Annotated in this window: 35 protein-coding genes; 6 read left to right on the top strand and 29 right to left on the bottom strand. The window is 70.0% G+C overall.

Annotated features, from left to right (window positions below; genetic code table 11):
* Positions 1 to 180 precede the first annotated feature (180 nt).
* The 8 genes from ABLE43_RS19675 to ABLE43_RS19640 all read right to left on the bottom strand — a co-directional run bounded on the left by ABLE43_RS19675 (position 181) and on the right by ABLE43_RS19640 (position 8,954).
* Positions 181 to 1,146 carry a PDZ domain-containing protein gene (locus tag ABLE43_RS19675; RefSeq protein ID WP_348979847.1) on the bottom strand — a complete coding sequence of 322 codons (966 nt, stop codon included), beginning with the start codon at positions 1,144 to 1,146 and terminating at the stop codon, positions 181 to 183.
* 28 nt (positions 1,147 to 1,174) lie between these two features.
* Positions 1,175 to 2,581, bottom strand: a complete 1,407-nt coding sequence (locus tag ABLE43_RS19670) for an exopolysaccharide biosynthesis polyprenyl glycosylphosphotransferase (RefSeq protein ID WP_348979846.1) — start codon at positions 2,579 to 2,581, stop codon at positions 1,175 to 1,177.
* Between the two features lie 260 nt (positions 2,582 to 2,841).
* A complete protein-coding gene (locus ABLE43_RS19665; RefSeq protein WP_348979845.1) occupies positions 2,842 to 3,450 on the bottom strand; it encodes an FKBP-type peptidyl-prolyl cis-trans isomerase in 609 nt (202 codons plus the stop codon).
* A gap of 90 nt (positions 3,451 to 3,540) precedes the next feature.
* Positions 3,541 to 3,747 carry a 30S ribosomal protein S21 gene (gene rpsU, locus ABLE43_RS19660; RefSeq protein WP_010545388.1) on the bottom strand — a complete coding sequence of 69 codons (207 nt, stop codon included), beginning with the start codon at positions 3,745 to 3,747 and terminating at the stop codon, positions 3,541 to 3,543.
* Between the two features lie 303 nt (positions 3,748 to 4,050).
* A complete protein-coding gene (locus ABLE43_RS19655) occupies positions 4,051 to 4,443 on the bottom strand; it encodes a response regulator (protein ID WP_348979844.1) in 393 nt (130 codons plus the stop codon).
* Positions 4,440 to 6,917 (bottom strand): ATP-binding protein, encoded by a 2,478-nt coding sequence (locus ABLE43_RS19650; protein ID WP_348979843.1) that lies wholly within the window; start codon positions 6,915 to 6,917, stop codon positions 4,440 to 4,442. Before ABLE43_RS19650 ends, ABLE43_RS19655 begins: the two co-directional genes overlap by 4 nt.
* Positions 6,918 to 6,961: 44 nt before the next feature.
* Entirely contained in the window at positions 6,962 to 8,281 is a 1,320-nt protein-coding gene (locus tag ABLE43_RS19645; protein WP_348979842.1) for an EAL domain-containing protein, read from the bottom strand.
* Positions 8,282 to 8,576: 295 nt separating this feature from the next.
* Positions 8,577 to 8,954 carry a Rap1a/Tai family immunity protein gene (locus ABLE43_RS19640; protein WP_348979841.1) on the bottom strand — a complete coding sequence of 126 codons (378 nt, stop codon included), beginning with the start codon at positions 8,952 to 8,954 and terminating at the stop codon, positions 8,577 to 8,579.
* A 119-nt stretch (positions 8,955 to 9,073) separates the two neighbouring features.
* Between ABLE43_RS19640 and ABLE43_RS19635 the strand changes: the two genes are divergently transcribed.
* Complete coding sequence (locus ABLE43_RS19635) at positions 9,074 to 10,051, top strand: cell wall hydrolase (protein WP_348979840.1); 978 nt, start codon at positions 9,074 to 9,076, stop codon at positions 10,049 to 10,051.
* A gap of 279 nt (positions 10,052 to 10,330) precedes the next feature.
* On the opposite strand, the gene ABLE43_RS19630 is transcribed toward ABLE43_RS19635, so the two are convergent.
* From ABLE43_RS19630 to ABLE43_RS19545, 18 genes are all read right to left on the bottom strand, one after another.
* Complete coding sequence (locus tag ABLE43_RS19630) at positions 10,331 to 12,208, bottom strand: HAD-IIIC family phosphatase (protein WP_348979839.1); 1,878 nt, start codon at positions 12,206 to 12,208, stop codon at positions 10,331 to 10,333.
* A 1-nt stretch (position 12,209) separates the two neighbouring features.
* On the bottom strand, positions 12,210 to 12,506 hold the full coding sequence (locus tag ABLE43_RS19625) for a hypothetical protein (protein ID WP_348979838.1): 297 nt from the start codon (positions 12,504 to 12,506) through the stop codon (positions 12,210 to 12,212).
* Positions 12,496 to 12,873: a hypothetical protein gene (locus ABLE43_RS19620; RefSeq protein WP_348979837.1), complete on the bottom strand. Its 378-nt coding sequence runs from the start codon at positions 12,871 to 12,873 to the stop codon at positions 12,496 to 12,498. The genes ABLE43_RS19625 and ABLE43_RS19620 overlap by 11 nt, the downstream gene beginning before the upstream one ends.
* A 42-nt stretch (positions 12,874 to 12,915) precedes the next feature.
* Positions 12,916 to 15,036, bottom strand: a complete 2,121-nt coding sequence (locus ABLE43_RS19615; protein ID WP_348979836.1) for an acyltransferase family protein — start codon at positions 15,034 to 15,036, stop codon at positions 12,916 to 12,918.
* A 10-nt stretch (positions 15,037 to 15,046) separates the two neighbouring features.
* On the bottom strand, positions 15,047 to 17,473 hold the full coding sequence (locus ABLE43_RS19610) for a WD40/YVTN/BNR-like repeat-containing protein (protein ID WP_348979835.1): 2,427 nt from the start codon (positions 17,471 to 17,473) through the stop codon (positions 15,047 to 15,049).
* A 48-nt stretch (positions 17,474 to 17,521) separates the two neighbouring features.
* The gene (locus tag ABLE43_RS19605; RefSeq protein WP_348979834.1) at positions 17,522 to 18,307 is read right to left on the bottom strand and encodes a WecB/TagA/CpsF family glycosyltransferase; all 786 of its coding nucleotides are present in this window, start codon (positions 18,305 to 18,307) and stop codon (positions 17,522 to 17,524) included.
* 32 nt (positions 18,308 to 18,339) lie between these two features.
* The gene (locus ABLE43_RS19600; RefSeq protein ID WP_348979833.1) at positions 18,340 to 19,566 is read right to left on the bottom strand and encodes a hypothetical protein; all 1,227 of its coding nucleotides are present in this window, start codon (positions 19,564 to 19,566) and stop codon (positions 18,340 to 18,342) included.
* A complete protein-coding gene (locus ABLE43_RS19595; protein WP_348979832.1) occupies positions 19,563 to 20,939 on the bottom strand; it encodes an O-antigen ligase family protein in 1,377 nt (458 codons plus the stop codon). Before ABLE43_RS19595 ends, ABLE43_RS19600 begins: the two co-directional genes overlap by 4 nt.
* An 8-nt stretch (positions 20,940 to 20,947) precedes the next feature.
* On the bottom strand, positions 20,948 to 22,063 hold the full coding sequence (locus ABLE43_RS19590) for a glycosyltransferase (protein ID WP_348979831.1): 1,116 nt from the start codon (positions 22,061 to 22,063) through the stop codon (positions 20,948 to 20,950).
* Positions 22,060 to 23,112: a hypothetical protein gene (locus tag ABLE43_RS19585; RefSeq protein ID WP_348979830.1), complete on the bottom strand. Its 1,053-nt coding sequence runs from the start codon at positions 23,110 to 23,112 to the stop codon at positions 22,060 to 22,062. Before ABLE43_RS19585 ends, ABLE43_RS19590 begins: the two co-directional genes overlap by 4 nt.
* A gap of 11 nt (positions 23,113 to 23,123) precedes the next feature.
* On the bottom strand, positions 23,124 to 24,668 hold the full coding sequence (locus ABLE43_RS19580) for an MBOAT family O-acyltransferase (protein ID WP_348979829.1): 1,545 nt from the start codon (positions 24,666 to 24,668) through the stop codon (positions 23,124 to 23,126).
* A 16-nt stretch (positions 24,669 to 24,684) separates the two neighbouring features.
* The gene (locus ABLE43_RS19575) at positions 24,685 to 24,924 is read right to left on the bottom strand and encodes an acyl carrier protein (protein ID WP_348979828.1); all 240 of its coding nucleotides are present in this window, start codon (positions 24,922 to 24,924) and stop codon (positions 24,685 to 24,687) included.
* Positions 24,925 to 24,987: 63 nt separating this feature from the next.
* Positions 24,988 to 26,373, bottom strand: a complete 1,386-nt coding sequence (locus ABLE43_RS19570) for an O-antigen ligase family protein (protein ID WP_348979827.1) — start codon at positions 26,371 to 26,373, stop codon at positions 24,988 to 24,990.
* Positions 26,374 to 26,482: 109 nt separating this feature from the next.
* Positions 26,483 to 27,598, bottom strand: coding sequence for a DUF1972 domain-containing protein (locus ABLE43_RS19565; protein ID WP_348979826.1), 1,116 nt, complete (start codon positions 27,596 to 27,598; stop codon positions 26,483 to 26,485).
* A 268-nt stretch (positions 27,599 to 27,866) separates the two neighbouring features.
* A complete protein-coding gene (locus tag ABLE43_RS19560; protein WP_348979825.1) occupies positions 27,867 to 28,994 on the bottom strand; it encodes an acyltransferase family protein in 1,128 nt (375 codons plus the stop codon).
* Between the two features lie 100 nt (positions 28,995 to 29,094).
* Positions 29,095 to 30,375 carry a glycosyltransferase family 4 protein gene (locus ABLE43_RS19555; protein ID WP_348979824.1) on the bottom strand — a complete coding sequence of 427 codons (1,281 nt, stop codon included), beginning with the start codon at positions 30,373 to 30,375 and terminating at the stop codon, positions 29,095 to 29,097.
* A gap of 5 nt (positions 30,376 to 30,380) precedes the next feature.
* Complete coding sequence (locus ABLE43_RS19550) at positions 30,381 to 31,682, bottom strand: polysaccharide pyruvyl transferase family protein (RefSeq protein ID WP_348979823.1); 1,302 nt, start codon at positions 31,680 to 31,682, stop codon at positions 30,381 to 30,383.
* A complete protein-coding gene (locus ABLE43_RS19545) occupies positions 31,675 to 33,225 on the bottom strand; it encodes a lipopolysaccharide biosynthesis protein (RefSeq protein WP_348979822.1) in 1,551 nt (516 codons plus the stop codon). The genes ABLE43_RS19550 and ABLE43_RS19545 overlap by 8 nt, the downstream gene beginning before the upstream one ends.
* 266 nt (positions 33,226 to 33,491) lie before the next feature.
* Between ABLE43_RS19545 and ABLE43_RS19540 the strand changes: the two genes are divergently transcribed.
* The 3 genes from ABLE43_RS19540 to ABLE43_RS19530 all read left to right on the top strand — a co-directional run bounded on the left by ABLE43_RS19540 (position 33,492) and on the right by ABLE43_RS19530 (position 38,397).
* Positions 33,492 to 34,646, top strand: coding sequence for a glycosyltransferase family 4 protein (locus tag ABLE43_RS19540; RefSeq protein WP_348979821.1), 1,155 nt, complete (start codon positions 33,492 to 33,494; stop codon positions 34,644 to 34,646).
* 111 nt (positions 34,647 to 34,757) lie between these two features.
* A complete protein-coding gene (locus tag ABLE43_RS19535) occupies positions 34,758 to 36,095 on the top strand; it encodes a hypothetical protein (RefSeq protein ID WP_348979820.1) in 1,338 nt (445 codons plus the stop codon).
* Positions 36,096 to 36,141: 46 nt separating this feature from the next.
* A complete protein-coding gene (locus tag ABLE43_RS19530; RefSeq protein ID WP_348979819.1) occupies positions 36,142 to 38,397 on the top strand; it encodes a hypothetical protein in 2,256 nt (751 codons plus the stop codon).
* Positions 38,398 to 38,424: 27 nt separating this feature from the next.
* Here ABLE43_RS19530 and ABLE43_RS19525 read toward each other — a convergent pair whose 3' ends face one another.
* A complete protein-coding gene (locus ABLE43_RS19525; RefSeq protein WP_348979818.1) occupies positions 38,425 to 39,852 on the bottom strand; it encodes a hypothetical protein in 1,428 nt (475 codons plus the stop codon).
* Between the two features lie 3 nt (positions 39,853 to 39,855).
* On the bottom strand, positions 39,856 to 40,299 hold the full coding sequence (locus ABLE43_RS19520) for a hypothetical protein (RefSeq protein WP_348979817.1): 444 nt from the start codon (positions 40,297 to 40,299) through the stop codon (positions 39,856 to 39,858).
* 119 nt (positions 40,300 to 40,418) lie between these two features.
* On the opposite strand from ABLE43_RS19520, the gene ABLE43_RS19515 reads away from it, so the two are divergent.
* Together ABLE43_RS19515 and ABLE43_RS19510 are read left to right on the top strand one after the other, a co-directional pair.
* On the top strand, positions 40,419 to 41,324 hold the full coding sequence (locus ABLE43_RS19515) for a CE1 family esterase (RefSeq protein ID WP_348979816.1): 906 nt from the start codon (positions 40,419 to 40,421) through the stop codon (positions 41,322 to 41,324).
* Between the two features lie 40 nt (positions 41,325 to 41,364).
* On the top strand, positions 41,365 to 41,949 hold the full coding sequence (locus ABLE43_RS19510) for a TIGR02466 family protein (RefSeq protein WP_348979815.1): 585 nt from the start codon (positions 41,365 to 41,367) through the stop codon (positions 41,947 to 41,949).
* Positions 41,950 to 41,964: 15 nt separating this feature from the next.
* Here the strand turns inward: ABLE43_RS19510 and ABLE43_RS19505 are convergent.
* The coding region (locus ABLE43_RS19505; protein ID WP_348979814.1) for a JmjC domain-containing protein at positions 41,965 to 43,221 on the bottom strand (1,257 nt) is incomplete at its 5' end.

The raw sequence follows: 43,221 nt of genomic DNA, 5'->3' as shown, positions 1-43,221 counted from the left end.
CAGTCCGCTTGCCCAGACAATGTGGCTCAATCTTCGCCCATTGGGCATCCGTCAGTACGTCTCGGTCCATCCAAAGCGTGAATCACATTCGTAAAGCTTTGTGAATCCCCACACGCCCTAGAGTCTGATCCACTTGCGTGGAAGCGGTACCGGCCCGCTCCAGCGTTGCTGGATCAGGCACTAGCGCAACGGCTGGTCGCGCGCGGTCAGGAGCGGCGGGGCATAGGGCACGGGCGCGCCGGGCGGCAGCGCGGCGATCTCCTGCGCGATCAGGTCGGCGCGGCGTCCGGGCGAGGAATGCGTACGGCTGTAGAAGATGCCGCCCGCGATTCGCGCACCCGGCCCCTGCCAGAAGGTGACGGCATCCGCCGGATTCCACCCCGCATTGCGCAGCAGATGGACGCTCAGCCGGTCCGCCTCGTCCTCGGTCGTTCGGAACAGCCGCCCGTTGCGGCCGAATTCGCGCAGCAGCCCGCGGTTCACCTTGGCCGCTTCCAGCCGGTCGTGATGGCGCAGGATATTGTGCGCCAGTTCGTGCGCGACGACGACCGCGATCTGGCGGTCGTCGAACCGGTCGAGGAACGCGCCGGAAATCTGCACCTGCCGCCCGTCGGCACTGGCGTCGAGCGTCGGGCCGGGGCGCAGCTCGAACAGCGTGGCGCAGCCGGGCGACGGGGCGAGCGTGACGGTGCGATCGCCCCCGGCCCGCCGCAGGGTCATCGTCAGCGGCGCGGCGGCGGGGCGCCCGTCGAGCAGCGCGGCAAAGGCGTCGCGGGTGCGGACATGCCCTGCCCCGTCGGCGGCGGGCACCGGCTGGCCGTCGACCGCGACGATCGCATCGTCGGCGCGGACCCCGGCGCGTGCGGCCACGCTGCCCGGCACGACGCCCTCGACGCCGATCGGGGTGGCGAAGCCGAACACGCGGCGCGCCTCGGCCTGTTCGGCGGCGGGATATTGGTCGATCGCGTGGAACACGATGCCGGTCGCCGGCACCCGGTCGGCGCACAGCGCGGCATTGGCGACGGCGAGGCGATGGCCGATCGCAGCCAACCGTACGTCCCCGGCGCGCAGCTGTTCCAGCGTCGCCGCATCGTCGGCATGCACCGCACCGACCAGCGCCAGCAGCACCGGCGCAGCGAACAACATCGCCCGGCGCCTTACCCCGTGCGATCGATCAGAAGGCATTCCGGTGCACCAGCACCCCGAACGTCTTGATGATGATCATCATGTCGCGCCAGATCGTCCAGTTGTCGAGATATTCGAGGTCGGAGTGCAGCCGGTTGGTCAGGTCGCTGCGATGGTTGGTCGCGCCGCGATAGCCGCGGACCTGCGCCAGCCCGGTCAGCCCCGGCTTCACCGCATGGCGATGCCAGTAGCGCCGGTCGATCTCCCAGAACAGCTTGTCCTCGGCCTTCGATCCCAGCGCGTGCGGACGCGGGCCGACGATGCTCATCGTCCCGTCGAGCACGTTCATCAGCTGCGGCAGTTCGTCGATGCTGGTCTTGCGGATGAACGATCCGACGCGGGTGATGCGATCGTCGTCGCGCGCCGCCGAACGGTTGCCCGCGGCATCGCCCTGATCGACGCGCATGCTGCGGAACTTGCGGATGCGGAACAGGCGGTTGGCCCGCCCGATCCGGGTCTGGACGAAGAACACCGGCCCGCGCGATTCGAGCTTCACCGCCAGCGCCACCAGCAGGAACACCGGCAGGAGCAACAGCAGCGTACCGCCCGCGAAGGTGATGTCGAACAGCCGCTTGAGCAGCCGTCCCTGCGCGCTCATCGGTCCGCGCGCGACGACCAGCGTCGGGCTGCTACCGAAACGGTCGAGGCCGCGCGGGCCGAACGCCTTGAGCTCGTCCATCACGATTTCGGCCTGGACGTTGGCGCCTTGCAGCAGATGGACCCATTTCGCGCGGTTCTCGACGCTGCACGCCACCACGACCCGGTCGACCTGTTCCAGCGCCTGCGCGAGCCGGTCGTACATCTGCGGGTCCTGTCCCGCCGCGTCGAACGCCGAGGTGGCGAGTACCATCGAGAAGCTGCCGCCGAGCGGCATGTGCCCGTCGTCGCAGATCAGCACGACGTTGTACGGATTGCCGCCGAGGATGCGCGCGACCCGGCGCACGAAGACATAGCGCACGGCGCACAGCGCGACGAAGCTGCCGCCGATCCCCAGCGCGAACACCAGCCGCGAGAAATCCTCGCTGGCGCGCAGGATGAAGGCGAGGAACAGCACGGCGGCGGCGGCGAAGGTCAGCGCGCGCGCGGCACGACCGACGGTGATGCTGACCCGGTCGATGACGCTGGCGGCATAGGCCCCGATGCTGAACGCGGCGATCAGATAGAGCGGCACGATCGCGGGCGTGATGATCCATGCCGAGCGCAGGCTGCCCTCATAGCCCCAGCACGCCGCCGCGAAGCTGCCGACGATGCACAGCAGGTCGAGGATCATCAGCCCGGCATAGAGCCGGAAGCGCAGCAACCGCCGCGACGGTTGCCACCGCCCGCGCAGCGACGGCGATCCGCCGCGGTTGCCGACCGTGTCATTCGATGCGATTCGCCCGGTACTAACGTTCATCGCCCCTTGTTCCGTCGCGTGTGACCAAAGCCCCGATCGTCACCGACATAGCCAGAAATGCTGCGCTTGCTCAATAGACGTTGGCAGCGCGTTGTTCTTACCCGATTTCCCGTCGGCCACCAAGGTTCGGACAATGCTCTTCGCACGATTACTGTCGGAACGACAATAGCGTCGCGGCTCGTCTTGGCGCGATGCCCGCCCCATACAGCAAGGGGCGCCGGGTATGGCACCCGACGCCCCTCGATTCGCAGTCGTCCGGTTCAGCGGCCCGGCGGCGGCACCGCGCCCGGCGGCGGGGCACCGGCACCCCCGCCCTGCTGCATCATCTGCTGCATCTGCATCTGCTGCAGCACCGCTTCGGGGATGAAGTCGATCATCGTCACGTCGAACACCAGCACCTGCTTCGACAGCTTCTCCGCTTCCGGCGACAGCGGCGGCGCATCCGCCGGGCGCGGGCCGCCGTAGCCGAGCGACGGCTTGATCCAGAAGCGGTAGCTCGACCCCTTGGGCATCAGCTTCAGCGCCTCGCCGAAACCCGGCACGACGCCCTTGGGCGACATCGGCGTCGGCTGGCGGCTCTGGTCGAAGATCGTGCCGTCGGGCAGCTTGCCGACATAGTTCACCAGCGTGACGTCCGAATCGGTCGGGGTCGGGCCGCTGCCCTTGGTCAGCACTTCATATTGCAGCCCGCTGGCCGTGGTGACCACGCCGGGGCGCGCCGCATTGCCCGACAGGAACGAATCGATCTCGCTGCGGGTACCGGCCCAGGCGAGGCCCGCCGCGAGCAGCAGCGCCAGCACGATGCCGGTCCAGATCCAGACGATATACCCGCGCTTGACGGGATGCAGCGGAACGGCGGTGACCGACATCGAAACCCCTAGACCGGCAGGCGCCGCACGGCGCCCTGTGTCAGATGATGAACCGTTGCGGCGCGGGGCAACGTCCCGCGCCGCCGTCGCTTACCGGGCGCTGTCGCGCTCCATGCGCTTGCGCTCGAGCTTGCGGGCGCGACGCACGGCGGCGGCACGCTCGCGGGCGCGCTTCTCCGAGGGCTTCTCGTAATGACGGCGCAGCTTCATTTCGCGGTACACGCCCTCGCGCTGCAGCTTCTTCTTGAGCGCACGGAGAGCCTGATCGACATTGTTGTCGCGAACGATGATCTGCATGGGGGACTAAAACTCCGAATCTCTTAAAGCAATAGCATGGGGTTCGCCGAAGCATGGCCCGGCGTGACGGGCCCCTGTATCAACACCCGCCCGCAGGGGCAAGCGCCGATGACCCGACTCCCGGAGTCTGTCTGGAAACGTGCCGATGCACGGTTTGCGGCACCGGCCCGCTCCCCCACCCGGCCACCCATCAGGATACTGGTGTGGGTGGCCGGGTGGGGGTTAGCCCAGCAAAGTACTACTTTGCTGGGACCCGTGGGGGAGCGGGCCGGTGCCGCCTCGGAACGCGCACCCACGCACGTTTCAGAACAGCATGTCGTCCGCGTCGGCGCGGCGGGCGAGGATGCGGCCGACCGCGTCGAACAGCGCGTCCATCGCCACCGGCTTGAACAGCACCTCGTCCGCCCCGGTCGCGATGCAGCGTTCGGCGAGGTCGACGGCGGCGTCGGCGGTGACGACGATGATCGGCACGTCGCGCTTGGCGTCGGTGCGGGCGCGGATGCGGCGGATCGCCTCGAACCCGTCCATGCCGGGCATGCGCAGGTCCATCAGCACGAGATCGAACGACTCGGCGTCGATCCGGCGGAATCCGGCCTCCGCCCCGTCGGCCTCGACCATCGCCGCGCCTGCCACATCCAGCATGTCGCGCACGACCCGCCGGTTCATGGCGTCATCCTCGATATAGAGGATGTTCATGACGTGCATCGCAGCGTCGCCGGGCCCTTGTCGAAAATGTCAGGCATATTCGACCCCGCTATCGCGCCGGTGCGCATGGGAAACAAGGGGGCGTGGACAGCTTCGGCCCCTTCGGATGACGCAAACAGTTCGGCTCTTAGTTTCGTTCCCGAAACGGGTTTGTGCAAGGGGGTCAGCGGCGACGGCACGGCGACATGTGCCTCGTCCTGCGCCAGCAGCACGATCCCCCGGGCGCCCCGCGCCGCAAGCGCGGCGGCGATCCGCGCGAGATCGCGGTCGATGTCGTCCGACATCGCGCGCAGACCGGTCAGGTCGATCAGCGCCCGTCCGTGCCGCCCGCCCGCCAGTCCGGCGATCAGGTCATCGACGCGCCCGGCGAAGGCGATCCCGGCGACATGCGGCGCGAGCAGCCCGCGCAGCTTGCCGCGGACGATCGGATTGGCCTCGACCACCACCAGTTCCTCGCCCGATCGCTCGGCGACCGCACCGGCGGGCGCCGCCACCGGGACGAGCGGCAGGTCGACGGTGAAGGTCGCCCCCTCCCCCTCGACGCTGTCGAGCAGGATGTCGCCGCCCAGCGCCTGCGCCAGATTGCGCGAGATGGTGAGGCCGAGCCCGGTCCCGCCATAGCGGCGGGTGGTGCTGGCGTCGGCCTGGCGGAAGGATTCGAACACCTCGCGCTGGCGCTCCGGCGCGATCCCGATGCCGCTGTCGCGCACCGTGATGCGCAGCCGCTCGCCCGCCGCCTGCGCGGTCAGGGCGATGCTCCCCTGCGCCGTGAACTTGATCGCGTTGGAAAGCAGGTTGTTGACGATCTGGCGCAACCGGCCCGGATCGCTCTCGATCCATGCGGGCAGCGGGTCGATCGCCACCGCAAAGGCCAGCCCGCGCTCCTGCGCCTGCGTGCGCCACATGGCGGCGACCTCGTGCAGCACCGCCGCCGGATCGGTCGGCTCCAGCGTGACGCTGAGCTTGCCCGCCGTCATCTTGGCGAGGTCGAGGATATCGTCGACCAGCGCCCGCATCGCCAGCCCCGCCCCCTGCACCACGCCCAGCCGGTCGCGCGTCACCGGCGGCAGCGCCGGATCGGCCAGCATCACCTGCGTCATGCCGAGAATGCCGTTCAGCGGGGTGCGGATCTCGTGGCTGGTCGTCGCGAGGAATTCGGTCTTCGCCTCGAGCGCGCGGCCGAGCGCGGCGTTGGTCGTCTCCAGCCCGGCATTGGCCGCGCGCACCTCGTCGCGGCTGCGCCGCAGCGTCAGCACCACGACGCCCAGCACGATGATGACGATGCCTACCGCGCCCGCGCCGACCATGAACAGGATGCGCTCGAACCGTGCGCGCGACCGCTCGAACGCGACGTTGCGGCGCAGCTCGGCCTGTTTCAGCCCGGCGATGCGCAGTTCCTGGTTCTGGAAATCGAACCGGGCCGACATCAGTGCCGTCTTGGCCGAGGTCGCGACCTGCGTCGCCTGGTCGTCGAGTCGGTTGAGCGCCTCCAGATGCGCTAGCGCCTTGGTCGTCTGCCCGGCGGCGGCATAGACCGCATAGGCGTTGCGATGATTGTCGCGCTCGGCCAGCGTCGTGGCGGTCAGGTCCACCCCGGCGAAGATGCCGTCGATCAGCCGCAGCGCGCGCGCCCGGTCGCCGCGCTCCATCGCGATCCGGGCCGAGATCGAGCGCAACCCGTCGAGCGCCTGGCGCGAACCCTGCCGCCGCGCGATCGCGATGCCGCGCGATACCGACGACCATGCCGCGCGGGTATCGCCCACCGCCACCTGCGAGCGGGCGAGATTGCCCCATACCCGCGCGGCGAGCGCGGGATTGGTATCGCCGATCAGCACCAGCGCCCGGCGGAAGTCGCGCACCGCCTGCTTGTCGCGGCGCGTTTCGGCGAGCACGTTGCCGCGGTTGTTGTAGATCGACGCCATCATCGTCGGATCGCCGCCGATGTCGATCGCCTGCCCCAGATAGCGCAGCGCCGATTCGTAATCGCCGCCCTCGCGATAGAGCGAAGCGATGCTGGTCAGCGCCAGCGCGCAGCCACGCATGTTCCCGGCGGCCAGATACGCCTGATACGCCGCCTGATAATCGGCGAGCGCCGCCGCGACGTCGCTCCGGTCGGTCGCAAGGTCGCCGCGGGTGCGCAGCAGGTCGCCCCGGATCGCGCTGCTGCCGCCGTCGACCAGCGCCAGTCCGCGATCGACCAGCACCCGCGCCGCCACCGGATCGCCGGTCCGCGCCTCCGCCTCGGCCCGCAGCCACAGCAAGGCGGCCTGCTGCCCCGCATCGCCGCGACGGACGAGGTGCGCGAGTTGCGGCGTGGCGGCCAGCACCGCATCGGGATCGGTGACGAGTTTGGGGCGCAGCGTGGCCAGTGCCTGCTCGAACCGCGAGTCCGGCTGCGCCGCCGCCGGGGCGGGCGACAGCAGCATGGCGCACAGGGCCGCCGGCAGGAGCAGGATGCGGTACATGGTACCGTTCCCATGCCACCGCGATGCTTAACGGGTGGTAACCGTCAGCCGCGTTGCCATGCCCGCTGATTGCGGTCGAACGACAGCCGCCGGTTCGTCACCGCCGCGATATGCGCGGTATCGGCGAGGAAGGCGAACAACGCATGCAGTTCGATCGGATGGCTGATGAGATAGCCCTGCACCATGTCGCATCCCATGACGCTGAGCAGCGCCAGCACCGGCTGCGTCTCCACCCCCTCGGCGGTCACTTCCATACCCAGTGCATGGGCGAGATCGATGGTCGAGCGCACGATCAGCGGATCGCGGTTGCTGCTCGCCAGTTCGGTGATGAACGACTTGTCGATCTTCAGTTCGCGCGCGGGCAGCCGCTTCAGATAGGACAGCGACGACAGCCCGGCACCGTAATCGTCGATCGCGAGGCGCACGCCGATCGCCGCCATCCGCTTGAGGTTCGCGATTGCGGTTTCGGGATCGCGGATGACCGCCGTCTCGGTGATCTCGATGCCGATGCGGGCATTGCCCCGTTCGATCAGCGCACAGGCCTCCGCCACGAAGCTCTCGTCGGACAGCAGCACGCCGGAGATGTTGACGAACAGCGGAAAGTCATGCCCCGCCGCCGCCAGCGCCCGCTGGTCGGCCACCGCCTGCCCCAGCGTCCACAGCGTCAGCTGCCCGATCTCGAGGCAACGTTCGGCCATTTCGATGAAGCTGCCGGGCAGGATGAGACCCCGGACCGGATGCCGCCAGCGCACCAGCGCTTCGGCGCTGGCGACGCATTGCTGCCGGACGTGCAGCTTGGGCTGATATTGCAGGAAGATCTCGCCGTTGGCGATGGCGTGCGGCAGGTCGCGCATCAGGTCCATCGGGTCCGTCGCGAATCGCGGATCGCCGAGGTCGTCCAGCCGGTCGCCGCCGCGCATGCGGGCATCGTGCAGCGCGCGCTCCGCCGCCTCGACCAGATCGATCTCGGCAACGGTGGCGGCATGCCCGCCTGCGCCGCCGATCGCGAGCCGCACGACATGATGTTCCCCGTCGAAATTGACCGGATGCGCCAGCAGCGCGTGCAGTTGCGCCAGCAGCGCCCGACCGGCGGCGAAGTCGCGACGCTCGAACGCGATCTCCAGCATCGAACTGCCGACCACGGCGACGCTGCCGTCCGCCAGGGCGCGGCGGAGATGGTCGGCGAGGCAGGCCATCAGCCGCTCGCCGCGCGACAGCCCGGCGCGGCGGCGCACGACCGGGAAATTGACCACCACGGCCAGCAGCACGAAGCGATAACCGCCGTCCGGCGCAGGCGGCGGCCCGTCGGCCGCGGCGGGGCGATCACCCGGCGCGGCGTTCGACGGGGCGCGGCCCGCCGCCATATCGGTTTCCTGCGGCTCCATAGCCCATGGCGATAGCCGCACAGGTAGAAACTAACCGTTAACGCCGCCCTTTCCGATCGTTACGTTCGAATCGCTTGGGATTTGGTTAATTCGATGTTAACCATGACGATGCGCTTCGGCGCTTCTGGGAGAATGACTATGCAGGCGTTTTTCGCTCTGTTCCGCGACACCTACGGCGACGACATCCGCCCGGTGTAACGGAACGATCGCCTGGGTCATGATGGTTCGCCCGGGTGGCCCAGGCGATTTCACGTGCGGACTGCGATTCGATCGATCAGCGCGACGGCGCCGGTGTTCCCGCCCCCGCCCCGGCCGCACAGGGAAAGCGCTGCCGGAGCGCGACCACCACCACCGACGACGCCTCGCCCGAGCGATAGGCCGGGTTCTTTTCGAGATGGTCGAGGAAGATGCGGCGCAGGTCGCCCTGCGGCGGGCGCAACGCGGTGCAGAACTCCTTCGCGTTCAACCACGCCTCATAGGCTTTCACCGTATCGTACACCCCGGTCAGATAGGCGAAGCAATAGGATGCGCTGGCGGGTACGTTCGACTGGCAGCGCGTCTCCAGCTCGCCCGCGCGCAGGAAGCCGATCGGCGAGCTGTCGGCATTCTGCACCGGCGCGGCGATCGCGAGCAGCAGGGCGGGCAACACCATCGACATCTCCTGTTCGGGCCAAGGTCGCGCCCCTACCTGGCAAGGCATGAGCAGGTGGTGAACGGCGATGCCGCGCCGTCGGTTGCAGGCGGGCGGAAACGGCGATAGCGGCGGTGATCGTGGACGCCCCCCGCCCCCAGCCCGGCCCCGCCGCCGATGCCTCGCTCGACTGGCTTACCATGCCGCAGCCGCGACGGCGGCGGTCGCGCTGGCCGCTGGTGGTGCTGCTGCTCGCGCTGCTTGCGATCGGCGGCTGGTGGTGGTGGCCGGCGGGCGACGTGCCCGCGACCCCGCCCGCCACCGTGACGCGCCAGACCGCGCAGCTGCTGCGCAATCCCTTCGCGCCCGAAGCGTTGCGCCCGCTCGATCCGAACCGCGCGCGGCAATGGAACGCCGCGGTCCCGACCGCCGAACCGGGCACCCCCGCCGCGACCGGCTTCGCCGCGCTGGCGGCGGCCCCGGTCGACCGGATGCGCTCGATCGACTGCCTTGCCGACGCGATCTACTACGAAGCGGGCAACGAACCGGTCGAGGGACAGCGCGCGGTGGCGCAGGTGGTGCTCAACCGGGTGCGCCACCCCGCCTATCCGAACAGCGTGTGCGGCGTGGTCTATCAGGGGGCGGCAAGGCGTACCGGGTGCCAGTTCAGCTTCGTGTGCGACGGATCGCTCGCCCGCGCCCGCACGCCCGCGGGCTATGCCCGCGCGCGCGGCGTGGCGGAGACGGCGCTGGCGGGCTATGTCTATGCCCCGGTCGGCTGGGCGACGCATTATCACGCCGATTACGTCGTACCCTATTGGGCGGCGGGGCTGACCAAGGTCGCGACGATCGGCGCGCATATCTTCTATCGCTGGCCGGGACGGCAGGGGACCGGGGCGGCGTTCGTCGATCGCTATGCCGGGCGCGAGCCGTTGCTGGGCGGCGCGCTGCCGCAGCCGGAGGCGAGCGCCTCGCCGGTCGCCGCGCGCGACCTGCCGCCCGCGACCGTCACCGCCGCCGAACGCCCGGTCATCTTCAGCAACGCCGCACAACCGGAGAAGCCCGTGGCCACCGCCACCCCCGCGCCGGGCGGCGACCGCTGGGTCATCGCGCGATAGGGTGCTGCCCGATCCACGCTCCGCATACCCGCCACCGTTCGTGTCGAGCGCAGTCGAGACACGGTGCGCTACGTTTGCGGCACGTCCCTCGACTGCGCTCGGGACGAACGGATCGGGGGGCCGGAAAAACGCGCTGTGCCGTTTCTGGAGTCTGATCCACTTGCGTGGAAGCGGTACCGGCCCGCTCCCCCACCCGGCCACCCATCGAGCGTACCGTGTGGGTGGCCGGGTGGGGGAGCGGGCCGGTACCGCCCTGATCCAGCTTTGCTGGATCAGACTCTAACCGACATGCACGACCCGCATCGGCGGCACCGCAACCGGCCGGTCGACCGGATAGGACCAGCGCGTCTCGCCGTCCGCACCCTCGCCGAGGAAATCGAAGCCGAGCGTCGCATAATGGTCGCGCACCAGCGCGTTGCGCGGCGTCGGGCGATAGACGCCGATCAGCCGCGCCACCCCCGCCGCCTGCGCCTGTCGACACAGTTCGGCCAGCACCGCGCGTTCGACCCCTCGCCCGAGCACGCGGCAGCTCATCAGCCACGTGTCGATCTCCCACCCATCATCGGCAGCCAGCGCGATCACGACCGAGATCATGCCGGTGTCGCCGAACATGTCCGACAGCCGCACCTGCAGGGTCGCCGCGGCATCCTGCTCGAACGCGGCGACGGCGTTGGCGTCGTGGCGGCGGGTGGTCAGGTTGAACTGGTTGGACTTGGCGATCAGCTGGACGATCCGCTCGCGCCCGACCGCATCGAACGGCGCGAAGGTGACGGTCATGTCGAGCGAGGCGAGATAGGCCTCCACCCCGTCGGACCCCGCCGCCAGCTCGGCGCGCCTTGCGTTGGCACGATAGGTCGCGCCGCGCATCCGGTCCTCGTCGGAAAAGCCGGTCGCCTCGAAATAGCCTGCCGCCGCGAGGGTCCGGGCATAGAGCGCCGGGTCGGCGGGCAGTTCGGGCACCGCCACCTCGGGCAGCAGGCGGCGGACCAGCGCGCGCTCGACCGGATTGTCGTCGGCCAGCACGAACGAGGCGAGCCCCAGCGACAGCGTGTCGGCGATGGCGCGGATGTTGGCGGCCTTGTCGGTCCAGTTCGCCTGGAACACCGCGACATGCTCCTCGCGCAGCAGCATGTCGGGATGGGTGGCGAAGGCGTGGCGCGCGATCGCGTCGTCGTTCTTGGACGATACCGCCAGCACCACGCCGCGTTCATGGAGTTGCAGCGCCGTCCGCTGCATCGCGACGAACGCCTCGCCGGTGGCGTCGCCCTGCCCCAGCCTGATCCCCGCGATCCCGTCGTCGCCGATCACCCCGCCCCACAGCGTATTGTCGAGATCGAGCACGAGACAGCGCCGCGCCTTGCCCAGCGTCGCCGCGATCAGCCGCGCGACATGATCGGCATAGAGCGGCAGGCAGCGGGTGGCGAAGGGCAGCTTGGCGAGGTTCCACCCGGCGGGATCATGCCACTGCGCCAGCCCGACCGTGGCGGCCAGCGTCGCGACGTCGAGCAGATGGTCGCCGCTGCCCGCCAGTTGCGCGACGATCGTGTCGTTGATGTCGGCCACCACCCGCGTGACGCTGGCGGCGACGCGACGGTCGTAGTTGCCGAACAGCGTTTCGGGCGGGGCGGCGATCGTCTGCACGATGCTGGCCGCGCCGCCGCGTTCGAGCAGCGCGGCGCGCATCGTTGCGATCTGTGCCACGGCGCCGTCCGCGTTCCTGCCGGCAAGCGTCGGCGCGACGGGCAGGTCGCGGTGGTCGAGCGCCAGCAGCACCGCATCGCACCGCGCGGCGTTGATCGCCGATGCGGGATCGAGCGCATCCTGCATCGCCCGCCCGAACTCGCCGCGCACCACCTCCAGCGCGATGCCGTGGCGCGCGGCGCTCGCGACCAGCGCGGGGGCGATCAGGTCGAGCGTGCCGGTGCCGATCAGCCCCAGCCGGTACGGGTGCAGCGGGGCGAGGCCGCGCCCGTCGCCCTGTGCCGCCGCGATCGCGCGGGCCAGCCGGTCGAGCTGGTTGGGCGACAGCGCATGCGCCGCGATCGCGCGGATCGCCTCGCCGGGGACCGGATCGTGCGCCAGTGCGGCGATGCGCGCGCGGGTGTCGGCAGGGGCGGGCAGCAGCCAGCCGAGGTCGAGGTACAGGTCGGCGGACATCTCAGATCAGGCCGAACGCCGAACTGGTCGCGTTGAGCGCGAAGCCCAGCGCCACGCTCTTGATGAGTTCGCGCGCCGTCACCGGCAGGTTGGCGTTGATGATCGCGGCAGTGACGGAGGTGATCCCGGCGAACAGCAGCACCGACCACCAGCGGGGAAACTCGGGGCTCGGCGGATGGGGCCATGAGGTGATGAGCGGGAGGAGCACCATCAGGAAATGGCCGAAGCACGACGCGATCCAGTGCACGACCATGCGCGGCACCGTCTCGCCCAGCTGGGTATGCGGATTACCGATCATCGTCGTCCGCCGCGTCTTCGTCGGTGCGCTGCATGTCGCCGATCAGCGCCTCGACCAGATATTCGTAATAGAGCGGTGATTCGGGGCCGAGTTCGAGGCCCGATGCCCCCTTGCGCGCCGCCAGCTTCGCCCGGGCGGCGCGAATCTGCCATTCGGCCATCTCGCGCCATGTCGCCGCGTCGCGCGCGGCGATCGCCTGCTGCGCCAGCGCGACCAGCATCACCAGCGCGCCCAGCACCGCGACGACCACCGCCCCGTAATAGCTCTGCTCGTATTTCGCGCGCAGCGTCAGGCCATAGATGACCGTGCCGACGACCGCGACCAGCGCAAACAGGCACACCGCATCGATCGCGCGATTGAAGCGCATCGACCACAGCGATGCAGGTTCGTGTTTCAGTGTATGCCCGCTTTACTGCCCGGTGATCGCCGGTCGACTTGGCCGAACCGATCGATCCGACTTTAGTCCAGCACCACCCGGCTGCCAAGGCTGTCGCGCCGTTTGCAGCATGCCGCCGATCGGCCCGGCCAGCAGGGGCGTGAGCCGCTCGACGAACGGGACCGAGAGATGGCTGTTGTCGTGATAGACGACGATGCCGTCGATCACCACCGGGCACACGCGCGGGCCGCAGATATGGTCTGACAGGTCGAGGAAGCGCACGCCCGGCATCGGCGGCAGCGCGTCGATCGGGCTCGGCACCGAAAGATGCGTGGCGCGATCGAGATCGCAGCGGCCCGCGAAATCGGCGCGGTGGCGATCGATGCACACCGGTACGCGGTAATGTTCGGCGCGCGGCGTGTCGCGGATCGCCAGCACCGCGATCCCCGCGCGGGTCCATGTCCGCCATACCGGCGGGAAGCCCGGCGGCACCTCGTCGCCGCGATTGCCGGGGCCGGGGCGGGTCGCGGTGGTGACGACCAGCGCGGGGCGGAGCGCCAGCACGCGGGCGACGGCGGCCCTTGCCCACGCCCGGCACCGTGCCGCGCCGGTGCCGGTGCGCAGCACGCCGTTATATTCGCCATCGATCGGGCAGGCGCTCTTGGTGATCGACACCAGCCGCCACCCCTGCGCCTGCGCGATGCGCTTCAGCGCCGGATGGAACTGGGTCGAATGCGATCCGCCGACCAGCGCGACCAGCGGAGCGCCCGGATTGCGCGTGCCGCTGAAACACGTCGTGACCCGTGCCGAGCGTTCTTTGGTGTCGCAACCGTTGCCATAGGGTTCGGGCAGCAGCGTGCCGATCGCGGCGAGTTGCGCATCGATCCCCGGCGGCAGTGCGGGATCGCCCCGCACCACCGGCAGCGGCGGGCGATAGCGACGGGGGGTCGCCAGATAGCGCGCCTCGACTGCCGCGAAATGCCGTTCCCAGCCGTACGCATAGGCAAGGTTGGGAAGGGCGGGCAGCAGCGCCAGCACCAGCGCGGCCAGCGCCCCGCGTCGCCGCGGCAGCCGTGCGATCGGCCGCGCCTCGCCCAGCCGCCGCATCGGGTCCTCGACCAGCCGCTTGAGCGACAGCGCCGCCAGCACCGACAGCGCGATCACCACGCCCCCCTGCATGAGCGTCAGCCGGGTCGTGCCGAGCCATTCCTGGCCATAGGTCAGGATCGGCCAGTGGCAGAGATAGACGGTGAACGATATCGCCGCCGCACGTTGCAGCCAGCGGTGCGACAGCAACGCCGCCGCGCTGCCGCGTACCCCCGCATCGCCCCCGGCCAGCAGCAGCAGCGTCGCGCCGCCCACCGGCCACAGCGCGGCGAGGCCGGGATAGGGCGCGTCGGGCGGCACGATCCATGCGGTCGAAACGATCGCCGCCAGCCCGCCCCAGCCCATCGCCCGCGCCGCCGCCGCGCCGGGCCGCACCCGATCGGCGGTGACGGCGAGGATCGCGCCCGCGGCGAACTGCCAGAAGCGCGCGGCGGGGTTGAAATAATGCGGTGCCGGATTGCGCGCCAATATCCACAGCGCGAAGGCGAAGGACGCGATCCCCAGCACGCCGAACACCGCGACATGCACCCGCCGGTCATAGCCGCGCCGCCCCGACAACGCGCGACAGGCGAGGATGAGCAGCGGCAGGACCGCGAAGAACTGCATCTGCGTGGAGAGCGCCCAGAATTGCTGGAACGGGCTGGCCGGGGTGTCGCGCGCGAGATAGTCGGTCGATTCGCGCAGCAGTTGCAGGTTTTCGAGCTGCACCGTCGCCATGACGCCGTTCAGCGCGAACGGCTTCCACAGCGTGATCGGCAGCAGGAAGCTGCCCGCGATGAAGGTGAGGAAGATCACCGCCATTGCGGCGGGCAGGATGCGCAGGCCCACCCGCGCCCAGAAGGCGAGCGGATCGACCCTGCCCCCGTCCGCCTTCGCCACCAGCGAGCGGGTGAGGAAATAGGCGGAGACGAGGAAGAACACGTCCACCCCGCCGGTCACGCGGTCGAGCCAGATGTGCCCGATCACGACCAGCGCCATGCCGATCGCGCGCACGCCCTGCACATCGGTGCGGTAGCGACCGGCGACGCTCCGGTCGCCCTGGCTCATGCGCCCGGCCTCAGCGACCGACCGCGCTGCACTGGACGGTCGCGAGGCTGGCGAGCGGGGCGGGCTTGCAGGGCGCAGGCTCGCCCCAGATATAGCCCGACCCCTTGTAGCCGAGATACACCCGCCCGAACACGTCCGGGTCGGCACCGATCGCCGTCACCTGGTCCAGCGTGCCGACGGGGAAGTCGACCAGCCGCACCCACGTCTTCGCATCGTCGACCGAGCGCCAGATGCCATAGACCCCGCCGACCTTCCCCGAGACGAAGATGGTGGGATAGGACGAACCCGGCGCGGCCTTGCCGAACGCCACGTCGTCGACGCGGTCGACGTCGGGCACCATCACCCACGTCGCCCCGCCGTCGATGCTGCGGCGCAGGGTCGATTCGGCGGCATGGGCGTGGCCCGAGGTGAAGAACAGGTGCCCGGCATGGCCCGGCACCGAACGCAGCTTGGCGGCGGCATTGGTCGAGGCCATGATCTCGCCCGCGAACACCTGGCTCCACGTCGCGCCGCCGTCCTGGCTGCGCCACAGCCCGGTAAGCCCCTGATTGGGCGCCTCGCCGCTGTGATAGTAATAGAAGGTGCCGGGGATCGACTTGTCGGAGGCCAGCGTCTTGCGCTGATACCATTGGTGCTCGAACGATCCCGGATTGTCGCCCTGCGCGCCGGGCAGGCGCACCGGTTCCCAGTTGCGGCCGCGGTTCTTGGTATAGAAGGGCGTGCGGTTGAACGCCGGTGCCCACACGATATTGCCGGTGTCGCCCGACGATACCGCGATCGTGCCGAACGACATGCGCCACGGATCGTCGGCCTTGGTCCCCGGCGGCTGCGGCAGCGTGGCGAACTTCGTCCAGCTCTGCCCGCCGTCGCGGCTGTAGCCCGCCATCACCGTGTTGCCGTCCTGCCAGCAGCAGCCCATCCGGGTGTCGGTGGCGTTGGTGACGACATAGGACGGATCGGCCGGGGTCCAGTCGATCTGCTGCGCGGCGATCAGCGAGCGTTCGCCCGGCTGGAACGTCGTCGAATAGGCGTTGAGATCGGGCTTGATATGGATGCCGAAGTCCCATCCGGCGAACATCGGGGCGTGGCCCGGCGTCTGCACGATGTCGTTGGCCACGATCTCCTCGATCCCGCGCGACTGGCTGATCCAGTCGGCCGACGCGCTCTCGGGCGTCAGGTCGGCGTAGAACACGCCGGTACCCGCCGCCACCCACAGCCGGTTGGCCACGACCGGATCGAACTGGATATCGCCGGTCGGGAAGAAGGACTGGTCGGCGAGGCGCAGCCATGGCGGGTCCTTGGGCCCCGCCTCGGCGGTATGCGACAGGGTGCGCCACGTCCGCCCGCCGTCGCTCGACTGGTATCCCGCCCCGCCCCAGTCGAACACGACGACCTGATCGGCGCGCGGATTGGCGGCGATCGCGCCATATTTCTTGGCGGGCAACCCCGCCTCGGTGGTGAGGTTATGCCATGCGCCGTCGCGCAGCGACCAGATGGTCTGCGTCTCGTCGTCCGCGGCGAAGAACACGCCGTTGCGGTCGAACGTGCCGTGGCGCAGCGTCATCGGCCCCGCCCCGCCCGCGGCCAGCGGACGGAAGCTCGCCCCGCGATCGGTCGAGACATACATGCCGCGCCCCGACGCCATGGCGAGGATGCGCCCGGTCGGCTTGGCGCCCGCCCCTGTCTCGAACCATACCAGCGTGCCCGGCGCCTGGATGCCCGGCGGCGGGCGGCGATCGACGCTGGTCGGCACCGACGCCACCCGGTTCCAGCTGTTGCCACCGTCGGCGCTGCGCCACAGCCCGCTGCCGGGCGTGCCGAGCAGCACCAGATCGGGGTTGGTCGGATCGACGGTCAGATAGGGCCCGTGCAGGCGGAATTCGCTGTTGGCGTCCCATTCCAGCGGGAAGGGATTGCCCTGCCCCGACTGGACGAAATGCGCGCCGCGATCGTCGCTGCGATACACGCGACCCTTGGTCGCCAGATAGACGCGCTGCGACCGCGACGGCGCGACGGCGATGGCATAGGCACCCTCCGCGATCCCGTCCTGCACCCGGTCGGCGGGGGGGAAGGCGGCGGCGGTCATCAACTGCTTCCAGCGATCGGCCTTTTTGTCCCAGATATATGCGCCGTACACGTCGGCGCGGGCGACCATCGTCTCGCCCTTCGGGTCCATCGCGAGGCCGGTGATATAGCCGCCGCCGCCGATCGCGACCGCCTTCCACTGATATGCCTCGTTCGGCACCGGGCGTCCGGCGCTCGACAGCGCGGGCGGCGTGGTCAGCGCCGCCGCGGGCTGCAGGAACCACGCCCAGGCGGCATAGCCGAGCGCGGCGATCAGCCCCACGGCGAGGATCGCCCACAGCCAGCCGCGGCTGCGCCGCTCGGGCTTGACGAACTGGTCATAGCGGATGGCATTCCGGTCACGTCGCTGCATCGCACCCCTCGACCCCGCCCGACATGGGGCATGGGCTGGCAAGTTGAATCAGTCATGGGTCTTGCGGGCGAGGTGGTACAGCGCAATCGGGCTGGTCACAAGGTAACGCCGCCCGAGTCGCAGCGGATCGCGCGCCGCGCGGTAGATCCATTCCAGCCCCAAGCGCTGCATCCATTCGGGCGCGCGCGACACTCCCCCGCCATAATGGTCGAACAGCCCGCCGCAGGTACGGATCCACGCGACGCCGGGCAGCCGGTCGCGATTGGCGATGGCGAACGCCTCCTGCAACGGGCTGCCCATGCCGAGCCACAGCACGTCGGTGCCCGCCGCGACGATGCGTTCGCAGATCGCCTGCGTCCGCTCCGGCGGGAAATAGCCCGATCGCGTGCCGACGATCTGGAGATCGGGGAAGCGGCTGCGCAGATGGTCCGCCGCGCGCGCCGCGACGCCGGGCCTGCCGCCGAGGAAATAGAAGCGGATGCCCTCGCGCGCCGCCACCGCGGACGCATCGAGCAGGAAATCGGTCGTCGCGGTGCGCTCCTCCAGCGGGCGATCGCACCAGATGCGGCTGGCGAACACCAGCGGCATGCCGTCGGCATCGACGATATCGGCGGCGTCGATCGATCGGCGAAAGGCGGGATCGCCGTGATAGGCGGCGACGACGCTGCCATTCGCCGAGGTGACGACCCGCGGGCGCGGCAAGTGCCCGGCGCGCGCCGCCGCGACATCGGCGCACATCGTCCCGGCCAGTTGCCTGAGCGTCAGCCGGGCGATCGGCAGGCCGCCGATCGTCACCTTCTCCGGCGGTTGCGGCTGTGCTGCCGGATCGGCCATCGCGCTTGCTCCCCTTGCCCGCGCAAGCCTTCTCACGCCGCCGTGCCGCCGACAAGGGGGCGGTGCCGCGCCAGGAAGCGCGAGGCGCGGCGTTGCAGGATCAGCGCATAGGCCCCCTCCCCCGCCACGATCCCCGCGATCGACCAGATCGGCCCGCCGAGCGCCAGTCCCGCCGCGACCCCGCCCAGCGACAGCGCGGCAGTGCCGATGCTGATCGACGCCAGCTCGCGGAACCGCCCGGCGGCGAGGAGCAACGCACCCTCCGGCGCATGGAGTTGCCGCGCCAGCGCCACGGCGAACCACAGCGCCGCGCCGAGCGCGATGACCGGCAGCGTAAACTTGCCGCGGAACAGCAGCTCGGGCGCGAACGTCAGCAGCAGCACCGCGACGACGGCGGTGCCCGCCCACACCGCGAACAGCACGGCGTGCAACTGTCGCCGTCCGGCCCGCACCCGGTCGATCCGCCCCTCCGCCAGATCGCGTGCGAAGCGGGCGCGCTCGAACTCGACCAGCGCGTTGATCGCGACGGTAATCGGGCGGATCAGCAGCGCGGCGGCGGCGATCGGCGCAAAGGCCGTGGCGCCATAGAGCGCGGTCACGATATAGCTGTGGCTGTTGACCGTCCCCTCGGTCGACAGCACACCAAGCAGCGACCAGCGGCTGTCGCGCCGCCAGATCGCACGATAGCCGCCAAGTCCCCGGACCCCGCCCAGCACCGACGCGCGCAGCGGCCACAGCGCGGGCACCACCGCGAGCAGCAACGGCAGCACCGCCCCGCCGAGCGACAGTGTGGGGCGCGCCAGCACCACCGCACAGCCGATCGCCAGCGTCGCGCCATAGATCAGGTCGGACGCGATCGCGCGGGCGGGCACACCATGCGCCATCGCCCGCGTCCGCGCGAACTGCCGCGCGAGCAGCAGGGCGGTGAACAGCGCGAACAGGATCGCCGCCACACCCCCCGCCCCGGTGGCGAGGCCCAGCAGCAGCATCGCGCCCGCCAGCGGCAACAGCGCGGCGCGCTGTGCCGCGTCGATCGCCGCCACCCCCTGTCCCTGCGCCGCCGCGACCAGCATCGGCGCGCCGAACAGCGCGCTCCACAGCCCGATCGCGAACTGCGATACGACGATCAGAAACGAGAAGCGCCCGAAATCGCCGAGCGACAGGCGGGTGAGCAGCAGCAGCGACAGCGCGAACTGTCCGCCCGCGCCGAGGATCGGGCCGATCCCCGCCCCGGCATAGCGCCCTAGGCCCGCGATCACCGCGCGCGGCGCGGGAGGGGCCGGGCGGGTCGCCGCCGGACGCGACGGAGCAGCCGCAGCGCCCGCTCGCGCAGCTGGCGATGCGCGCCCTCCCCGGCGTTCGACAGGTGATAGATCAGCGCGATCGCGAGGAACAGGAACAGGTTGGGGATCGCCATGCGATCGAGCAGGCTCGTCTCGGTCATGTTGTGCCCGGCGCTGAACAACAGCATCGCCAGCAGCAGCGACCGCTGTGCCCGCCCGATCGAGAAGCTGGTGAGCAGCCGCGTGATCGGCCACAGGATCAGTACCGCGATGGCCAGCAGCGTGCCGGGCAGGCCGATCGTCACCACGAGGTCGAGATAGCCGTTGTGCCCATGGCCCGCATGCTCGGCGATCCAGCCGTCGGTATAGTCCCAGATCGGCGCGTCCGGCCCGATCTGCCAGAACGACCCGAAGCCGGAGCCGGTCCACGGATAGCGGCCCGCATAATCGATCAGATAGGGCCAGATCTGCGCCCGCCCGGTCAGCGCGGTCGGATCGCTCAGCGCATTCTCCAGCACGCCCGAATACAGGATCACGAGCTGGATCAGCACCACGCCGACGAGGATCGCCAGCGTCAGCGCTAGGCCGCGATAGTTCGCGTCATAGCGCCGCACGAGCCAGCCGCCGATCACCGCGAGCAGCAGGATGCCCTGCGACGTGCGCGAATGGGTGAAGTAGAGGAATATCAGCGCCGCCGGGATGACCACCAGCGACGCCGCCACCGGCACCCGCCGCCGGTCGAACAGGAACAGCAACACGGTGAAGGCGCAGACCGCGCCGGTCATGTTCTTGTGCGGCAGCATGCCGCGCCAGTCGCCGACGATCGACGTATCCTCGCCCAGCACGAACGGATGGGTGCCGAGGCCGGGCACGAGCATCGTCAGGAAGTTGCAGACCAGCAGCAGCACCAGCACGATCCGGGTGACGTACAGGGTCCGCGCATAGCCCAGCTCGCGCGAGGTCGCGAACAGCATCCAGATGACGATCGTGGTCAGCGCCAGCCGCCGGATCGCGACCCCCGGCACCATCGACCAGCTGATGGTGAACAGGCAATAGCCGAGCAGTACGCTGATCCCCACCGGCAGCGCCCAGCGCGCGGCGAGCCGCCCGGATCGCCGCAACCCGATCAGCGTCAGCAGGAACAGCGCGCCGGTCAGCACCTGGCGCAGCACGTCGCCCTGGCTGTCGTCCGCCGCCTGGGTATATTCGGCGAAGGGCGAGGTGCCGACCGTCGCCAGCAGCAGCAGCCCGACATAGCCGAGCGTCGCGACGAAGCGGTTGAATCCGTCGGCGCCGGTGCGAAGGGCGGGCAGCGCGGGACGCCGGGCGGTGACGGGAGCGACGGGCATGGCCGATCCTACCGCGCCGCCAGCGTCGCCGCCAGCAGGCTTTCGTACGCATCGATCATCGCCGCGTTCGATGCCCCGCCCGCCAGCCGCCGTGCCTGCGCCGTGCGCGCCGCGCGCAGCGCCGGATCGTCGAGCACGTCCCGGATCGCCGCCGCCAGCGCAGGCGGATCGCCGAGCGGCACGACGGCGCCGCAGCGCGTGCCGTCGTCGAGCGTGATCCCCTCCACCTGCACCGCCACGTCCGACACGATCAGCGGCAGGCCGAGCCGCGCCGCCTCGATCAGCGCGAGGCTGTGGCCTTCGTACAGGCTGACCTGCACGAACAGGTCGGCGGCGGCGGCCTCCGCCAGCGCTGCGCCGCGCGTCACCTGTCCGGTGAAGCGGACCCGCCCGGCGATGCCCAGTTCCCCGGCCAGCGCATGGAGCATCGCCGCATCCTCGCCCCCGCCGACGATGGCGAGCGTCGCATCGGGCACCAGCGCCAGCGCCCGGAGCAGTTGCGGGTAATTCTTCTGCGCGGTCAGCCGCCCGAGCGCGACGATATGCCGCCCGCCGCCACCGGTACGCTCGGTCGCGTCGATCCGCGCCTCGATCCGGGTCGGCAGCGCATTGTGGATCGTCCGCCGCTTCGCGCGATAGGCGGCAGGCTTGTGCGCCAGCGTCGCCGCAACCGCATCGGACACGCTCACCACCGCCGCGACGCACGGCAGGCAGCCGGTCCAGCCGTCGATGCGGTCGATGCGCGGATTATGGGTATCGGTCGGCGAATGGTGCGACGGGATCACCCGTGTGCCCGTCCGCGCCAGCGTCACCGCGATCGGCAGCAGCACATTGGCCAGCGGCATGGCGGTGACGATCGCCGCCGGACGGTGCCGCCGCAGCCAGCGCACCAGTGCAGCGAGCAGCCGGGGCATGTCCGCCGCCGATGCGGGGGTGCGGTCCAGCACATGGTCCCATGCGAGGCCGTCGTCGCCCGGCGCCTCCAGCCCGGCACGCGGCGGATAGAGCGCGACGCGGCCCACGCGGTGGCCCCGCGCCGCCAGCCCCTCGGACACGTCGTTCCAGATCTCGCGCAGCCCCCCCGCCGCCGAATGGGTGACGCAGAACCAGATCGCGCCGCTCATCGCGCCGCCTCCGCCACGAGCGGCGCGACCTGCGCCGCCGCTGCCGCCGAGGCCCGCTCCGCCCCCTTGCGGTTGAGATGCGCCGCGCTCTGGTACAGCGTCGGATCGCGCGACAGCTCGGGAAAGGCGAACACCGGCCCGTAGCGGCGATAGGCATCGGCGCGCCCCGGCGACTGGACCGGACCGTAGAGCGGCAGCCGCAGGAACGCGATGCGCACGCCCCTAGCCCGCGCATCGGCGGCGATCCGCGCGACGTAGCGCCGGTCCACCGCCAGCCGTCGTTCCTCGGGCAGGAAGCGCAGGCGGCGCAGCCCCGCCTCCTGCCGCGCGACCGCCGCCCGGCTCATCGCCGCCAGTTCCGCCGCCGGGCGGTGGCGGTCGCCGTTGTTCATCGTGCCGTCGGGCAGGCGATAGCCGAGCGTCCGGTCGAGGTCGCTCCCGGCATAGGCGACGGGATCGAACCGCCGGGTCACGCCGAACCAGCCGGGCAGCGCCTGCTGCGCCGCATTCTTCAGCTGGCGATAGGGCAGCGCCAGCAGGTTGCCGACATAGCTGGTGTTGACCAGCAGCGGCGCGGCGAGCAGGTCGCGCGGCGCTGCCGTCTCCGCGAACATCGGGTGCGAATTGCCGATGTCGCCGTCGTCGGACAACAGGATCAGCCGCACTTCCGGGTGATGGTCGAGCAGCAGCCGCACCGTCTCCCAGGTGAAGTCGCGCCCCGGCATCACCAGCGAAAGGTTGGTGACCGGCACCGGCCGCGCCGCGCGGCGCGCCAGTTCGCGCGACAGGATCACGGGGCTGATCCCCGATTCGAGCCGCGACGACCCGACCACCGCCACCTCGATCGGCGCGGGATCGAACACGATACGTTCATACAGCCAGCGGGCATGGAACATCTGCGTGCCCGCCGCCTGCTGCCACGCGACATAACGGTCGAACGGCAGCGCCAGCGTCGCCAGCACGCCCGCGACCAGCGTCAGCGCGATCGTGGCGATCAGGGTCGCGGCGCGGCGCGGGGCGATCGGCTGCGGGGCGGCGTCGGTGGTCATCGCATCCCCCGTTAATAGCCGAAATAGACGAAGCTGCCCGAACCGCGCGCGACGAGCGCCAGCGCGACGAACAGCATGAGCCCGATCCCGACCGACCAGCCGATCGTGGGGGCCCAGGTGAAGGCGATGCGCGGCAGCGACACCCCGCGCCAGCCGCGCCAGTCGAGCACCGGCTCGTGCGCGTCGAGCAACTGCATCGAATTGGGCAGCAGCCAGCAGATGGCGAGGGCCAGCGCGATCAGCAGCGCGAAGCCGCCCCACCCCGCCGCCGGGATCGCCGCCGTGGTGGCGCCCGCCCCCAGCCCGGCCCCCATCCCCGCCATCGCCCGCCACAGATGCGCGGCGGTGGCCATGTCGGGCGCGCGGAACGGCACCAGCGCGACCAGCACGGCGAGCAGCGTCGCCTGATTGCCGAGCAGCCCGTGCCACGGCCGCGCCACGCGCCCCTTGCGCCGCTTGCGTCGCACGAAGCGCCACGTCTCCGCCGCGACCATATAGCTCGCATGCAGCAGGCCGAAGACGATGAAGGTCCAGTTGCCGCCGTGCCATGCACCGATCACGAACATCGCGACGAAGGTCGGCAGCAGCACCCCCAGCGCGTGCATCGCCCCCCGCCCCACCCCGCGCATCGCCGCGAAGCGGGTCAGCGGCAGCGCCAGCGGCTGGAAGATGTAATCGCCCACGAACCGCCCGAGGCTCATGTGCCAGCGCCGCCACCATTCGACGATGCTGGTGACGCGCAGCGGCGAATGGAAATTGGCGGGCAGGCGGATGCCGAACATGCGCGCCGCACCGATCGCCATGTCGCTGTAGCCCGAGAAGTCGAAATAGAGCTGCATCAGATAGCCGAGGATCGTGCCCCATGCCGCCGCCGCGCCGAACCCGGCACCCGTCGCCGCGGCGGCGAACAGCGGATCGACCCACAGCGCCAGCGTGTCGGCGATCACCACCTTCTTGAACAGCCCGATCGCCAGCAGGACGATGCCGATCAGCAGGTCGGCGGGCATCGCCCGCCGCGCGGGCGTCGCCTCCAGCTGGCCGACGAACTCGCGGACATAGACGATCGGGCCGGAGATGATCGCGGGAAAGAACAGGATCGCGGCGGCATAGCTCAGCGGCCGCACCGCGCCCCCGCGCCCCCGCGCGGTATCGACGAGGAACGCGATCTGCTGGAAGGTGAAGAACGAAATGCCGAGCGGCAGCGCGATGCGCACGAGAAACGCATCCGCGCCCACCGCGGCGGGCAGGTTCTCGGCAAGGAACCCGCCGTACTTGACCCCGACCAGCGCGGCGACATTGGCGACGACCCCGAACGTCAGCCAGCGGTGCCGCACCGTCCCCTCGCTGCGCAGGATCGCGCGCGACACGAGGTAATTGCCGACGACCGACGCCAGCAGCACCGGCAGCGCCCATGCCGCCGCCAGCGCATAGAAGACCAGCGTCGCCCCGATCAGCAGCGCGGCGCGCGTCCGCACCCCGCGCGTTGCAACGATCGCCCATGCCGCCACCACCAGCGGCAGGAACAGCAGCAGATAGCCGTAGGAATTGAACGCCACCGCGCCCGTCCGCGCGTCAGGCGGCGGCGGTCAGCAGGTCGACCAGATCGCCGATCTTCGCGGTCGACTGCCACTGCGCGATCGTCAGCCGGGTGCCGAACGCTTGCTCGACCGCCACCATGAAGCGGATGTTGCTCAGGCTGTCCCATCCCGCCACGTCGCGCGCGGTCAGATCGTCGCGATAGACGATATCCTCGTCGTCGAAGGTGTCGATCAGCACCTCGGTCAATCGGTCGATCACATCGTCGCGGGTCATGGCGTCTCCCTTGTCGCAAAGCCGGTCGGGGTCAAGGAAGCGTGGGCCCGCCCCCGCCCCGGTTCAGACGAGGCGCGCCGCCTCGCGCCGACGGCGACGCATCGTGCGCAGCACGTCGTCCCCGGCATCGCCCTTCACCCGGCGCTCGTCGAGGTCGGCGGTGGCGAACTGGGTAAAGGCGACCACGAACATCATCATCACGCCGACCAGCGCGTCGCGCTCGAACAGGCTGCTCTCGGTGATGTTGTGGCCCATGCAGAACAGCAGCATCGCGACCAGCATCGCGCCGCGCGCGGGCACGATCCGGTTGCTGGTCAGCAGCCGCCACATCGGCCAGACGATCGCCGCGAACACGATCAGCGCCAGCCCCGGCAGGCCCACCGTGACCAGCAGGTCGAGATAGCCGTTGTGCCCCACCGTCACCAGCAGCGCGAAACCGCTGCCATAGCTGTAGACCGGGCTGTTCCCGCCGATGTTCCAGAACGATCCGAAGCCCGCGCCATAGATCGGGTTGGCCGTCGCATAGCGCACCAGCACCGCCCAGATCTGCCCGCGCCCGGTGAACGCGCTCGGTTCGAGGTAATTGACCTCCAGCACGTCGAGATAGGCGGTGGTCATCACCCAGACGAAACAGGTGACGATGGTCACGATCGGGATGAGGTAGCTGCGCAGGCGGCGGCTGAGCGTCTGGAACATCCAGCCGACCAGCATCGCGATGCCGAGCATGCCCGCCGACGTCTTGGACTGGGTGCGGAACAGGAAATAGCCCGCCGCCACGATCACCGCGATCCGCAGCAGCGTGGGGATGCGCTTGGCATCGAACAGGAACAGCAGGATCAGCAGCGCCGAGGCCGCGCCCGCGAAATTCTTGTGCGCCATGAACCCGCGCCAGTTGCCGATCAGCGCGGTCGGCATCGCCGAGTCCTTCAGCAGATGGACGCCGGTCGGCTGGTCGACGAAGACGACGATGTAGTTGATGAGCAGCGCGACGACGAGCGCCCCGCGCAGGATGTCGAGGATCGACTGGTATCCGCCGAACTTGACCAGCAGGAACACCGTCCAGATCGTCAGCACCGTCAGCAGCAGACGCCGCGATCCGATGTCCGGATCGACCGCCCAGAACAGGCTGAGCACGCACCAGCCCAGCGCCAGCAGGATCGGCCACGGCATGGCGATGATGCCGAGCCCGCGCTCGAGCGGACGCGAACCCCACAGGGTGAGCGCGAGGAACGCGATATAGCCGATCTGGCGCGCGCTGTTGCCCGCGCCGGACATGGTCATCTCGTTCAGCGACATCAACGGTGCGAGCAGCACCATGACGAGGAAGCCGACCGCCGCGACGCGCAGCAGCCGGTCGTGCAGGTCGACATAGCCGCCGCCCGCATCCGCCTTCGGCGCGCCGACCCGCAACTGCTCAAACAGGCTACCGCCGATCCCCGACGAATCCATGACGATCCTTACTCCACGCGCGTCGGCGGCGAACCTTCGGCAACCGGCACGATCGCCGGACCGGCGTTGCACGAATCACGATTTGGTTCCGCCCTGTGCGGAATATTCCTTACCCTTTGGCGGCGCGGTCGGCAAATTCGGCGATCAGCGCCTCATATTGGCCGAGCACCGCGGTCCAGGTGAAGTCCGCTTCCCACCGCGCCCGCGCCGCGTCGCGCATCCGCTCAGCCAGCGCCGGATCGCCCGACAGCCGGTCGATCGCCTTCGCGCAATCGTCGGCGGTGGTGAAATAGGTGCCCGCATCGCCGCAGACCCAGCGGTTGAAGGGATTGTCGTGCGCGATCACCGCATTGCCCGCGCCCAGCGCCTCGACCAGCGACGGGTTGGTGCCGCCGACGCGGTGGCCGTGGAGATAGGCGAGCGAATGGAAGCGCAGCGCGTGCAGGATCGCCTTGTCGTAGATCGCGCCCGGAAAGATCACCTCCGGCCCCGCCGCGTCCATCACCTTCGCGTGATAGGGATTGGCGCGGTCGTACTTGCCGAGCAGCATCAGCTTGTGCCCGCGTTCGCGCGCCGAGAAGCCGCGCACGATCTCCAGCACCGAATTCTCCGGCTCGGGTCGGGCGATCAGCGTGTAGAAGCGCTGCGGCTCGATCCCGAACGCCGCCAGCGGCGCGGGGTCGCAGGCGTCGATCCGGTCGGCGCCATAGGGAATCATCGTGATCCGCTCGCGCGGGGTGCCGCGCGCCAGATGGTCGGCGATCGCGGGATGGTCGGCGATCAGCTGCGTGCCCGCCCGCGCCGCCAGCCGTTCGTTGATCCACAGATAGGCGCGTTCGGCGCGGCTGTACTTCGCGCGCTTCCACTCCAGCCCGTCCATGTTGATCAGGTTGGTGCGCCCCTTCCTCGCCACCCACGACGACAGGAAGCCGGTGTTGTAGCCGAGCGTCAGGATGACGCCGGGCTGGCGCATCGCATCGGCGGTGGACTTGATGTCGAATTCGATGGTGCCGACCGCGCCGTCGCGCGTCGTCGGGATGTGGATGCGGCGGATGCCCTCCCAGCTGTCCTCGAACCGGGCGCCGGTCGGGCTGCCCTGGCAATAGACCAGCACGTCCCAACCCTGCCGCTGCAGATACAGCGAGAGATGTTCGGCGAAGGTTTCAAAGCCACCATGCGCGGCGGGTACGCCGCGTATTCCCAGGATGATGAGCTGCCGTGCCAATTCTTCGCCGTCCCCGGTTGTCGCCGCACCCCTGCCGTCCGCCCCCCGGGGCCGGCACGTACCAGGATCGGAACCGCCGATGGCCGTTCGATCGTCAGGATGGCGCACCGACTAACCAACAAGGCGATCCGAGCCAAGTCATTATCTTGATTCGTGGGCAGTTACGGCGGGTCGTTATTATGTCGTACCGCGATGCAACACCCATGGCTTAGATAAGCCGCCCGCGACGGTCAAGCCGGACGGTCGAGCCGCCGCGAATAACGCGGCGTTACTTCGTTTCGGCCCCGTATCCCACCGGTCGGCGGACGCTGTCGCGCGGCGTGGTGGAGAACCACCGCCGATGCCGCGTCGCACGGTCGAGCCGGTCGCTGATCGGCAGTTCGACGAAGCGATAGCACAGCGCACCGGCGACGAGCGCCGAGACGATGCTGCCGACGACCGCCAGCGACGGCAGCATCAGCCCGACCTTCGCGAACAGCTGCGGCGTGACCGGCGCGACCAGCGGGTGGATGAGGTACAGCGAATAGGATGCCGCCCCCATGAACACCGCGAAGCGCGGCACGCGGTGGCCGATCCGCCCCTCCAGCACGACTGCCGCGAGCACCACCGCCGCCGCCGCCAGTGTGATCAGCAGCGAGTTGACGAACGGCAGCGGCGTATGCGGCAACGGCACGAACAGGTAGAACAGCCCCGCCCCGGCCAGCAGCCATCCGCTCCATTCGGGCAGCGTCCGCTCGCGCGCGGCCCAGGTCGCGATCGCCATGCCGGCGAGGAAATCGAGCACGATCGGGTTGCTGTAATAATAGAGCGGCACCGGCCAGCCGGCATCGCGCACCAGCCCCAGCAGCGCGAACATCACCAGCACCGGCGCCAGCGTCACCAGCGGACGCAGCCGTGCCAGCAGCGTGATCGTGAACAGCAGGTAGAAGAACATCTCGAAATTGAGCGTCCATCCCACCCCCAGCAACGGTTCGATCGCGCCGTCGGCGTTATAGGCGGGGATGAACAGGAACGACTTCCACACCACCGCCCAGTCGAGCTTCGCGTGCAGCACCAGCCCGGTGGTGAAGATCAGCACCACCGCCTTGATCGACAGGATCAGCCAGTAGAGCGGCACGATGCGCAGGATGCGGCGCAGCGCGAACACCCGCCATCCGCCCGCCTCGCCGATCAGCTTCTGCGAGGCGACGATCATCACGAAGCCGCTGATGACGAAGAACAGCCGGACGCCGTTCGCGCCTTCGGAATAGACCGGCATCGCGGCGGTCAGCCGCTCGTGCGAATAGAAGGTGGAATGGACGACGACGACCATCAGCGCGGCGAGGAAGCGCAGCGCCTGGATCGTCAGATAGGCGCGCTTCGGCGGCGCGGCAGGCGGGGTCCGGGGAATGGTCATGCGTCGCGGCCCATCGATGCCGCCGGATCCCGAAGCTGTACCATCTCGTCCGTGCACCCCCGCATCACTCGCAAATCACCCACTGCCGTGCCCGGCACGATCAGCGCTTCAGCGCCGCATAGACGTCGCTCATCGCCGCATAATATTGGTCGGGCGCATAGTCGCGCGCGGCGCGCGCGTGGCACGCCTCCGCCATGCTACGCAGTTCGCCCTCCGAACAGGCCATCGCCGCGGTCATCGCGCGCGAAAGGTCGTCGACGTCGCCCGAGGCGAAGCGCCAGCCGTTCACCCCGTCCTCGATCAGTTCGGGGATGCCGCCGATGCGCGCGCCGATCAGCGGCTTGCCGCGCCCGAACGCCTCGATCGCGCTCATCGGGCCGTTCTCATACCATTCGGACGCGAGGATCGTCGCGCGGCAGCCGTCCACCGCCGCCCACAGCGCATCGCCCGACAGGAAGCCGAGGAAGCTGACCGGCGCGTCGAGTTCCGCGACCAGCGCGCGCAGTTCGGCTTCCTGCGGCCCGGTGCCCGCGAGGCGTACCGGAATGCCGGTGGCGGCGGCGGCGCGCACCACGGTCGCCAGCCCCTTTTCGGGTGACAGCCGCCCGAAATACAGCAGGTGGTCGCTCGGCGCGAACGGCGGCGGCGCGTCCGGCAGGTCGGCGAAGTTGCGGATATGGACGATCTTGTCCGGCGCCCAGCCCCATTCGATCAGCTTGTCGCGATAGAAGGCGCTGGGGGTGACGATCCGGTCGACGTTCCGGTCGTACAGGTTCAGCGCCTTGTGCACCGCCGATTCGACCATGATGAGCGTGCTGGCGACAAGGCTGCCCTTGATGCAGCGGTTCTTCGCCACGTTCCACACCTTGCCGCCGCGGCACTGTTCGCAGATGCCGGTGCGGTTGAGCATCGTATAGGCGGGGCATGCCAGCTTCAGGTCGTGCGCGGTCAGCACCACCGGCACGCCGCGCCGCTTCAGCTCCACCAGCACCGAGGGCGACTGGTGGTGATAGACGCTGTGGACATGCGCGATGTCGACCGGGCGGCTGTCGAGCAGCGCCGCCATCTTGGCCTGCGCCTCGCGCGAATAGACGATGCGCTGTGCGCCGAGCAGCGACCGGCCGATGTCGCCGCGCGCCGCATAGTTGATCTCTTCGGCGAAATAGGGCGAATCGGGCGAGGGCAGGTTGCTCGGATGGTGCATCGACTGGAACGAGCTGCGCCACCCGCGCTGCTCGAACAGTGCGGCATGGGCGAGGTAGACATTGTCCGCCCCGCCGCGATGATAGTGATAGGCATTGATCGACAACAGGCTGGGCTGCCGTCCGAGCGCGTCGAACGGCGGCCGCAGGTCGGTTCGTTGCGATGGGGCGATCGTCATGGCGCTCAGTCGAAGTCCTCGAAGTTGCGCTCGGCCATCGCCAGCACCGCGGGGCGCCGCTCGCCCACCTGCGCGCGGGCGCGCGGCAGGTCGTCGATGAAGCGCACCAGCCGGTCGGCGGCATCCGCCTGCCCCAGCTCGGGCACCGACATCAGCGCCTCGTCGCCCAGCGTGAAATGCTGCATCAGCCCCTCGAACTTGTCCTGATAGGTGATGCACAGCACCGGCACGCCGCGCCCCAGCGACGCGATCGCCAGGTGCATGCGCCCGGTGACGACGCCGTCGAGATGCCCCGCCGTCGCCTTCAGCTCGGCCGCCGAGCGGAAGCCGTCGAGCAGCCGCACCCGCTCGCCCAGCACCGGTGCCAGCCGGTCGTGCAGCGGTTGCAGCACCGAGGCGTCGCCTGCCACCGGGCGCCGGTCGTGCGGCACCAGCAGCCATGCGACGTCGCGCTGCTGCGACGCGGCGGTGATCGCGGCCAGCGCGGGCGCGATCAGCAGCTCCTCCAGATCGCGGTCGTAGCGCGGCAGCAGCATCGGGTGCGCGTTGAAGCCCATGACAGTCCGCCCGGCGGCGCGCTGTTCGGCGATCCATGCCTCGACCGCCGGATCGATCCGCTCGGCGGGCGGCAGCAGGAAGGCGCAGTCGGCGACCAGTTCGGTGGTGGCGGTAGTGAACGCCTTCGCCCGGTCGAGCGACACCGCGTCGCGGAAGCCGAGGCGGACGCCGGGGTCGAGCGAATCGAAGAACGGCTTGAGCCGCTTGTCCGCCTTGGTGCTGAAGCTCGCGCCCAGCATCCGGGCGGGCGTGCCGAGCCGCTGCGCGAGGTCGAGCGCGACCAGCTGCTTGGCGGGTTCGATCGCCTTGTACACCCCGTCGATGATGTCCGCGCCCATGCCGACCGCGGCATGGAAGCGGCGGTTGCGCAGCGCATCGACCATCGGCGTCACGAAATCGCCCGCGGTCCAGATCGGCATCGGGATCAGCCCGAGGCGGGTCGCCATCGCTTCCGAATTGCTGTCCCACACCGGGACATGCACCTCGACCGCCGGATCGGCCTTGCGCGCGGCGTGGATCACCGCCGTCACCATCGCCTCGTCGCCGCACGATCCGGCGATGTCCATCGGGTCGCTCGGGATCAGCAGGACGCGCTTCACGCCGTCCGCATGGCGCGGCAGCGGCTGGAGCCCTTCGCGGATGCGCAGCCAGTCGCGGTGCAGTTGCGGCAACATCGCATCCTCCCGGCGATCCTGGAGATGTTCCCAGACGCGCTTGGGCATGACGCTGCGCGCGAGATTCTTAAGCATGTTTCCTGTTCCTCAGACGAGTACGGGCGAAATCGACGACGACACCAAGCTGCCTGCGTCCGGTCAGCGCGATCACCACGCCATATGCCGCGACGAAGACGACGCCCAGCACGATCCCGTTGACGACCGGCGGCCCCGCCACCAGCGCCGCGACATGCTGCCGGGCGATGCCGACCGCGAGAAAGGCGAGGGCGCAGCTCAGCGCGACCGGCGCGAGATCGACATAGACCTGCCAGAACGGCAGCCCCAGTTCGCGCGACGTGACGAAGAACGAGATCGGTGCCGACGCCAGCTGCGCCAGCACGTACCACAGCACCAGCGTGTAGATGCTGTCGCTCGGCGCGACCAGCAGCGTGGCGATGACGATCGCGAACTTCAGGATCGAGATGACGAGCACCGCTTCCGACCGGCCGCGCGCGTTGAGATAGGGCCGGCTGAGGAACTGGAGCGACTGTACCGCCCCCAGCAGGAACAGCAGCGCGGCGATCCGCTCGATCCCCGCCCAGCGCGCGTTGAACAGCGTGCCGCACACCTCGGGCGACAGCGCGGCGATCGCGACGAACACCGGCGGGGCGACATTGCCCGCGATCGCGATCGACAGGCGATAGACCGACGCCAGCCGCTCGCGCTGCTGCGATATCTTGGACAGGAGCGACAGCGACACGTCGTTCAGCGCCGACTGCAACAGGTCCATCAGCGTCTGGTTCAGCTTGCCGCTGGCGGTGTAGAATCCATAGGCGCGCACCCCGTGCCGCCCGATCATCAGCACCTCGACCAGCCGGGTCGCGCCGAAATCGAGCAGGCGCATCGCCAGCACGAACACGCCGAACCGCCCGAGGCCGAGCGCCGACGACAGGTCGATCGCGCGCGTCGGCCGCCAGCGCGGGCGATACCAGATCCATGCCGCGCCGAGGATCGCGACCAGATAGGCCTGGATCACGAGGCTCCACACGCCGAAGCCCAGATAGGCGCAGGGCACCGACACGAACGTCGCCACCAGATTGGCGACCAGCACCCGCACCGCCAGCGGCTTGAACGCCAGATGCCGCTTGTAGACCGCTTCCTGGAACTGCGACACGGTGGTGATCGGCGCGATCAGGCTCAGCGCGCGGACGACCGGGGCCAGCCCCTCGACCTTCAGCCAGCGCTCGAACAGGTCGGCCCCGGCGATCGCCAGCAGCGCCAGCGTGACCGAGATGCCGAGCGCGAAGAAGAACGGCAGGTTGACGTCGCGGTCCTTCAGGTCGGCACGCTGGATGATCGCGTCGCCGAAGCCGAATTCGGCGACCAGCGTGATGAACAGCGTGATGATCGCCGCCGCCGCCGCCAGCCCGAACTCGCGCGGCGACAGCAGCTGCGCCAGCAGCACGAACTGGAGGAAGTTGAGCATCCGCCCGCCCCAGTTCTGGACCAGCGACCAGAACAGGCTGCGCATCGCGACGCTGGCCAGCGATCCCCCGAACGTCGCGCCGACCCCCTCGGCAGCGGGCTGGGCGACGGGTTCGATCGCGGCCGGTTCCCCGCTCCCCCCCGGAAGCGTCACCGGCGCGTACCCATGCGCGTTCGATGCCGTGGCGAAGACGATGCGACGCGAAACATGCTGTCCTTTTCCGATCGAGACGAAGTGCAACGCGATGATCGTCCGCCAGCCCGTTCAACCCCGGCCGTGCGCGCATCGTGCCCGCCGCGTTCATAATCGGGTAGCGGGTCGATTGCAACGTAGACATGGCGCGTTCGACTTCGCGGTAGCGGACGATGGTCGGCGATGTTAAGGAACCGCAACTCCGTTATTCGAGCGCCATCTTCGCCATGCAACCAGTCGCTCTCTATACCAAGACCGGCATTTCATCGGGCGCGGGCCTGTTCGCCCAGGAACTGGCGCACGGCATCGTCGATGCCGGGGGCGCGGTCGTGTTCGTCGCGCCGCCCGCCGAGAACCCGCGCTACGACCAGCCGCGGCCGGGACTGCGCCGCATCGCGTCGCGTGCCGAGCAGCGCCACGGGCCGAAGTGGCGACGGGCGGCCAGCTCGATCCTGCGCATGGCTACCGGGGCGCTGGGGTGCCTGCGCGCGCGGGCGCTGACCCGCACCTTCATCGTCACGATCCCCGATCCGCTGGTCTTCGCGCTGCCGCTGCTCGCGGTACTGCGCCTGACGGGCGCGCGCATCATCTATGTCGTGCACGACCCGGTGCCGCACAGCTGGAAGCTGCCCCCGGCATTGCGCAGCGTGGAGAACGGCGCGTTCGCGCTCGCCTATCGCCTGTCGTCGGCGCTGGTGGTTCTGAGCGAGGCGGGGGCGGCGACGCTGCACGGGGCCTATGCGGTCGGCAGCCGTCCGGTGGTGGTGATCGAACACGGCACCTTCGCGCTCTCCGCCCCGTCGCCCGCCCCCGGCACCGGCGACCTGCTGCTGTTCGGGACGCTGCGCCGCAACAAGGGCGTGCGCGAGGCGATCGAGGGCGTGATCGAGGCGCGCGCGCGCGGCTGCGACGTGCGGCTGGTCGTCGCGGGGGCGCCCGACCCGGTCGAGCCCGACTATTGGGCGGGGTGCGAGGCGCTGGCCCGTCGCCACCCGGAGGCGGTGCGACTCGAAATCGGCTATGTCAGCGACGAACGGCTGGAGGAACTGCTCGCCGCGGTCGACGCGATGATCATGCCCTATCGCGACTTCGCCTCGCAGAGCGGGGTGGCGATGGTCGCCGCCTCCAACGGACGCGCGATCATCGCGGCCCCCGCGGGCGGGATCGGCGACCTGATCGCCGACGGCATGGCGGCGCAGGCGATCGCGCAGCCGGTCGACGCCGCCTGCGTCGCCGATGCGGTGGTCGCCTTCCGCGCACGCCCGGTCGGCGAATGGAATGCGGCGGCGATGGCCTATCGCGACCGGATCATGGCGACGCACGCATGGCCCGCGATCGGTGCGCGCTATCTGGCGCTGCGCGCCCGGCTGGAGCAGGCATGAGCGCTGCCGTGCGGCGGACCGTTCGCACGATGCGATACAGGACGCGACCGTTCGGATGATCGGGCAGATCGGCAGGTGCGCTCCGGCGCCGAAGCGTGATAGTGACGCGCCATGACGCTTGCCCCCCGTACCCTCGGCCCGCAGCAGCCCGACGTCACGCCGCCGCCCCCCGCCCCGCTTCCCGTCGCCCGCGACGGCATCACGCTGTGGCGGGTGGCGTTCGTCGTGCTGATGCTGTGTTTCTGGGAAGGCTTTCCCTTCTCGGTCATCGGCCTGCCGGACGTGATGGGGAACCAGCTCTACGCGCTGCTGTGCCTCGCCGGTCTGGGCCTCTACATCGTGCGGCTGGTCGCGACCAACCGTCCGCCGAACTTCTGGGACGTCATCCCCGTCGCCTTCTTCCTGTGGTGCATCGTGGCGTCCGCCCGCTACAGCACGCAGGTCGCGCCGCAGCCGCTGGGGGCGTGGCTGCCCGCCGTGTTCACCGTCGCGCCGCTGCTGACGATCCTGCTGTACAAGACGCTCGGCATCACCCGGCGCGATGCGGAGGGCGGGCTGTTCTGGGCCGGGCTGCTGGGATCGCTGCTGGTGATCGCCGACGTGACGCTCGGCCTGCATTTCCTCGATCACTATGCCCGCGGATCGGCCTTCGGCGAGGGACGGGTCGTGTTCCTCAAACTGCCCGCGACCTTCGGCCTGATGGTCGCGCTGATGCGGCTGATCGAGTTCGACCTGCGCCGCGTGCCGCTGCACCTGCTCGGCGTGGCGGCGATGGGGTACAACACCATCGTCCTGTCCGAGAGCCGCCTGGTGATCGCGGCGCTGCTGCTGGCGCTGATCCCGGTGGCGATACTGGTGCTGCGCGGTGCCCGGCGGATCGTCATCACCGTGGTCGGCCCGCTGCTGCTGATTCCGATCGTGCTGTTCGTCATCCAGCGCTATCTCGCCAACTTCGCCGATCTGAGCAGCTATCTCGCCAACGACGTCAGCGCCACGTTCCGGCGATACGAGTCCGAATTCTTCAACCGCTATTTCATGACGACCGACGGCATGGGCTTCGGCTTCATGTCCGGCGATCCGCAGTACAACAACGTCCTGACCTATGCCGCCGGCAGCGCGAGCGAGGAGTTCGGCAAGCAATATGCCAACTACCCGATCGGCCTGGTCGATACCGGGCTGATATCGGCGCTGTACCAGTTCGGCTGGCCGGGGCTGTTCTTCGTCGTGGCGATGACGCTGATCGCCGCGGTGGCGCTGATCGCGTCGCGGCGGCAGGGCAGCGAATATGCGACGACCGCCGCGCTCGGCTGGCTGATGATCGCGTCGATGGTCAGCCCGATCTCGTTCAACTTCTTCACCCTGTTCTACAGCGCACATATCGGCACGCTGCTGTGGTTCCTCGCATCGGAGGCCAGCACCCGTCCGCCGCAACCCGGGGCGGAAGGCTGACGATGCGATGGGCGCGTCGCGGGCAGCATGCGACGAAGGCGACGCGATGCGCCTGACGCGCCTGCCGGTTCTCGTCGCCTTCACCCTGCCCGCGCTGCTGATCGCGGCGACCCCGGACGTTCCGGGCGATGGCGGCGGCGAATGGGTGCCCGTCCCCGCGCAGTCGCTGGCGGTGGCGGCGGGCAGCGCGCTCGACTTCTCCGGCCTTGCCGCCGCGAATCCCGGCGACGGGCCGGTGGTGGTGCGGAACGGTCGGCTGGTATTCGACCGCAGCGGTGCGCCCGCGCGGTTCAACTGCGCGATGGTCAACGCGGTCGAGCGGCATTCGACCTTCCCGACGCATGACGAGGCGGACCGGATCGCGGTGCAGTTGCGGCGGCACGGCTATACGCTGGTACGCCAGCAGTTCATCGACCAGCGGCTGACCCGGCGCGCGACCCGCGACCTCGAGGTCGATCCGGAGGCGCTCGATCGTTTCTTCTATTTCCAAGCCGCGCTGAAGCGCAACGGCCTGTCGCTGATGCTCGACATCGTCTCGGGCAACGGCACCGGCATCCGCGGACAGGCATGGGGGCCGAGCAACGCCGACGACCTGCGCGTGCGGATGCATTTCGATCCGGCGGCGCGCGCGCTCTGGCTGCGCTGGGTCGATCAGGTGTTCGCGCGGACCAATCCCTATACCGGCCGGTCGACGCTGGCCGATCCGGCGCTGGCGTTCGTGTCGGGCGCGAACGAGAACGGGATCGCCTTCGGGCGCAGCGACGCGCAGCCGTTCCCCACCGGCTTCGGCGCCTATTTCGACCGCTGGGTCCGCGCCCGCCTGCCCACCCCCGCCCGGCTTGCCGCGGCGATCCCCGACCTGAGCGCGGCGGAGCGTAGCGGCGCGGCACCGGTGGCGCTGCCCCGCAACTGGCGCGGCAGCGACGCGCGCACCGGCCTGTTGCTGCGCTATGTCGCCGATCTGGAGGTCGGCACCAACCGCTGGATGAGCGAACGGCTTGCCGAACGCGGCTTTCGCGGCCCCAATCTGACGAACAACGACTGGAACGCGGCGATGACCGGCGAGACGCGATCGCGGCTGCCGGTCGTCGACGTGCACGCCTATGGCGGCGAGGTATCGAGTTTCACGCCGGGTTCGCGATTCCAGCTGATCGACGCCACCTCGGACGGCGGGCTGGCCCTGTGGACGCTGAACGCCGGTCAGCGCTGGCTGGACCGGCCGATGGTGTCGACCGAATATTCCAGCCCCTATCCCAATCCGACGCGCTACGAGACGGGGCTGTTGTTCCCGGCGATCGCGGCGTTCCAGCAATATGGCCTGATCTGCCGCATGGCCTTCTCGTCGGTGGAACCGGCGATCCCCGCGCCGGGCAAGGGCGTGATCCCGCTGATGTCCTACACGGTCGGGCTCGACCCGGCCGAGCGTGCGGCGGAGACGCTGGCGACGATGCTGTTCCATCGCGGCGACGTGGCCCCGGCGCGGCGGACCGTCGCGGGCGTGCTGGGCGGGGCGGATTTCGACCGGCCTGGCGCGGCGTTCCTGCCCGCCGGGATCAAGCGGGCGACGCTGCTCGCGCGCTTCGGCCTCGTCACGCCGGAGCGGGCGGGGTCGCTTCCGTCCGACGTGCTGCTGCTGTCGGCCAGCGACGGCGCGGACTCCTATGGCGCGCGCCTGCTGGCGCGCGTGCGCCGCATCCTGCGCGGCGGCGTGGATGCGCAGACGGAGCAACTGGTCGCGGCCTTGCGGGCGAACGGCACGCTCGGCCCGTCGAACCGGACCGATGCGACCAGGGGCATCTTCCAGAGCGATACCGGCGAGCTGACGATCGATCAGCAGCAGCAGCGGATCACGGTCGTCACCCCGCGGACCGAAGCGGCGAGCGTTACCGGTGCGACGACGGGCATTGCGCTCGGCCGGATGCGGATCGAGCGGATCGACGGCGGCGCGCTGCTCGGTGCCACCTCGCTCGACGGGGCGCCCGTCGCCACCAGCCGCCGGCTGCTGCTGGTCATGGCGGGCGATGTCCGGAACCAGGGGATGCAGCTCGACGGCGCGGGACAGCTGCGCCAGTTCCGCAGCTGGGGATCGCTGCCGATGGCGATGCGCCGGATCACCGCCGCCGTCACGCTCCGCACGGGCGCACGGCGGACGGGGCGGTTCTCGGTGCTGGCGCTGGACGGCACGCCGATGGCGGGACGCGCGGTGACGACGGACGGCGACGGATCGCTGCGGCTCGCACTGGATACCGTGGCGGTGCCGGGCCGTCCGACGACCTTCTTCCTGCTCGAATTCGATCGATAGCGCCTGCCCGCCAAGCGGGAGGCTGCCTTAGCGCCGCTGCTCGGGCAGCACCGCCTTCAGCGCGTTCGCGACATGCGTCCCCGCACTGGCCACCCCGCCGATCGCCGGACCGACACAGCCCGCCGCCGACACATGGATGCCGTCGAACTGCAACCACGCGCCAGCCGCAACCAGCGCCGTGCTGCCGATCGCAGCGCCTGCCGACAGCGCATAGCTGCCGGTACCGCCCGTACCGGTCGTCCCCGCCGTGCCGAACGGCAGGATGGTGCCGACCGCCGCCTGCCCGTTCCACAGCGTCTGCCCGGCGGCGATGCCGCTGCCGCTGTCGGCCTGCAAACCGGTAACGGTCAGCGTCGTGCCCGCGACCGATCCGGTGAACTTCTGCCCGCCCATCGGCCCGGTCATGCCCATCGCGCCGACCAGATTGGCCCCGCGATGCACCCGCCCCGGGAACCAGCCTGCCAGCTCGGCCACGGCACTGTCCGCGCCCGTCACCTGACTGGCATAGGCCGCCGCCGTCGACGTCCCCGATCCGGGCGAGTAGATCGTGTTGCCGATCATCACCTCGCACCCGCGCCGCAGGAAGAAGGTCATCGCGCACATCAGTGCCCGCTGGTACGTCAGCGGCCCGATGCCCAGATCCGACTGCCCGTTGGCGAAATAGACGATCGTGCGCGCGCCGTTGATGCTCTGCGCCTGCAACATCATCCACGCCCGCATCAGGATGCCGAGCGGATCGAACCCGCGCCCGGCAAGCCGCTCGGTGAAGGCATTGCCGAGATTGAATACGTCGCGCGGGTGGTAGGCATTGCTGACGCCGTAGACATCCTCCAACCGCATCAGCGTCAGCCCGCCGTCGACGATCGTCCCGCCGACCGGCACCGCCGACACATCCGGCGCACTGGCGGCGGGGGAGCCCGCCCCGGTGCTGGGACCGAAGCCGATGAAGTCCTGCAGGTTCGACACGCCGACCAGCCCCGGCAGCGGCCCGGCGTTGAACGCCTGCCGCAGCCGCCCGCCGCCGACCACGACGAAGGTGCGCCCGCCGATCTGGTAGATATCGCCGCAGTCGCCGAGGTCGGGATACACAGAAGCCGCGCGCCGCTGGTAATAGTTGGGCGCGACGGCCCGCGCCTGGAGCGTGCCGCACATCTGCGTCAGCAGGCTCGCCCCGCCGACCGCCGCGTTGATGATGCGCGCGTCATAGCCGTGATCCCAGAGCCGGTCGTGGACATCCATCCACCACCCGCCGTGGATCGCGGGGATCGCGCCCGACAGGCTGGTGACGCCGGGGTTGCGCGCCGAACGGAAGCACAGCGGGTTCGCGTCGGCATCGCTGTCGGGCACCGGCCCCTGTTCGTTGGACTGGCCGACCACCAACAGGTTCACCGGCGTGCGCGGGCGCGCGGCATAGGCACGGCGCGCCTCGTCGCGCGCCTCGAAATCGAACGCCATGGCTTACTGCTCCATCCGGTAGGTGACGCTGCCCGCGGCGAGCGTGATGTCGAGGAACCACTGCGCCCCCGCGACGCTCTCTTCGGCGACCGGCGACAGCAGGTTGGTGGTCCACGGCGCGCGGGTGCTGCCGTCGCCATAGGTCAGCGGCAACGGCACGGCCCCGGCACTCCCCCCACGCAACAGCCGGATGCTGCCGCTCCAGTTGCCGGACAGCGCCAGCCAGATCGGGCGGCCGAGCTGCGGCACGAACGGCCCGACCACGCCGGTCGCGGCGGCCACCCCGGCCAGCGGCACCGATGCGGCGGCATGCTGCGCGGGAACGGTGCTGACCGGCAGCGGATTGTCGGTGGCGACCGCCGTCGCCGGACTGTTGGCGGCACCGAAGGCGAGACCGACGGCAGGCACATAGCCCGCAGGTGCATGTACGAAGGGAACACCAGCCACTGAAACCTCCTCTGTTCATGTTTTGTTTCGCTTAAACATCGTATACCCCTGTAGGAAAGTTGTTTTTCCGGCGTGGTTGACGGTTGCGACCGACGCACCGCCGCGATAGCCCGCAGGCCATGTCGCACTGGTTCCGCCCGCTCGCCGTCCTGTTCCTGCTGTTCGGCGCCCTCGGCGCACAGGCCGCGCCGCGCTGTGCCGGGGCAAGCGCCGCCATGGTCGAACGGATCGCGACCGGCGGCGCGGCACGCGCCGCCGCCGTACATCTGCCCCGCAGCGAAAACCTCGATCGACCGGTCCCGCTGGTCCTGCTGCTCCACGGCAGCGGTGCGAGCGGGGCGGCGATGCTGGCCGATTCGCGGCTGGCGAATACCGCCGACCGGCACGGCTTCCTGATCGTCGCGCCCGATGCGGGCATCCCGCACGATCGCGGCCATGTATGGAACATCCCCGGCGTGCCGACCGTCGCGGGCACCGTCCCCGGCCCCGATGCGCCCGACGACGTGGCCTATGTCGGCGCGATGATCGACCGGCTGGTCGCGGCGGGCTGTGTCGATCCGGCGCGGGTCTATACCACCGGCCTGTCGGGCGGTGGTCGCATGACCTCTTGGCTCGGCTGCGTCGCGACCCGGCGCTTCGCGGCGATCGCGCCGGTCGTCGGCCTGCGCGCGGGCAATCCGCTGGCGAGCGATCCGACGCGGCCCGATCCGGCGAGCTGCCGCCCCGATGCGCCGCTGCCGGTCGTCGCCTTCGCGGGCGATGCCGACACCACCAATCCGATCCGGGGCGGCGGCGCCAAATACTGGTCGTACACCATGCATGCCGCCGAGATGCGCTGGGCGACGCTCAACGGCTGCACCGCCGCACCCACGACCCGCTGGGTCGCGCCGAAGGTCTATGAGGAACGCTATACCGGCTGCCGGGGCGGTGCGGACGTGATCGGGCGGATCACCGTCGACGGCGGGCACAGCTGGGTGGTCGACAACGAAGCGCTATGGGCGCTGCTGTCGGCGCATCGCCGCTGAACCCTTTCCAAGCGCGCCGCTTTGCGCCAAGCCGCGCGCCATGACGCTGCGCTCGCTCTTTCCAACCGCCCTCTACGAAACCACGCTCGGCGACGACGCGCTGGTCGCCGACCTCGACGAATCGGTCCGCGCGCTGGCGCAGGAGGACATGGCGGGGCGACGCTGGTCGAAGGAGAAGGGCTATCGCGGCTATACCTCCTATGCCTCGCTCAACGACCTGCCGCTGCGCGACCCGGCCTTCGCCGATCTCAAGCGGCTGCTCGACCGCCATGTCGCGAGATTCGCCGAAGCGTGCGGGATGGAACTGGGCGGGCGCAGGCTGAAGCTCGACAGCCTGTGGGTGAACCTGCTCAAGCCCGGCGGCGGCCATTCGGGCCATCTGCATCCGCACAGCGTGGTGTCGGGCACCGTCTATGTCGCGGTGCCCGAGGGCGCGGGCGGCATCCGCTTCGAGGATCCCCGGCTGGGGCTGATGATGGCCGCCCCCACCCGCCCCGGCACCTTCGAGGTGGTGGCGCCTGCCCCCGGCACGCTGCTGCTGTGGGAAAGCTGGCTGCGCCACGAGGTGCTGCCCCACGCGGGCAAGGGCGAGCGGATCAGCGTCAGCTTCAACTATCGCTGGTGAGCGATCGCCCCCGCGCTACATCGCGGGAGTATAGCGTTCGATCAGGCCCAGCGCCGCCAGCTGCTCCATCAGGGCGCGGATCGCGTCGCCGTCGTGATGGGCGAAATGCGCCGCGACCTCGCCGACCGAACAGGCGGGCCGGTCGAGCACCCATTGCGCCACCTCCGCCGCCCGGCCGAGCGGCACGGTCGTGCCGCCCGCCGCCAGCACCCGGACACCCCCGTCCTGCCGGATGACGAACGCCCGTCCGGTGCGGGCATAGAAGCGCGGCACGGGGCGCTGCGGCAGGCGGAGTCCTCCCACCGGATCGACGCTGCGTGCCTGTTCGACCGCGATATCGTCCCGAAAGGCTGGCGTTGCCGCGATCTCGCCCAGGCGGTGCAGCAACGCCGCGACATGGGCGGCAAGCGCACCGCCGCCGTCGATCCGCGCATCGGGCAGATAGGCGCGGAACAGCGGGTCCTGCATCGCCTCGCGCGCCAGCAGGTCGAACAGCACCCGCGCGGTATGCGGCAGCACGCCGATCGTCAGGTGCAGCGACGATTCCGCGCTGGCGATCGCGTCATGGTACCAGCCGCGCGGGATATAGAGGACGTCGCCCGGCTTCAGCACGATGTCGAGGATGACCGGCCCCTTGGCGGCATCGATCCGCGCCTGCGCATCGTCGCCGTGCGGCGTCTCGGTCGGGTTGACCGCGGGATTCGCATAGAGCCGCCAGCGCTTCTCGCCCTCGCATTGCAGCGCGAAGACCTCGTGCGTGTCGCAGTGGGAGGCGAACGCCTGCACCCCCCGGAACGACGCATAGAGATTGCCCCATGCGCGTGCCCCGAACTGCCGCCCCAGAGCGTCGGTCAGCGCGCGGACCGTCGGGTCGGCATCCTGCACCTCGTTGGCGACCATGCTCGCCCCGAGCGCCAGCAGCGCCTCCACCCGCGCCGGATCGGCCAGCAGGCGATTGCCGAAGCCCGGCACCGGTTGCAGGAAATGTTCCCCGGGCACGCCGCGGCTGTTCATCACCAGCTTCAGATGGTCCGCATCCCAATGCGCGCGCTGCGCCAGCAACAGGTTCAGCCGCGCCCAGTCGACCAGACCGGGCCGCCCGCCCTCCCGCGGCGCGCGGATGTGCACCGGGCGGCGGCACCAGAATTCGGCGATGAACCGCGACGGCGGCGGCGCGGAGACGACGCTGGTCCTGCCGATCGAATCGCTGGCCTTGGAGAAGACGCGATGACCACCCCCCGCCTGCTGATCGTCGAGGACGACGCCACCTTC

Origin of the sequence: Sphingomonas silueang, assembly GCF_040049155.1 — a bacterium.
Taxonomy (GTDB): Bacteria; Pseudomonadota; Alphaproteobacteria; order Sphingomonadales; family Sphingomonadaceae; genus Sphingomonas; species Sphingomonas silueang.
The sequence above is the reverse complement of the archived record's forward strand: the minus strand, read 5'-3'. Positions and strand labels throughout refer to the sequence as shown.

Coding starts and splice junctions, on each gene's coding strand:
- ABLE43_RS19675 (WP_348979847.1), bottom strand. CDS start 1,146: ATGTTGTTCGCTGCGCCGGTGCTGCTGGCGCTGGTCGGTGCGGTGCAT.
- ABLE43_RS19670 (WP_348979846.1), bottom strand. CDS start 2,581: ATGAACGTTAGTACCGGGCGAATCGCATCGAATGACACGGTCGGCAAC.
- ABLE43_RS19665 (WP_348979845.1), bottom strand. CDS start 3,450: ATGTCGGTCACCGCCGTTCCGCTGCATCCCGTCAAGCGCGGGTATATC.
- rpsU (WP_010545388.1), bottom strand. CDS start 3,747: ATGCAGATCATCGTTCGCGACAACAATGTCGATCAGGCTCTCCGTGCG.
- ABLE43_RS19655 (WP_348979844.1), bottom strand. CDS start 4,443: ATGAACATCCTCTATATCGAGGATGACGCCATGAACCGGCGGGTCGTG.
- ABLE43_RS19650 (WP_348979843.1), bottom strand. CDS start 6,917: ATGTACCGCATCCTGCTCCTGCCGGCGGCCCTGTGCGCCATGCTGCTG.
- ABLE43_RS19645 (WP_348979842.1), bottom strand. CDS start 8,281: ATGGCGGCGGGCCGCGCCCCGTCGAACGCCGCGCCGGGTGATCGCCCC.
- ABLE43_RS19640 (WP_348979841.1), bottom strand. CDS start 8,954: ATGGTGTTGCCCGCCCTGCTGCTCGCGATCGCCGCGCCGGTGCAGAAT.
- ABLE43_RS19630 (WP_348979839.1), bottom strand. CDS start 12,208: ATGTCCGCCGACCTGTACCTCGACCTCGGCTGGCTGCTGCCCGCCCCT.
- ABLE43_RS19625 (WP_348979838.1), bottom strand. CDS start 12,506: ATGATCGGTAATCCGCATACCCAGCTGGGCGAGACGGTGCCGCGCATG.
- ABLE43_RS19620 (WP_348979837.1), bottom strand. CDS start 12,873: ATGCGCTTCAATCGCGCGATCGATGCGGTGTGCCTGTTTGCGCTGGTC.
- ABLE43_RS19615 (WP_348979836.1), bottom strand. CDS start 15,036: ATGAGCCAGGGCGACCGGAGCGTCGCCGGTCGCTACCGCACCGATGTG.
- ABLE43_RS19610 (WP_348979835.1), bottom strand. CDS start 17,473: ATGCAGCGACGTGACCGGAATGCCATCCGCTATGACCAGTTCGTCAAG.
- ABLE43_RS19605 (WP_348979834.1), bottom strand. CDS start 18,307: ATGGCCGATCCGGCAGCACAGCCGCAACCGCCGGAGAAGGTGACGATC.
- ABLE43_RS19595 (WP_348979832.1), bottom strand. CDS start 20,939: ATGCCCGTCGCTCCCGTCACCGCCCGGCGTCCCGCGCTGCCCGCCCTT.
- ABLE43_RS19590 (WP_348979831.1), bottom strand. CDS start 22,063: ATGAGCGGCGCGATCTGGTTCTGCGTCACCCATTCGGCGGCGGGGGGG.
- ABLE43_RS19585 (WP_348979830.1), bottom strand. CDS start 23,112: ATGACCACCGACGCCGCCCCGCAGCCGATCGCCCCGCGCCGCGCCGCG.
- ABLE43_RS19575 (WP_348979828.1), bottom strand. CDS start 24,924: ATGACCCGCGACGATGTGATCGACCGATTGACCGAGGTGCTGATCGAC.
- ABLE43_RS19570 (WP_348979827.1), bottom strand. CDS start 26,373: ATGGATTCGTCGGGGATCGGCGGTAGCCTGTTTGAGCAGTTGCGGGTC.
- ABLE43_RS19560 (WP_348979825.1), bottom strand. CDS start 28,994: ATGACCATTCCCCGGACCCCGCCTGCCGCGCCGCCGAAGCGCGCCTAT.
- ABLE43_RS19555 (WP_348979824.1), bottom strand. CDS start 30,375: ATGACGATCGCCCCATCGCAACGAACCGACCTGCGGCCGCCGTTCGAC.
- ABLE43_RS19550 (WP_348979823.1), bottom strand. CDS start 31,682: ATGCTTAAGAATCTCGCGCGCAGCGTCATGCCCAAGCGCGTCTGGGAA.
- ABLE43_RS19540 (WP_348979821.1), top strand. CDS start 33,492: ATGCAACCAGTCGCTCTCTATACCAAGACCGGCATTTCATCGGGCGCG.
- ABLE43_RS19535 (WP_348979820.1), top strand. CDS start 34,758: ATGACGCTTGCCCCCCGTACCCTCGGCCCGCAGCAGCCCGACGTCACG.
- ABLE43_RS19530 (WP_348979819.1), top strand. CDS start 36,142: ATGCGCCTGACGCGCCTGCCGGTTCTCGTCGCCTTCACCCTGCCCGCG.
- ABLE43_RS19525 (WP_348979818.1), bottom strand. CDS start 39,852: ATGGCGTTCGATTTCGAGGCGCGCGACGAGGCGCGCCGTGCCTATGCC.
- ABLE43_RS19515 (WP_348979816.1), top strand. CDS start 40,419: ATGTCGCACTGGTTCCGCCCGCTCGCCGTCCTGTTCCTGCTGTTCGGC.
- ABLE43_RS19510 (WP_348979815.1), top strand. CDS start 41,365: ATGACGCTGCGCTCGCTCTTTCCAACCGCCCTCTACGAAACCACGCTC.